This window comes from Clostridium zeae (assembly GCF_017312485.1).
Lineage (GTDB): Bacteria > Bacillota > Clostridia > Clostridiales > Clostridiaceae > Clostridium_AR > Clostridium_AR zeae.
Genome location: NZ_BMBA01000012.1, coordinates 1 through 57,671, shown reverse-complemented (window position 1 = coordinate 57,671; position 57,671 = coordinate 1). Strand labels below are relative to the sequence as shown.

Here is a 57,671-nt window from a genome sequence, read left to right as displayed (position 1 = left end):
AGTTGAAACAAAATTATTTACCACCAACAAAATGATAGGGGGAGTTAATTATGGAATTGGAACAAAGAGTTTATGAGAAAATACTGAGTTTATGTGAATTAGGAGATTCTTTAGTTGATAAATCTAACTATGATGAAGCAGTAAGCAAGTATCTAGAGGTTTTAGAGTTAGTTCCAGTGCCTAAAAATATATGGGAAGCAAGTACATGGATTTATACAGCTATTGGGGATACTTGTTTTTTAAAAGGAGATTATCAAAAAGCCAAGGATTTTCTGTATGATGCAGTTAATTGTCCAGATGGTCTTAGTAATCCATTCATTCTACTGAGGTTAGGTCAAAGTTTACAAGAATTGGGATATAATGAAAAACCTAAGGAATACTTATTAAGGTCTTACATGCTTGAAGGGCATAAGATATTTCAAGACGAAGATGATAAATACTTTAATCTGATAATTGATATAATTTAGAAAGGGGTATTACAATGCCTTATGTTACAGGTGAAAAAGGGATAAAAATACAAGAGCTTATGGATAAAAGTAACGTAGAATTTGATAATAATAATTATGAAGAATCAATACTCTTATTGGAGCAAGCGTGGGATGAAATACCAGATGATAAGATTAGTTATTCGGAAAGTTTTCTTATTGTCTGGGGGATTTTAGATATCTCTAGATTGATTAAAGATGTAGATAGGATGAATAATCGGGTTGATAATATATTTTTTTGCTCTCCTCAAAGAGGTGACACCGGAGAAAGAGAACTTTGGGAAGGAAAGGTTGCTTACGAGCTAGGGAACTTCAAAGAAGCAAAAGAGTATTTTAAGTTAGCTAATGATAAATCTAAAGGTCGCTGTTTTGGAACAAAGGATGGAAAGTATATAAAATTTTTGAAACAAAGTTAAAACTATAATGATAAAAGGATGCTCAGCGCAAGACTGGTACCGGTTAATGCTGAGGTCCTTTTTATAAGCATAACACTTACATGTTATGTAAAAGTATAATCTTATGAAGATATAAATTAGTATATAATATAAAAGGTCATAAATATTATAAAGCATATTTTAAACATTATAGTAAATAGTATCTTGAAATATCCTCAATGTATAGAAATCAAAATATAGAATATGAGATGTAACTAGCTATGGATATTTCTACTAGTTAGACTAGATATATGTTATAAAGTTATAAAACAATAAAGAGGATTTATAGAAGCGGTATCATAATAGGAAATATCATATTATGATGACTAAGAAGTTACAATGAGAGATATGAGAAATAAAACATTAAAATATAAATTATAAGTATAGACAGAAGTAGAAAGAAGAAATATTATGAATAGTAGTTTAAAAGATATCGATATTTTTTCGATAATAAGAAATGGAGAAAAAGAATTATATAAATCTTATATTGGAAGCATTGATATAAACATTAAGAACGAATACAAGCAAAGTTTATTACAAGAAGCTATAGCATTCAAAAAATCTGATATTGCATTTGATTTATTAAATAGAGGCATAAATGTAGATTCTCAAGATTATAGAGGCCAAACAGCGTTACATTTTATATGCTTTCATCCTAATATTTTATTGGCCAAAGAAATATTAGAAAAAGGTGCAGATATAAATATTCGTGATATTTATGGCAATAATGCACTGTGGAGTGCTGTATTTAATTGTAAAGGTAGATATTATGAGCTTGTGGAACTATTTATGAAATATAATCCAGATATTAATACAAAAAATAATGCCGGAAGATCCCCTTTAGACTTTGCAATTCAAACAGGTTTTAATAAATTAATTGACTTATTAAGAGTTTAGACTAATCATAATATTGAACACGTGTAATATATTGAGCCAATTAATGAATGTTTAATTGGTAATACTAATAACTTAGTAAGTGTTAACTAAATATATTTTATAACAATGATAAGAGTCAATGTTTCTAATGGAAGAAATATTGGCTCTTTTCATAGGAAAAAAGCATAGAAGCAAAAAATGATTCAGGAACAATCCTAAAAAATACTTACAACGGGGAAGGCCTAAGAGTAAGTAAGGAACAAGGAGCTCAAAAGACAAACCTTCTATACGAAGGAAATCAAGTAGTACTTGAAGTAGATGGAGCTACTGGAACAGAAAAAGCAAGAAATGTATATGGAAACAATCTAATAAGCAGAAAATCAGGAACTACAACAGCATACTACATGTACAACGGACATGGAGATGTTACAAACTTATTAGATGGAAAGGGAGGAATAATAGGAAGCTACTATTATGATGCCTTTGGAAATGTACAAGAAAATACATCAACCTTCAGCAATCCATATAGGTATGCAGGATATCAATATGATGAAGAAATCGGAAAATACTATCTACTAAACAGAATGTATGATCCAGAATCAGCAAGATTCATGCAAGAGGATACCTATAGAGGAAATGCAAATGATCCACTAAGCTTAAATCTATATACTTATGTAAACAACAATCCAATGATTTATGATGACCAAAATGGACATTGGCCAAGCTTTATAGATAATTTCTTTAGTAGTGCAAAGAGTGTGGTAAGTAATACTTGGGGTGCAATAAAAGAAACTGCTAGTTATGTTGGAAGTAAGATATTAAGTGCTATATCTCCGGCGATAGATTATATATCAAATACCAATGTAGGAAAAGCAGTAAGTAGTGTAATTAACAAGGGTAAGAAAACACTTAATACAATAAAGTCAACATATAACGCTGTAAATATAGTGTATAATAAGGTTATAAAACCAAAGGTAGAAAGAGATGATCAGCAGAAATTACAAGAGTTAAAGACAGGTATAGTAGTAAAGGCTGGAGAAGTCGCTAGTTATGTTAAAGGCCTAGATATGCAAAAATTGGCCTTTGGTGGAATGTCTATGGTTGTTGGGGCTGTAGGTGCAGTTGCTGGTGGAGCAGCTATGTTGATGCCTGGTGGTCAAGTAGCAGGAGCTGCCTTAATAGGGTTAGGACTAACAACAGTTGCTTTTGGAGCAGGAGAAGTAAGAGAAACTCTATCTGGAGTAAATCCTGTAAAGAATCTTGCAATGGATAACCTTAAGATATCAGAAAGTAATTATTATTTTGCTGGTGGTGTCATTGAAGCTGGAAGTGGACTTTTAACTGGGAATCTAGCAGCACTTGCATTAGCTGGAAGTATTATGGATTTATCAGAAAGAGAGAGTACAGCTCTTGCCATTCCAGGTGGAGGATCCATAAAAAACAATAGAACATATAGTTTTATGGATAGGGGTGGAAGTAACAAGGGAATTAATGAAATAGTTGAAGAGACTACCAGAGTACGACATTACACAAACCGAAAAGGTATAAATGGAATAGAGCAGGATGGAAGTATAATCGCCAAGGATAATAATAGAGTTTATGTGGAACTAGCAAGTAAAAAACCGCTTAGCCAAGTTGAGGCTGAAACTAAGTATCAGATTAAAACTGGTAAAGGAAGAGATTATGTTGAGTTTGATGTTCCTAATTCTAAGCTTGAGTGGGTAAAAAATCCTAGATATGGTACACCAGAGTTAACAATAAAGGGTGGAATTGAAGAATTGTTAAATCCAAAGTTTGTAAGGAGAAAATAAACAATGATAGAAGAAAATAAAGAGATAAATTTAACAGGAAATGAAGCATTACAAATACTCAAAGAAATTAATTTGATTTTAATATCTTTACATGATATGGGTTCTTACTATATGGAAAAGGATGTAGCAGGATATGAAAAAGAAACTACTAGATTTATTGATCAATGGAAAGTTACAAGCAGATTATCTAAAATTAGGGGTATATTGTCAGAGAAGTTTGATAATACTTTAGGGGATGACGATATGGATGACTTAGAAAGAGCAATGGATGAGCTAAAGTATTGGGAAAAGCCTGGAGATATGCCTGATGATATTGTATAATAAGTTGGTATTAAATTATTTATTATTAGTTTTAAGTAAATAATCTTGCTGAAGAACTCTCAAGTAGCTGGTTTTAAGATGTTGGATAATATTGATAGATTAACTTGATAATAAGGCTATATTATGATTTGATTGTAGAAAAGTTTCTTAATAAAACTAAACACATTATAATATTGACAAAGGCTAGCGCTGCAATGAACGGCGTTAGCCTTTTCTATAGTATAAACATCGATAAAAGAAGCTAAAAATATGATAAATCGGATTATCAAGAATCAGCAAGATTCATGCAAGAAGATACCTATAGAGGAAATGCAAATGATCCATTAAGCTTAAATCTATATACTTATGTAAATAACAACCCAATGATTTATGATGATCAAAATGGACATTGGACAAGTTTTGTAGATAACTTCTTTAGTAGTGCAAAGAGTGTAATAAGTAGCGTAAAAGAAACTGCTAGTTATGTTGGAAGTAAGATATTAAGTGCTATATCTCCAGCGATAGATTATATATCAAATACCAATGTAGGAAAAGCAGTAAGTAGTGTAATTAATAAGGGTAAAAAAATAGTTAATACTGCAACAGCAGCATATAAAGCAGCTAATATAGTGTATAATAAGGTCGTTAAGCCAAAGGTAGAAAGAGATACTCAACAGAAAGTTGAATCCTTAAAAAAAGGAATATCTGTAGTATCATCAGTTGGTAGTATAATAAAAGATTTAGTTATTCCAAAGGTAGAGTTTAAGGCCAATAATATAAGTAATAGCACAGATTCTGATGGTGAGTACAATATGATGCCTAGTGCTAGTGGATTTATATTAGGCTTTGATCATTTAATATAATCAGAGGGGTAGGAAACTTTATAGCTCCTATGATTGGCGGCACGAAGATTACTGATGATGATATAGAAAAGAATATGAAGAGTAGCTATGGATTTGCGCAGGCTTACCGTGTTGGTGAAGTTGTATCATTGATTGGAGCTCTTGGAGGATCTAGAGTATCACCTTCAATGGAGCCAGCACTGGTTACAGGAGGAGCATCAGGAGCTAGCTCAGCAACTAGTGCACGAATTAATCCTGGATTCAGCTTTTTTGAGAATAGTAAAAGTGGATCTGGAAATGAAGGGTTAAAATCAACTAAGGGCACGGCTGAAGCTTCAAGTGAATATAGAAGTGCTAGTTTAAGAGAAATTAAAAGACAACTGGATATACCAATGTCCCAACAACCTATTAGCCAGAAGATGGTGCCTTTAACAGATTCTAATGGTAATTGGATTTTGAATGAAAATAAACAACCTGTAATGACTAGAGAATTGACGTATGATGTAAATGGTAAAAAGATAGTAATTCAAGACCATTCGGCAGGACACGACTTTGGTGAAGGTGGCATTGGAGACCAACCGTCTCATCATAATGTAAGACCGGCTGAGAATACAAGGACAGGAAAGGTAGAAGGTATGGAAGACCATTATTATTTTGATAAGAGAAATAATAAATAGGGAGGGTGATGTATAAGATGATTAATAAAATTAAACTGATGAATCCTCAGGCGTTTACTAGTATATTTGGAGATATACCAAGCTTGAATGGCTCAGAGTTACTAGATGTACAACTAAGGAGAGATGGACCAACATTGTTTATACGATTGTTAACAAAGGAAGTTATTAAAACAAAACCTAAACGATGGGACAAGTGGGATGTAGTATACGTAGAAATGTCTTTCTTTGGAATTAGAAATTTAACAATTAACGGATTAGGAACAAATAACCAGATTAATCAATTCGAAATTAATGATGGAGAAGAAGATGGAGTATTAGAAATTAGATGCAATAATCAAATGCACATCAAATGTTCATTTGATTGGGCAAGGGTTGAACAGATAACTCCAGGATTGATAGGTTCACCATAATGAAGTTTTACACTTATTAATGCCTAATAAGCTAACTACAAAATACTGTATATATTAACTGCAAAATAACGTATAATAAATACAATATTCAAATATTGAATAAAAGTATTAATATTATAGATTAAATACAGCTGAGTTTTTACTGCATAATTTCAATAATGTAGTGAGATGTAACTAAAAGAAAAGCTAAATATATATTATAATTGTGATAAGAGTCAATGTTTCTAATGAAGAAGCATTGGCTCTTTTTCCATGTAAAGAAATTGAAAGGAGTAAAGATGATGTGGCAATTAATTGAAGATTTCAAGATGAGCCTAATTGAGGATGGTAAGGGTCCTAAATCAATAGAAAGTTATATTGGAGATATTAAGGCTTTCATAGAATTTCTATGAACTAGAGAAGTTGAGTTCAATGGCAATCTTCAACGATTCTATGTAACAAGCTATAAGAACTTCTTAGTAGAGAATAACTATGAAGTAGCAACAATCAATAAAAAGATTAATAGCATCTATGCATTAAATAGGTACTTGGTGGTTACTGTTGATATGAAAGAAATAGTTGTAGAAAATTCCAAGGGTAGAATAAAAATTGCATATGGTTCAGAAAAACAAGTAAAAATTTATTCAGATAAAGAGGGGGAGAAAATACTGATTTATATTCAGGATGAAGATAAGGTAAGTAAAAGAAATAAGGTGATACAGCTGTTTTTATATGGTATAATAAGATAAAGTAAAGACTATGATTTGTAGAGAATAAAGCAGTCAAAATGAGGATAGAATTTTATATATAAAATAATTAAATGAGGGGAGCAAATACAATATGATCAGTAAAAATGGTAAGTTTAATATAGATACTAATAGATTTGATGATGATTTTATAATGTCCCCTAAAGTTGATTTTGTATTCAAGCTGATTTTTGGAGATGAAAAGAATAAAGATGTATTAATTGCATTTCTAAGTGCCGCTTTAAAGCTAGATAAGGAAGAATTTAAAGAAATAGAATTATTAAATACAGAGCTTTTAAGAGAATTCAAAGAAGATAAAAAAGGAATTTTAGATATAAGGGTAAAGACTAAGAATAATGAAAATATTGACATAGAGATACAAATATTACCTACAGAGTTTATGGCAGAAAGAACTTTGTTTTATTGGTCAAAGATGTATAATAGCCAAATAAGTCCTGGAGATACTTATGATAAACTCAAAAAGTGTATAACAATAAATATTGTTGATTTTGAGAGAATACCTATAGATAAAATTCACACAAGATTTCATATTTTAGAGGATGAAACTTTATATAAGTTAACTGATGTCTTAGAGATTCATTTTTTAGAATTACCGAAACTTGCAAAGATAGATAAGTTAAAAGATATAGATGACCCAATACTTGAGTGGCTTGAATTTATAGATGCAAAGTCAAAGGAGGGCATGGAGATGTTAGCTGAGAAAAATGAAAATATTAAAACTGCATATGAAATACTGCAAAGAGTTAGTAAAAGTAAAGAGGCTAGAATGGCATATGAAGCAAGACAGGCGGAAATAATGGATCAGTTGACTAGGGAAAAAAGCGCAAGAGAAGACGGTATAAAAGAAGGAATAGAAAAAGAAAAAATAGCAATTGCTCAGAGTGCTCTTTTAATGAATTTACCTATAGAACAAATAGAAAAGTTAACAGGATTACCAATAGAGAAAATACGGGAATTGAAAAATTAATAATGATTTAGACCTATAACTAATAGAATATTAATGAATAAAACCATGCATACAAGACATTATGTCTTATATATGCATGGCTTTTTATTTATAAATTATATTTTTTAGTTAACTGTCAATTTATAAGGTGTTGTAGTACTATATGCTCCGTTATAACCTACAACCTGTATATAGTAAGTTCCAGCTGATAGGGTATCAGTTAAGGTTTCAGAGGTTGTACCAGAATTCTCTGAGTAATCTATATAATTGCCGTTTGCATCATATAGTGTAAGATCATAATCCTTTGGTAGATTTGTTAGTGATATAGTAAAAGATTTTGAAGTGGTTACAGTAAGTTTATAGTAATCCACATCTGAAGCACTATAGATATATGAGCTTAAGGTAGAACCAGAAGTTATAGTATAAGCACTGCTGATGGTGCCATTTGGTTCGTAAGTATCTCCAGAGGTTGGGTTAGTAACTGTGATGCTACAGGTCGCAGTTTTACTTCCATCTTGAGTTGTCACTGTTATTGTTGCAGTACCTGCAGCCACTGCTGTTACAGTTCCATTTTGTACTGTTGCCACAGCAGTATTACTGCTGGTCCAAGAAACGTTTTTGTTAGTAGCATTGGAAGGAGCCACAGTAGCTGTAAGTGTTGAAGAAGTTCCAGTAGTCAAACTTAAAGTGGTTTTATCAAGACTTACTGAAGTAACTGAAACAACAGTAGAAGTTCCGATTGCAGTAGTTTGACTGTTTGATACAGTATAAGTTCCGGTTAAATCTGCTTTCTTTGCCCCTGTTGAGGAATAAAGAGAAAGAGTGATTCCAGAGCCGGATTTTACTGCAATTTTAGCTTGGTTGTTTGAGTCTACTTGAGCTGTTCCTAGTATAATTCCGCTCTGAACCGCTGCAACTACATCGGTAGGCTGTGAGCTCGGAATTGTTCCTTGAAGGTATCCGTAGCCAGAGGATAAACCTGTTACAGCTTGCTTATCTGATGTAGCTGAATCGGAAGTTCTAAGCTTTAAGGTAGTAGAGGAAGCTAAAGTATTTACTCTAATAGTTGCAGCCAAAGGACCAGTTCCTGAGATTGTATTGTAGCCAGCTGAAGTCCAGCTTCCATTTACCAGTAACTGACCTATTTGAGCTCCAGTACTGGTATTATAAGCACCAATTTGAGGATTTGAAGCAGTACCGCCATCTATGATAGCGAAAGGTTCATTTACGTAAACATATGAAGGATATAAAGAAAGTTTTACTAAACCAGTAGTTGTGCCTCCGCCTGAAGAACCTGAAGCGCTATAAGGTGCTCCATAGGAGCCGTTGGCAAAATTATCTGTATTCCAAGGGTCGTAGCTTGGAGTAGTCCAAGGCTCAGCTTGAGTTTGAGTTTTTTCAACATCAGCCATTGGAGTTGGAGTGGCAGTACCTTTGGAGTGACTAACTCCATCAAAGCCTATATAGCTTTCACTATTAGATAACCAATTAACTATGTTAGTGCAAAGAGTAGCGGCATTTCCAGTATCAGTCCAACCTGGATAAGTTGATTTTGCTTTGCCTGTATCTTCTCTTAGATATTTTGGAGTAGCATCTTCTATAGGAGAGGAATCTCCTATAAATGCAGCTTTGCCAGCACTTGGTTTTGATATAGCAACATAAGGTCCTTCATTTTCTCCTCCAAAATAAAGACCAGTATCAGCGGCACTGCTCCATTTTACAGGACTATCTGTAGATGAAAAATAAACTATTCCTTTAGCTTTGCTAGGGTCTGTTATTGCTAGGGTTGAGCCAGCAGCCATGAGAATAGGGGACACACCAGTAGTTATTCCTTCTGAATATGAGGAAGTCTTTACTCCAGAAACACCGTTCTTGCAATCTATGGCATTAAACCTATATCTGATTCCAAAGTTTTGTGCAAGCCATCCAGAGGTTGCACTTTGAGGATTTCTCATATCACCGTAAACTCCGCCCATATTGTATTGAGTATCGGTGGATCTATTGTAGCCATTATAGACTTCCGTTGAATCCCAAGTATTAGTGTTTCTATCAGCATTGTAATGATCAGCTATAAAAAATAATCCTTTACCTGAATCAACAAATTGCTTAAGAGCTGAGTACTCAGCTTGAGTGAGAGGTCTGTTAGCTTCAGCCATTACAAAAACATCAGCGTTTTTTATAGCATCATAGGTTATAACTGCTTCATTTTTAGCAACATTTATTGATTGTCTGTCATCATAATAACGAATAGCTCCATCGCCATCTTTATCAACTCCTCTATATTCTCTTACAGTATAGCCTTTTGAAACAAGAGCATCTGCAAAATCAGAGAAGCCTCCATCTAAAACCCAATCTGCGGCTCCAGCAGTCTCATCATGGGAGTTGTCGAAAAGTACAAGCTTTCCGTTGCTTGCACCTGCAGCTGGAGTTTTTTCAGGTATAGTATTGTTCCAGCTATAGGTTAAAGTATCAGCCTTCACAGTAACAACCTTATGAGGACTAGGGAAAGGTGAGAAATTAAAGAGCTGAGATAATGCAAAAGCAGAAATTAGAGATAAAGCCAGTTTTTTTCTTAGATTTTTGTTTAACATAATAATCTCCTTTTAAGTATTCAATAATAATACTTTATTACTTATATAATAATACACTAATATTATACTTGTTAAGTTAATAATAGGTAAAATAATGCCTATTAAATTACGTTATATTATAAAATATTGTTATTATATTAAAAAATAATGCATAAAAGTATTATATTAACAAATTGAGTGATTTATTGTATAATAGGGCTATTAATTCTTTGCAAAATTCATTAAGGTAGCATAGGTACTATACTTTAATCTCAATACAATATCTAAAGTTAAGTCATTAATATATAAAATAATGGCTATATTTTAACATAGTACTTTAACAGCGCCAAAATAATTAATAAAGATGCATGGGTGTATTATGGAGGGGCTATGGCAAGTTTATACGTGCTTTTTATGTTGTTAAGCTATGTTTTTACTATTATAAAGCTAATAAAAAGCTATAATGATAGAGTTTTAAATGTTGGGCTTATAAGAGAGAAATGGTTCGAATATAAGAGCAGTAGCAAAGTGGATTTAATTCTAAATATAGTGGCAGTAATTGCTATTATTAGTTTTTATACAACTATTGTTTCAAATGATAAAGATATTCCTCAAGATACTAGTACAGTATGGGGGTGGTTTCATAGTTTAGAAAAACCAAAATCTATATATTCTGTGCAATTTGCTGTAATTATAACAATGATAATAGTTTTACTCTTTTTCGAAATTAAAAAAATGAGATCAAATACTATAATTAGCAAGGAAGGAATACTTACAGTTGATGGAGAGCTTATACCTTGGGGCAGGGTGGAAGAGGTTGACGAAGGATATTCTTCTGATTATGCAATAAACAAGGTAATAAAAGTTAAAGTTAATGGAAAAAAACCAAAAGATAAGATGTGGACAATAAAACTTATTGTACCTAAATATGAGCTTAAAGATACGCTTATAGCTATAAGAAACGCTATAAATCTAAATAGAGATGAATGAACATATTTATCAATAAAACATATACTAGATTATAGTTAGGTATACCATTTTATAAATAACCTCCATCCTCGATTACAAATATCCTATTGAAAACAATTAATAAAATGGTATATCTATTAAATTCATATATTTCTGACTATTTTATTGACTTGTTAGAATATTTTGATATATAATTACAATAATTTTATAGATTCGGATGAAGGTAGCGGGATTAAACCGTTATTGGACGAACCTCTGGAGAGACTCAATGGAGCACCGAAGGGGAAAACCATAAAGATGTGGTGAAACTCTCAGGTAAAAGGACAGGGGATTTTGATATTGTATTCAGTTTAACTTTTTTTAGCTTATTAAGCTTTTTTTGAGTTTTTTGAATATCAAAAGCCGTATTTCCAGAGACTAAGTTTAAAACTAGTCTCTTTTTGTTTATATATAATACAAGAAGTGACTTAAATTACCTAAAGGGGGCTAAAGTAGTGTTTTATAAAAGTACAAGGGGAAAAGAAAATTTTGTTAAAGCTTCAGAAGCTATAGTTAGGGGCATAGCTGAAGATGGAGGATTGTTTGTTCCAGAAAGTTTTCCAAGCATAGAGAAATCCTTTGATGAGCTAAAAGAAATGAATTATAAAGAGTTAGCATTTTATATCTTAAAGAAATATTTAGACGATTTTTCTGATGAAGAACTTAAAGCTTGCATAGAGGGAGCCTATGATGAAAAGTTTGAAGATTCTTCAATAGCACCATTAAAATATGCTGGAGGAGCATATTTTTTAGAACTCTTCCATGGAAAAACCTTAGCGTTTAAAGATATGGCTCTAAGTATACTTCCGTACCTTGTGAAGACAGCAGCAAACAAAACAGGGATAGATAAGGATATAGTTATTCTTACTGCTACTTCTGGAGACACTGGTAAGGCTGCACTTGAAGGTTTTGCAAGGGTTGCTGGAACTAAGATAGTAGTTTTTTACCCAAAAGACGGAGTAAGTGAGATTCAAAGAAGACAGATGGTAACCCAAGAAGGAGACAACACCTTTGTTGTGGGTATAGAAGGAAATTTTGACGATGCTCAAAATGGAGTGAAAGATATATTCGGGGATGATGATTTCAACAAGCAGCTAGAAGATAAAGGATATATGCTATCTTCTGCAAATTCCATAAATATAGGAAGGTTAATACCTCAAGTTGTTTACTATGTATACTCATACGTAAATTTATTAAAAGAAGGAAGGCTTAAGGCTGGAGAAAAAATAAATGTTGTAGTACCTACAGGCAATTTTGGCAATATACTTGCTGCTTTTTATGCTAAAAGTATGGGACTGCCTATAGAAAGATTCATCTGTGCTTCAAATGAGAACAAGGTACTCACTGATTTTATAAATACAGGTGTATATGATAGAAATAGAGAGTTTTTAGTTACTAATTCTCCTTCAATGGATATATTAATCTCTAGTAATCTAGAAAGATTTTTATATGAGATAAGCGGTAAGGATTCAGCTGTTATACGAGATCTTATGAGTAAACTAAGGACTGAAGGAAGATATGAAGTAAGTGAAGCTATGAAAGTTAGGCTTAAAGAGTTCTATGGGGATTTTGCTACAGAAGAAGAAACCGTTGATGCAATAAGAAAAGTATATGATTCATCAAGATATGTAATAGATACTCATACTGCTGTTGCTTATGAAGTTTTTGAAAAATATAAAAATGAAACAAAGGATGATGCGGTAACGGTGATAGCATCAACAGCCAGTCCTTTTAAATTCCCTAGAAGTGTTAATGAAGCTCTTAATTTTGAACAGAAAGAAGCTTCAGACTTTCAAATGGTAGAAACTCTTTCTAAGAATTTCGATATTAAAATACCTAAAGGTATATTGAATTTAGAAAGTAAACCAGTAATTCATAATACAACATGTAATAAAGAAAATATGAGAACCGTAATTAAAGAATTTTTGGGTTTATAGGTGATGATATGGTAGAGGTAAGAGTTCCAGCTACAAGTGCAAATATAGGACCTGGGTTTGATTGTCTTGGAATAGCGGTAAAAAAATATAATAGATTTGTTGTAGAGGAAATAGAAGAAGGCCTTATATTTGAGGGCTGTGATGAAGAATTTAAGAATGAAGATAATTTAATATATGTAGCTATGAAAAAATGTTTTGATAAAATCAAATATAAACCTAAAGGATTAAGTATAAAGATTGAAAGTGATATACCAGTATCCAGGGGGCTTGGAAGTAGTGCAGCCTGTGTAGTTGGTGGAATATTAGCGGCAAATGAACTTGCAGGAAGTCCTTTAAGTAAAGAAGAAGTTTTAGAACTATCAGCAGAGATGGAGGGGCATCCTGATAATATAACGCCTGCTTTATATGGTGGGATGACTGTTTCAGTAACAGAAGAGGATAGGACTATATATAACAAAATAAATATAAAAGAAGACATTAAACTTTGTGTATTGGTACCAGATTTTAAATTATCTACTGAAAAGGCAAGGGCAGTACTTCCTAAGAGTATTGATTATAAGCAAGGCGTTTATAATATAGGTAGAGTAGCTCTTATGATATCTGCTTTATCAAATGGTGATTTAGATCTTCTTAAGGTTGCATGCAAAGATAAACTTCATGAGGATTATAGAGCAGGACTTATAGAAAACTTTTATGATATAAAAAATGAATGCAATAAGCAAAATGCTTTAGCTGTATTTCTCAGTGGAGCTGGACCAACAATCATGGTTATGCTAAGAAAAGATGATGAAGCTTTTTCTACAAATATAAAAGGTTATTTAGATACTCTTAAAAACTGCTGGCAGGTATTAGAAGTGGATATCGATAATGATGGGGCTATAGTTTCGAGTCTATAAACAATTAGGGGGAAAAGTATGAGTGATATAGTTGTAGCTAAATTTGGAGGAAGTTCGCTGGCGGACAGTGAACAGTTTAATAAAGTAAAAAATATTGTTAATGAGGACGCGCAAAGAAAATTTGTTGTGCCTTCAGCGCCAGGAAAGAGATTTAAAAAGGATTATAAAATAACTGATTTATTATATCTTTGCTACGAACATGCAAAGAATCAAATATCCTTTGAAGATGTATTTAAGCATATAGAAGATAGATATAAGACTTTGGCCTTAGAGCTTAAGGTTGATATGGATATAGAAAAGTACCTTCAAGAGATAAAGCAAAAGATAGAAGAAGGTGCTTCAGCAGATTACACTGCTAGTAGAGGAGAATATTTAAATGGACTATTACTTGCAGCATTTTTAAACTATGAATTTGTTGATGCAGCAGAGATAATAAAGTTTAAGCATTTTGGGACTTTAGATATGAATGCTACTGAAGTAGCTGTAAGAGAAAGACTAAAAAATGTAGAAAAAGCTGTTATACCTGGATTTTATGGAGCTACGCCTGATGGAAAAATAAAGACCTTTTCTAGAGGTGGCTCAGATATTACAGGAGCAATAATAGCGAGATGTACTAGTGCTAAGCTTTATGAAAACTGGACTGATGTTTCTGGTTTCTTAATGGCTGATCCTAATATAGTTGAAAATCCAAAGTCTATAGAATACGTAACTTATAAGGAGCTTAGAGAGCTATCTTATATGGGTGCTAAAGTACTTCATGAGGAGAGTATTTTCCCTGTTAGAGATGTAGCTATACCTATAAATATAAGAAATACTAATAAACCTTCGGACAAAGGAACCTTCATAGTTGATGAACAGAGAGTTCAAACCTATGGAGATACAATCACTGGTATAGCAGGAAAGAAAGACTTTGTTGTAATTGCAATACAGAAGATGCTTATGAACCTTGAACAAGGCTTTTGTAGAAAGCTTTTAACAATACTTGAAAGTAACGGAGTTTCCTTTGAAAACATGCCTTCAGGAATAGATTCTGTATCTTTAGTTATAGAGGAAAGTCAGGTAGCAGATAAACTTGATATTATACTTGAAGAGATAAAAAGACAGTGTAATCCAGATACTGTAGAAGTTCATCCTAGTATGGCTCTAATAGCTACCGTTGGTAAGGGTATGAATAGAACTAAAGGTGTTGCTACTAGCATATTTAAAAGTCTTTCACAAGCAGACGTCAATGTGAGAATGATAAACCAAGGATCTAGTGAAATAAACGTAATAATTGGTGTGGAAAATGGAGACTTTGAAAAGGCTTATAGAGCTATTTATGGTGCTTTTGTAAAATAAGTAATGTTTTTATGTTGTAGACAATTGGGGTATTACTAAGGGGTAGATAAGGCTAGATAGCTTTTATAATCCCACAGGTCAATATTTTAAGAATACATTGAAAAGGGAGAATTATAATGGAGAAAGTAAGGATTGCATTATTAGGGCTAGGTAATGTAGGTAAAGGCGTTTGGAATATATTAAATACCAATAGAGAAGCTATTATAAAAAGAGCTGGGTATGATATAGAAATTGCAAAGATATTAGTTCGAGATAAAAATAAAGCAAGAGATGTAGAAGTGCCAATAGAGCTTGTTACAACTGATGCTGAGGAAATCTTTAACGATGACAGCATTAAGATAATAGTTGAAGTTATGGGTGGGTTACAGCCTGCTAAAGATTATATATTAAGAGCTATAAAAGAAAGAAAGCATGTAGTTACTGCTAATAAGTTACTTATAGCTACTAATGGAAAAGAGATATTTGAAGAAGCTGAAAAAAATGAAGTTATAGTAAATTTTGAAGCTAGTGTAGCTGGTGGAATACCTGTAATTCATGGAATCAATGAAAGCCTAACTGCAAACAAAATTGAAGAAGTTATAGGAATAATAAACGGTACTACAAATTATATCTTAACTAAGATGACATTAGAAGGAATGGATTTTGAGGATGCTTTGAAAGAAGCACAGGAAAAGGGATATGCAGAAGCAGACCCAACATCAGATATAGAAAGCTATGATGCTGCATACAAGCTTGCAATATTAACAACTCTTGCATTTGAAACAAATGTTGATGTAAATAGTATCTATAGAGAAGGAATAACTAGGATTACTTCAAAGGATATTGAGTACGCAAAAGAACTTGGATATGTTATTAAGTTACTTGCTATAGTAAAAGAGGTTGATGGTAAGTTAGAGCTTAGAGTTCATCCAACAATGATTCCATCAATACATCCTCTAGCAAATGTCAATGATTCCTTTAATGCTATATTTATAAAAGGAAATGCTGTAGGAGATCTTATGCTTTATGGAAGAGGGGCAGGAGAGCTTCCAACAGGAAGTGCTGTAGTTGGAGATATAATATCCGTATTAAGAAATGATGGAGATAGAGCAAGTATAATTACAAGTAGATATGAGGACAAAGAAATAGCTCCTATGGATAATATAGGTGCGAAGTATTATCTAAGAATAACAGTAAAAGATATGCCCGGTGTATTAGGTGAGATAGCTACTATATTCGGGCAAGAGCAAGTGAGTATAGCTTCGTTTATACAAAAAGCTAGAAGAGAAGATAAGGGACTTGTTTCTATAGTTATTGTAACTCATGATACTTTAGAGGGAAGAATAAATAAATCTTTAGAAAAGATTAATGATTTGGATATAATTAAAAAAGTTGAAAATGTAATAAGAATAGAGAAACTCGGACTAAAATAAAATATTATCTAAAATGAATCTCCAGAATTCAAAATATATTCTGGAGATTCATTTTTCTGTAAAATCACTAAAAATTGATAAAAAAATTATATATATTGACAATAATTGTTTAATATGAAATATTAGTATTAACTATATTTGTAAAAAACTCTGCGTACTATAATTAAAGATGAAACACTTCAATCCGAAATCTATTTTTAAAACTCATCTGGGTTCTGAGAGGAGAATTTGAAAGTATAAGTTTAATTATGAAGTGGTTCATATGTATATATAAAATAAACCTTAGGAGAGATTTATATGAACCTTTACAAGAGGCTCAGAGATAACAAAAAAATAGTAAGTGTATTGATATTAATAGCTGTATTTGCTGTTGGATACCCGATAGTAAAGAGCAGTGAAAAAGAAACGCTAAAATATAAAACGGAACAGTTCTTTAATAATATAATTGAAGAAAAATATGAAGATGCTTTTGTTTTTGTAGACTACGATGGAATAGATAAGGAAAATAGTGTTATTTTAAATGAAGACAATAAAAGAGGTAACTGGATTAGAAAGCTTAAGCAGCAAAGGGCTAAAGGAATAAGGATAGAAAGATGTAAAGAAGTTAAGATAGATAATGTAGATTATCCATATGGAACGGTAAAATTAGTTGTAAATAAAAATGGTGTACAAGAAGAATATATAGTAAATATTAAATATACAAGAAATAAAGATAGCTATAAGATAAGAAATATAAGCAAAATAGATGATGAGATTCAAGAAACTATTTGTGGCAGAATAAATGAATCTTAATCATAGTATGAAGTTAATCAGGAGAAGTGAATATGAATATTCAAATATACGGAGTGAAAAAGTGCTTTGATACTAAGAAAGCAGAAAGATATTTTAAAGAAAGAAAGATAAAGTACCAATTTATTGATTTAAACATGGTAGGATTAGGCAAGAGAGAGTTGGAAACAGTAAGAAATGCTGTGGGTCTAAGTAATCTAATAAACAAAGAATGTAAAGATTATGAAAGCTTAAATTTACACCGTATCATTAATAATAGCGTAAAAGAAGAAATACTTCTAAACAACCCTAAACTGTATAAGACTCCGATTGTGAGAAATGGAAAACTTGCAACTGTCGGTTATGAGCCTAAGGTGTGGGAAAATTGGGATTAGAAAAGTAAGTCATTATTAGACTTTTTATCAAAGATTATGATATATAGTTATACATTTTTGATAAAGTTTAATAATGATTTTTTTTTGGGAAATTATATTTAAATTATACCTTTTTAAAAGGATGCGTAACAGGCATAAACAAAAATTATTCGGTTATTTTTAATGAATTGATCTCATATAAACAAATTTCTACTAATAATAACATGGAAATAATTGTAATATTATACCAAATATTCTATAATATTATAGATGCCAGTATTAATGTGATAGTATTTGTAATTAATAGCATATTAAATCCATTTTGGAAGATAATATAACCAATAAATCATTTAGAGATAAATCTAGTTTACAAAGTTAAAATACCTTAATAGAAGCGGGTGAGTAGCTTGGATAAAGTAAGGAAAAAGGTAGGTATAGGAACGTGTTCTCCACTCATGTTAGTATTAGCTCTTATTCTATCTTTTAGTTTTGGTAATAATATAGTCCTTGGAGATCTTATATTAGATTCCTTTGGTCTCAAGGCTTGGTCTGGCGGTCATGTAGGAATTCATTATACTCTATTCTATGCTTTGGCCATGGTGGTAATAGCATATTTTATCGGAGATAAATATGAAGATCATATGGGGGCAAAGGCTGGAAAAAATTCTGCTATATTTGTACTTGCTCTTCTAACTCTTATAATAATATTTGATTTGGTGTTTTGATTTAAGGTTAGGAAGTGCTATTGAAATTGGCCTTTGGTTGAGGGGATTTGGTGTTCTTAAAATAATTTTCATAATTATTATCACTCAAGTAAATATTACTATATTTTCAATATATAAAATTATTTATAAATATTATAAATTTGTGTAACTATATTTTTTTTCTTTCGTATTATATTTGAAGTGTTATTTGTGTGGTGATTATAAATTGAAAAAAATAAATGTTAAAATTATTTGTGGAATTATATTATTAATTATGTGTTTTGGGTTGGTAAGTTGCGGAACCAAGGAAAAAGAATACGATTTTTATAAGGTAAAAAATCTTACTGAAGATAAGATAGATAGGGTTGAAGTTTCTTATACTGATATATCGGCAAGAGTTTTGTCTAAAGATGAAGTGCAAACCTTAATAGGTTTATTAAATACTTCTGGAGACAATGTTCAACAGTACAATGGGCCCGATCCTAAAGGTGTTACAAATTCGTTAGATATATATTTAAAGTCAAAAAGTTGTTTCAGTATGTATCCTTACAGGAATGGATATTTGCTTTTTTGTGGAGAAAAAAGCTATATGATATCACAACCTCAATATAATGATTTTATAAAAGATATATTTAACAATAGGGGGAAGATTTAAGTAAGTGTCAAATTATAAATCTACCTTTAAGGAATATTTTTCTCTTAAGTTCTGTAATAATATTACATACAGGTAATATTGTTTCAAAAGAAGTTTGTGTTTCGTAAAAAAGTCTTAAAAGGTTCCTAAAGATGAAATACTTCAATCCGAAATCTATTTTCAAAGCTCATCTAGGTTCTGAGAGGAGAGTTTGAAAATATAAGCTAAATTAGGAAGTGGTTCATCTATATATCGAGCATAATGATTTAATTTGAAACCTTGTGGCCGAACCAACGGAGGAAAATTATATGCTAAGCAGAGCTAAAAAAAATAGTAGTAGGAAGTCCTTAGTAGTTGCTGCTGCTACAGGTGTAATTGTTGTCGTAGCCTCAGCTATTACATATTGGTATTCGATAGAGAATTACGTAAAGCAATGGGATAGTAAAGTATATAGTGGAGTAAGAATAGAAGGAATTGATTTATCAGGAAAATCAAAGGCAGAAGCGGTGCAGTTATTAAATGATGAACTGAGAAAGTTTACGGATGATAAAAAAATAATTGTAAAAGTTCAGGACAAGAAATTTCAATTAGACTATAAAACAATAAACCCACAGTACGATATAGAAGCTGCTGTGAACGAAGCTATTAAATATGGAAAAGATAAAAGGCTTCTTGCTAAGAAAAAGTTGATAAAAAGCTATACAGTAACTAATATAAATATGAATTTTAAGTATGATAGTGAAGAATTAAATAAATTTGAGAAAAATATTGCTTCTAAGATTGATAGAAAACCTAAAGATGCTTCAATTAATATAATAAATAAGGCAATAAAAATAAATGAAGATCAAGCTGGAGTTGTTTTAAATAAAGAATTACTAGATAAAAATTTGAAAGAAGCATTAACTGGATCTTGGAATAAGGATATAGTGGTTGATGGTGAGATACAAGTAGCTAATGCCAAAATTAATAAAGAGCAGCTGTCCAAAATAGATGGTGTTTTGTCTTCCTTTTCAACAGACTATTCGACCTCAACAGAAGCTAGAGCTAATAATATAGCAATAGCTGCAAAGGCTTGCAATGGAAAAATAGTTATGCCAGGAGATACTTTTAGTTATAATGCAACATTAGGTGAAAGGACTTACGAAAAGGGTTACAGGGAGGCGCCGATTTATAAAAACAATGAAGTAGTTGATGACGTAGGAGGTGGCATATGTCAAGTATCTACAACCCTGTATAGGGCTGCAATGAGGGCTAATCTTAAAGCAGTGGAGAGGCACAATCATTCTTTTAAAGCGACTTATTCACCTCTTGGGCTTGATGCCACAGTGACTTGGGGATATCTAGATTATAAGTTCAAAAACACGTATGATTTTCCTATTTATATAGAAGCTGTGATAAGTGGAAGAACTGTAAGTTTTAATATATATGGTAATAAAGCTGGATTGGGTGGAAAGAGATACGACTTGGTATCAGATGCACCTACTGTAACCACAGCTAAGGTTACTGAAGTAAATGATCCAAGTCTGCCAGAGGGTCAAGTAGTAATGGATGAAAAGCCCATTGACGGTTATAAGGTCAGATCTTATCTGGTTACTTATGAAAATGGGAAGGAAGTAGCAAGGGAAGCTGTAGCTTATGATACCTATGTTAAAAAAGATGGGGTAAGACGTGTGGGTACTAAAAGAGAATAATGGGAAGTAATTTAAATAAAGAAAAATATATAGATTGTAAAGCTTTCTTCATGTATATTGAGAAAGCTAAATGAACAAAAAATCGCTAAGAGATTACTTAGCGATTTTTTTACTGTATATGAAAGTATAAAATGAATTGGATATTATATGTGAGTTTCAATGGATAATAATGTTATAGTTGGGCACTTTATATAGAGGAAGTTATAAAAAAGGAGTGCTTTATGAATGGTAACTTGGATAAGAGCAAATATAAAAAATTTAATTATATCTTTTTTGTTTTTCAGTATATCATATATAAAATTTTTTAATATTACTGATACAAATACAATTTTATTTATTATAGCAGCTGAGATAGTTCTAACGTTTATGGTGGGGACGGTAGGATTATGTTTAAATAAAAAGCTCATAGCATTCATGTTATTGTTGAGTATATTGCTAAATGTATTAGTAGGGTATAATAATTTATACTTTTCTAATTTATTTTTAATATCATATGCTATATGGTACTTTATAACCAAGGTTACGGACAAAAGTAGAGAGCTTTTTTTAATAACCTTTATCACTAGCATTGTAACCATATATCTAGCTTCGTTAATGTATATAGATCTTCCTTTATTTACAATAGTATTTTATCCTATCTACTTATTAGGATATATTTCACAGGATGGTTTTTCTAGTAAAAGTATACTGCAAGATATCTTAATTGCATTTTGTATACCTTTCGATGTATTCTTTCTTAATTGCATTTTCAGAATAGAAGGTTCGTATAGTGTTGTTCAGAATATATCTATATTTAGAATATATAACAATGATATAAAGACTCTAATACTAACTCTATTTATTTGGTTTATATATAGTAGTTTATGTGTTTCTTCATCGTATCTAGCTTATAGAATTTTTAGCAGTATACAAAAAAGAAAATTATATGTCACAGATTTATCAAATGAACATAAAAAAAATATAATTCTATCAATAAATTTGAAATTGATTTTTGCAGTTTTTATAGTCTATTTTAGCGACTGTATTTTAATTAAACAATTAATTACTGACTTAAATAAATTTCTTAATATGCATGAATTAATAAACCTTATGATTCTGCTTATGGTATATATAGTGATAATCTCTTTATTAGGAGAAAACTTAGGTAGGATTATATTTTATTTATCAATTAGTATTATTTTTATTGCAAATATAGTTAAACTGAGTTTTTTTGATGAACCCTTTTATCCATGGGAAGTATATCTAATGAAAGATGTATTTATGATTGGAATTAGATATATTAATTATCAAATCGTTATAGGAATAACATTGGGCTTTATTCTATTAATTATGCTGGCGATCAAATTTAGAAAACTTATTGTGAAAAGCTTAAAACCTAAGCTAAGGTTTAATATGCTGATTTTAGCTTTAGTAATATTAGCGATGCAAGTACACATATTAAATAATGAAAAATATTCATCTGATTTAAGTATCGGTAAGTCATGGTATACAGGCAAAGTAGAAGCGGCAAGTAATGGTCTATTTGTTGAAAACTTCTTTCTCATACAAGATTATGATGAATATATATCTGATAAACCAAAAGGATATTCTAAGGAGAGTATTAATAGTGTGATAGATAAGCTAAGCAAATATAAGGATATGAAGGTTTCTTCGGAGGTGAATATAAAACCTAATGTGATAGTTATTATGAGTGAGAGTTTTTGGGATGCTACACAACTTAAGGGAGTTGATTTTGATAAAGATATAGTGGAGAATGTAAAAAAAGATATTAAGGGATCTATAGTATCCCCAGTATTTGGTGGAAAAACAGCAAAGGTAGAATTTGAAGTTTTAACGGGATTAAGTAACTATTTCATTAACCCGGGAGTAATACCTTATAATGTATATTTGAGGCGACCAACCCCTAGCATTGCTAATGTTTTTGATAAAAATGATTATGATACTATCGCTATACATCCTAATGATAAAACTTTTTATAATAGAGATAAGGTGTATAAATATATGGGGTTCAATAGATTTATAGATATAGATGGTTTTGATAAAGAAAAGGATTTAAAAGGTACTAATGTAGCTGATGAAAAAGTAATGGATATGATACTAAAACAAGTATCGTCTGGAGATAATCCTAAGTTTATATTTGCAGTAACTATGCAGAATCATGATCCTTACTATAATGAATATAGCAAGCTAGAGGTTAACACATCATCAAAAAATTTGAATGAAGCTGAGATGTCCATTCTAAGTAACTATGCATCAGGGATTTATGATGCTGATAGAGCCTTTGGAAAGCTTATTAATACTTTGAAAACTTCTGATAAACCTACATTGGTTTATTATTTTGGAGATCATCTGCCAAGATTGGGTAGGCCAATAGGAGTATATGATGTGTATAATTCTCTTAATTATTTTAATGATAAAGAGAAAATAGATAGTGATATTAATAGTTATAGTACACCTTTAGCAATATGGTCTAACTATAAAGAAATTCCCACACTAGCTTCAAAAATATCTCCAGCTCAATTGTCCTTACATATATTAAAAGAAGCTGGTGTATCTTATCCCGTATATTTTAATATACTAGATCAGTTGAGTAAGGAACATCCTTATTTACAAAGTTACTTAAATGGAAAAGATATTCAAAGTGAACAGCTAGTAAAGGATTATAAGGTTATACAATATGATTTGCTATTTGGCAATCAATATCTAAATGAAAATTAAAATTTCAATATTTTTTATTGACAAAATTAAAGGGTCAGCATATTATAATAATATAACCTAGAAAGTTGATAAGATTAATAGGAAATTGCTGTGATAAGAAATAGTAACATAAGATTAGCTATCAGAGATAGATCTCCTTGGCTGAAAGAGATTTTTAGTAAACCTTATGTGAATGCATCTTTGAGCTCTGCCTCGAACTATAGTAGACGGCAGCGGGTACGCTCGTTAAAGCGTTAGGGTATGGTGTAAAGTACCTGAATTCGGAGATAACCTTAGAGTTTAATTTAGGGTTAATTAGAGTGGAACCGCGGAATATACTTCTGCCTCTATATATGTTAGAGGTGGGAGTTTTTTTAATGTATAAAGGATCTATTTAATGTTTTTTCGTTATCCATGTATAAGAAAAATTATAGTTGTTGAGATAATAATTTTATTTTGAAAGGAGAAAATATTATGAATTCTAATCAGTATTTTGATAGTATAGCAAATAAGTGGAATACTATGAGGAGTGAGTATTTCAAGGATGAGGTAAGAGATAGAATAGTAGCGAAGTTTGATATTAAAGATAAAGTGGTAGCTGATTTAGGATGTGGAACAGGATTTGTTTCATTGGGACTTGCTAGAGAATCAGCTATGGTGTTCTCCTTAGACAGATCATATAATATGCTAAAGGAACTAAAAGCTTCAGCCAACGCTGTAGGACTTAAAAATATTTATCCAATAAAATCTTCCTTAGATGACTTAGCGCTATTTGATGAATCAATAGATGGAGTTTTTATAAATATGGCTTTACATCATATAGTAGATGCAGAGAAAGCTATAAAAGAAATGTATAGAGTATTAAAGCAAAACGGAACTGTTTTGATATCTGATGTATATCAGCATAATGGCGAATGGGCTAGAGAAGAGATGTATGACGAATGGTTAGGCTTTACTGAAGAGCAGATTAGACAATGGTTAGAGAGTGCTGGATTCACATCTATAAAGATAGAGGATACTGGGCTAAGATGCGAAGGCTATTCAAGCAAGGGTGAATTCACCAATCCAGGTATATTTATGGCAACAGCAATTAAAAAATAAATGTAAAGTAAAATATGTACCACTTCGATATATTGGCAGTAGTAAATTTAATTAAATTAGATTGAAATCTTAAAATTCTGCTTGATGAAGTGGTACATACCTAAAAAAATTCACTGAAAAGGAGCGCTTCAGCAACTTTTTTATAATATAAAAATATAATAAATAAGATACTTACTCTTGTGCTAAAAATTGATGTACAAGGATACTTAAAAATTAGGAGGAAATAGATATGAATTTTGAATCATTGTTAATACACGGAGGAATAGATGGAGACGAAAGAACAGGAGCAGTTAATGTGCCTATATTTCAAACTTCAACATATAAACAAACTGGATTTGGTGTAAATAAAGGATATGAATATTCAAGAACTGGAAATCCAACTAGAGAAGCTGTAGAAAAATTAATATCTGAATTGGAAAGAGGATATGCAGGCTATGCCTTTGCTTCTGGAATGGCAGCAATAACAGCAGTTGTTTCACTGTTTAAATCAGGAGATAAGCTTCTTATATCAAACAATCTTTATGGTGGAACTTTCAGAGTTCTTGATAAAGTATTTAAGAATTTTGATATAAGCTACGGTATAGTTAATACAACTGATCTTGAAGAAATTAGAGCAAATATAGATGATAAGGTAAAAGCTATATTTATAGAAACTCCAACTAACCCTTTAATGGATATAACTGATATTGAAGCAGTTTCAAAAATAGCTAAGGAAAATTCAATACTAACAGTAGTGGACAATACTTTTATGACTCCATACCTTCAAAGACCTATAGAATTAGGTGCTGATATAGTAGTTCATAGCGCTACTAAGTATCTAGGTGGGCACAGTGATTTGGTAGCCGGTTTAGTTGTTGTTAATAATGAAGAGTTAAGTGAAAGACTTCATTTTATACAAAATTCAACTGGTGGTGTGTTAGCTCCTTTTGATTCTTTCTTGTTAATCAGAGGGATAAAAACTTTAGCTGTTAGGATGGATAGACATAACAAAAATGCAGATGTTATAGCTAAATATTTAAGTAATAGAGAAGAAATAGATAAGGTTTTTTATCCAGGACTTGAAGGTCATATAGGACATGATACTCATAAAAAGCAAGCAAGTGGATTTGGTGGAGTTATATCTTTTGTCCTTAAAGAGGGTTATGATTATAAGAAATTTGTTGAGTCTCTAGATATAATAACCTTTGGAGAAAGTCTTGGTGGAGTGGAATCACTAGTTTGCCATCCAGCATCTATGACTCATGGATCAATTCCATATGAAATCAGACAAAAGGTTGGAATAGTTGACAACTTAATAAGACTTTCAATAGGAATAGAAAGTGAAGATGATTTAATTAAGGATATACAGAGTGCTTTAAATAAATCTAAGATATAAGAGATACTTATTGATAAACAATTTAAAGAGGGGATTAATGTGGAATATATAAATGATATAAGAGAGCTTATAGGAAATACTCCTATTATTAAGTTAAATCATTTTAATTTAAAAGAAGGCGTAAATATATTTGCAAAATTGGAGTACTACAATCCAGGTGGAAGTGTAAAAGATAGAATTGGCGAGTATATGATAAAAGCTGCTGAAGATAAAGGGTTATTAAAAGAAGGCTATACAATTATTGAAGCGACTGCTGGTAACACTGGGCTCGGGGTTGCCTTGGCTGCAATTAATAAAGGCTACAATATTATATTTGTGGTACCTACAAAGTTTTCTGAGGAAAAACAAGTACTTATGAGAGCGCTTGGTGCTAAAGTTATAAATACTCCTAGAGAATTTGGCATGTTAGGGGCAGTTGAGAAAGCAGAAGAACTTTTAAAGACTACAAAGAATTCTATTAGCTTTAAGCAGTTTGAAAATATATATAACCCTCTTGCTCATTATGAAACTACAGGGCCTGAAATATACAAAGCCTTAGATGGAAATATAGATTATTTGGTAGCAGGTGCTGGTAGTGGTGGTACTTATAGTGGTGTAGTGAGGTATCTTAAGGAGCAGAATGGAAATATAAAAGGAATATTAGCAGATCCAGAAGGTTCAACTATGGGCGGTGGAATAGCTGGATGCTACAATATAGAAGGAATAGGTAATGATTTTATACCTAAAACTATGGATATGAGTTTAGTTGACCAGATAATAAAGATTAACGATGAAGAGTCCTTAAAATTAGTAAAGGAACTTGCATATAAGGAAGGTATAATAGTAGGAAGTTCATCCGGGGCAGCGCTTTCGGCAGCGTTGAAATTTGCTCAGACTATAGATAAGGGAAATATAGTTACAATATTTCCTGATAGAGGGGATAGATACCTAAGTAAAGGTATATATAACTAAAAACTTTATAATGATTAGAAATTACAGAAGGTTTATAACTTCTGTAATTTTTTTGTCCGAAATTTTCCAATTTTAATAATTACGTAAACATATAAATAATCTATTAATGTATAATGTATTATAAAATAGTCTATTTATAAGCTATTTATTAAAGCTAACTGTAGAGATGTAAAAGTAATTAAAGTAATTAAATTAAGTAAATAATTTGGCACTGCCTTTATGTTATTAGCTTAGAATTTAATTAATAAATAAAATACTAAAATATACTGGAGTGATATCTTGAATACTAGTAAAAATGATATAATGACTACAAAAAACATACTAAGAATTGTTACAGTAGTATATTCTTTATGGGTAATTTTTTGTCCTTATAAAGGTCCTAGATTTATGATATGGAATTTATTTTTGGCTTGGGTTCCTTTAGAAGTTATGGATAGTATAATAAAGATAAATAAAGAAAATAAAGCTAGTAAGGTGATTTTTATAAACTATATATTGTGGATAGTTTGGCTATTGTTTTATCCTAATTCTCCATATATGATTACAGACTTCATACACATAGTCAGTAATAAATACTTTTTAGCTAAACCTATCCATCCAAATTACGCAACAACCAATAAAATATTATTTAATGATAATTTTAAGATATGGGTTGATTTTGTTAATATTGCTATTGGGGCGTGGTTAGGATATGTTGTGGGATTTCTTTCCTTGAATAAGGCTCAACAATTATTTACTAGAAGATATGGAAAGATAATTTCATGGGTCATGGTGTTTTCGGTAAATATGATAAGTGGTTTTGCTATATATCTAGGACGTTTCATAAGGTGGAATAGTTGGGATGTTATTACTAATCCAAAGAATATAATAGTTATTTTAGTAAATAACATTAATAAAAAGAGCTTTAACTTTACAATATTATTTGGCGTATTTACTTTTGTTATATACATAATAAATCACGCTATACGAAAAGATAACATTTTTATAGAAGGAGAAGAGAATTTTGAAATTTGATGATTTATATTTTATTGCTGACGAGCTTAACAAGGAAAAAGTAAGATGGATGATAGGGTCATCAGTACTGTTATACTTCCATGGAATAGTTAATAGCCCTAATGACATTGATATAGTTATAGATGAGAAAGATATAATAAAGGTAAAAGGTATATTTGATAAGATTGGAACGGAGCAAGCTAAAGAGAAAAAGTATCCATATCTGACTGAGTATTTTTATACTTATATAGTAAGAGATACATCAATTGATATAATGTGCAACTTTGGTGTTGCTCACCAATATGGAGATTATAGACTAAAAATTGATGAAGTAGCTATAGTGGAATATAGAAATATAAACAATGGTATATTGCCGTTAAGTTCTTTAGAAGATTGGTATGTGTTATATCAATTAATGCCAGGAAGAGAAAATAAAGTTGATATGATTGAAAAATATCTTGTTAGAAATGGTGTTAATCATTATGAACTTTTTGAGAGAGCGCTAACACAGTCTTTACCAGAAGAAGTTGTTCATAAGATTAATATAGTTATGTGTGATAAGGGCTAAGGTCTACAAATTAAAGGTAAAATAATAAAGCCTCGAAAATTTTTTCGAGGCTTTATTACTTTATTCTAAGGATATTCTTTTTAGTAAAAACAAATATATTTGTTTCTATTTGCTTAACCATTAAGGTGAAAGCTCATAATGTTTTAAAGTGTAAATTTGCTAGTTAATATACTTAATTTTTGAGCTAGCTCAGCCTGTGACATAGCAGTCCTACTAACTTCTTCTATTGCAGCTGCAGCTTCAGATATACTCTCAATTATTTCTTGAGAAGAAGAGTTTGTCTGTTGGGACATAGCGCTTACATTTTCGATTTCTCTATTTATCTTTTCTACTATTCCTTTTATAGAGTATGATGATTGGTGGAACTTTCTTGATATATCGGCAACCAATTTTGCATCGTCTCCATATTGATATCCGATGTTTATCATTTCTTCATTTGTAGGAGTAACTATATCTTCTATATATTTAAGTATGTTAGTAGCATTATCTGATAAGCTCTTAAAGGCCAATTCTATTTGATCTGTAACTTTATTTATGTTTTTAACAGCAGACATTGAACTATCTGCTAATTTTATTATTTCGCCAGCAACAACAGCAAATCCTCGTCCTGCTTCCCCTGCCCTTGCTGATTCTATCATAGCATTAAGTGCTAATAAGTTGGTTTGATCTGCAATTTGAGTTATAGTAGTTGCCATTAGCTTAATTTGTGTTACAACTTTACCCTGCTCTATAGAGCTTAGTACAGCCTCTTGGTTGGATTGATAAAGTTCTTTTGAATTTTTTACTAGTTCCGTTGAATTGTTTTTTAAGCTAGTTGCTCTAGTCTCAATATCTTTAGCAGAATTATAACTATGATCAGCATCTGATCCTAAGTCAGTAACTTGAGATGCTATTTTATCTGTAGAGTAATTTACTTCTTCAATGCTTGAAGTTAATTCTTGAACACCGCTGCCTATATGCTGTATGCTTTCGTTTATGGTATCTACTTTTGAAGTTACTTCTTCCATTGTTGCAGATAATTCCTCGCTGGATGAGCTTAGATTAACTGCACTATTGTTTATCTCTGAAATTACATCTCTTAAAGAGATTACGGTTGCATTTAAGGAATCTTCGATTTTACCGAATTCATCCATGGTCTTCACTTTAAGTGAGTCTGATAAATCACCGTTCTTAAGTTTTTCAGTAAATGAAATTATTGATTTTAATTTTTTAGATATATAGGATCTGAGATATAGAGAGCATATTACTGTAATGATTAAGGAAATTCCTAAAACTATATATGTAAGAGTTATTGAAAGATTATAGGTGCTTCCTGAATCATCGTACGCTTGCCTTGATTCGTTCTGATTGAATTGTACTATGTTTTTAATTACGTTATCAACGGAATCTCTTTTTAAGGTAACAGTTGTTATAATATCTTTAGCCCTTTGGTAATCCCCTGCTTTTATTAAGTTTATTGTTTCATCTCTTGACTTAATATAGTCATCCAGCATCATAGTTAAGTCTTTAAGCAGTGATTTTTCCTTGCTGTTTGTCACTGATTTTGTATATTGCTGAAGTATGGTACTGTTTTCTAAATTAATGGCAGTAATCTCGTCGCTATATCTAGATAGATTTGATTTATTTCTTTCATCCATAGCTAGAAGCGTATTAACTTGAGATTCTTGAACGTTTTCTCTAAGAGTTCTTACATCTTGAATTGCTTTCATATTAACGGAATAAATATGTTGCAAATTGTTATTTACAGATCTTAGATTGTAGATTTCACTTAATCCGATTATTAATAGCAGTACTAGAAGTGTCACAAAGATAAAAGTGATTTTAGTGGTAAGTTTGATTGAACTTAATCTCCTTTTCAAAATAATTGCCCCCTCTTAAGTTGTTTGTATGTTTTTGCCGAATGTTATTATAAATATATTATCATAATTATCGAGTCTTTTAAATTCAAATAAATAGAAGAAAAGTGAAAAATACGTTTACATGAAAAATTTTTTTTATGCATATATATTTATTTGAATTTGCAAGTAAGTTTATGATAATCACAAAGAAGTAAAAAGTTGTTAATGAATTGTAAATGTACTTAGTAGAAATACAAATAATAAAAAGTGTATTTTTGTGATAGAATGATAAAAATAAAAGCTGAAACATATCAAATTGCTAGTAATTTAAACAATGTTATGATAATATATTAAATGTAAATAAAGTGTATAAAGTATGAACAAAAAAAGCTTGTTGAATAAAAATACAATACATTTTGCAATTTACAAAAAATAATTTGCTGATTTAAAGTAGTCTGTATGATGATGAGAAGTTAATCAGTAATAAGTGATAATTCGTATTTATTAAAAGGGGGAGTAAATTAATGAAAAGAAAACTAGCAATTATAATTAGTGCAGTATTAGCTGTGGGGACAGTACTTTCAAGTTGTCAGGTTGAAAAGGTATCAGATTCTAAGTCAAGCGGTAGTAATGATACGATAAAAATAGGTGTTTTTGAACCGCTTACAGGTGCGAATGCCGGTGGTGGAGAATTAGAGGTAGAAGGAATAAAACTTGCTAACAAGCTTTATCCTGAGGTAAATGGAAAGAAAATTGAACTAGTTATAGTTGATAATAAATCAGACAAGGTAGAAGCATCTAATGCGGCATCAAGACTTGTTGAAAAAGACAAGGTTACAGCTATTATAGGAAGTTGGGGAAGTTCCTTATCGATGGCTGCTGGAGATATTATAAAGAAAGCTAAAATACCAACAATTGCAACATCAGCTACAAATCCATTGGTTACTAAGGGAAATGACTATTATTTCAGAGTTTGTTTTATAGATCCATTCCAAGGAACAGTAATGGCTAACTATGCTTACTCAAAACTTAATGCTAAGAAGGTTGCAATTGTACAAGAAGTTTCTAATGACTATGCAGTTGGACTAGCTAAGTATTTTACTGATTCATTTACAAAATTAACTGGAGACAGCAAAGCTATAGTTTCAGTATCTAACTATAATACTGGAGACCAAGATTTTAGTGCACAATTAACTAATATAAAATCACAAAATCCAGATGTAATATTTGCTCCTGGTAATTTCACAGAGTCAGCACTCCTAATAAAACAAGCAAGGGATTTAGGAATAAAGGCTCCAATAATAGGTGGAGATACATGGGAGACACCAGATTTCTTAAAGATAGGTGGTAGTGCTGTTGAAGGATCAGTATTCTCTACTTTCTTTGCAACAGAAAAACCAATAACAAAGGAATCAGAAAAATTCTTAACAGAATATAAGAAGGAATACAACAAAGAACCTGCTGCAGTTTCAGCTCTTGCATACGATGCGTATTTGTTACTAGTAGATGGTCTAAAGAGAACTGGCTCAGAAGATTCAGTTAAATTGAGAGACGAGCTTGTAAAGACTAAGGATTTCCAAGGAGCTGCAGGTGTTGTTAACTTTGATGAAGATAGAAATGCAGTAAAAGCAGCAGTTATTAAGCAAGTAAAGGACGGAAAGTTTACTTATCTTGATTTAATCGAACCAACAAAATAAAACAATTTAGAAACTATAGGGATCCTTCATGAAGACTTAAGTTATGTGTGTATGAAAGCCTTGGATTATGAGATGGAAAGCGTGCATGACTTAATATTTGACGTAGGATCCCTCTATATTTTAATGAGAAATCTTTAAATAAGGTAAGCTGAGAATTAGGAGAATATATAAAATAGCATATACGAATAATCACGTTTACATTGATATTATTAAAATATGAAATGTGTGATTTAAAAAAATGCAAAAAATACTTTGCTTTAATTTTAAAATAGATAGTTATTTATACAAAATCCATTTGTCCTTCACAGGAAGACAAATAATAAAAAGTGTGTTTTTGTGATAGAATGATAAAAATAAAACCTTGAAATTAACATAATGTTAATTAATATAATAATATTATGTTAAGTTAATAAATTAATATACAAATGAATAATATGTGAATAATTTTACGAAGTTGAATAATAATGCAGGAATACTTTTCAATTGACAGAAAATATTTTGTTGAGATAAAATTAACAACAACATACGAAGACAGTATTCAGCAATAAGTATATTCGTAAATATTCTAAGGGGGATTAAAATAATGAAGAGAAAATTAGCGATTATAATAAGTGCAGTATTGGCTGTAGGAACAGTACTTTCAAGTTGCCAGGTTGAGAAGGTATCAGATTCTAGCACCAATGGGAGCAGTGATACTATAAAAATTGGGGTTTTTGAACCGCTAACAGGAGCAAATGCTGGTGGTGGTGAATTAGAAGTAGAAGGAATAAAACTTGCTAACAAGCTTTATCCTGAAGTTAATGGAAAGAAAATAGAACTAGTAATAGTTGATAATAAATCTGATAAAGTAGAGGCATCTAATGCAGCATCAAGACTTGTGGAGAAAGAAAAGGTTACGGCTATAATAGGAAGTTACGGAAGCTCACTTTCAATGGCTGCTGGGGATATAGTAAAGAAAGCTAAGATACCAACAGTTGCAACATCAGCAACAAATCCATTGGTTACTAAAGGAAATGACTATTATTTCAGAGTTTGCTTTATAGACCCATTCCAAGGAACAGTAATGGCTAACTATGCTTACTCAAAACTTAATGCTAAGAAGGTTGCAATTGTACAAGAAGTTTCTAATGATTATGCAGTTGGACTAGCTAAGTATTTTACAGATTCATTCACAAAATTAACTGGAGACAGCAAAGCTATAGTTTCAACATCTAACTATAACACTGGAGACCAAGATTTTAGTGCACAATTAACTAATATAAAGTCACAAAATCCAGATGTAATATTTGCTCCTGGTAACTTCACAGAGTCAGCGCTTTTAATAAAACAAGCAAGGGATTTAGGAATAAAAGCACCAATAATAGGTGGAGATACATGGGAGACACCAGACTTCTTAAAGATAGGTGGTCAAGCAGCTGAAGGAGCAGTATTCTCAACTGCATTTGCTACAGAAAAACCAGTTACAAAGGAATCAGAAAAATTCTTAGAGGCATATAAAAAAGAATACAGTGGAAAAGACGCTTCTGCAATGTCTGCACTTGGATATGATTCATACTTAATACTAGTAGATGCTCTTAAGAGATCTGGAACAAATGATTCTGTTAAGTTAAGAGACGAACTTGCAAAGACTAAGGATTTCCAAGGAGCTACAGGAGTAATTAACTTTGATGAAGACAGAAATGCCATAAAAGCAGCAATAATTAAGACTGTTAAGGATGGCAAATTTACTTATACTGACACAGTAGAGCCAACAAAATAAAGGAATTAGAGGACTAGCTAATAGCCAGTTCTCTCTATCTTAAAAGGAGAGGGATTTTAATATGGGTACACTTTTGCAGCATTTAGCTAATGGAATATCATTAGGTAGTTTATATGCGCTAATAGCAATAGGATACACAATGGTTTATGGAATATTAAGACTTATAAATTTTGCTCATGGAGATATATTTATGATGGCTGCTTATTTTACCTTCTATGGTATAGCAGTTTTTGCAATGCCTTGGTATGTAGCAGTATTGTTTTCTATAGCTCTTACAGTATTGCTTGGAATATTTATAGAGAAGGCAGCTTACAAACCTATAAGAACTGCACCTAAGATATCAATACTTATATCAGCAATAGGAGTATCATTCTTTCTTGAAAACTTAGGAACGGTTGTTTTTGGAGGTGTACCTAAAGCATTTCCGCAGGAACCACTTTTTACTGATGTAATTAAGATTGGATCTGTATCTATGCAGAGACTTACAATCATAATTCCAGTGGTAACCGTTATTATACTTTTTCTATTATTATACGTTGTAAACAAAACAAAAGTTGGGATGGCTATGAGAGCTGTTTCTAAGGATTACGAAATATCTTCATTGATGACTATAAATATAAACAGAATAATAACTTTGACCTTTGCCATAGGATCTGCTTTAGCGGCAATTGGAAGTATAATGTGGGGATTCAAGTTCCCAAATATCAATCCTCTTATGGGAGTTATGCCTGGACTTAAATGCTTCATAGCTGCAGTTATAGGGGGAATAGGAAATATCACTGGTGCTGTAGTGGGTGGATTTATCCTTGGAATAGGTGAAATCATGCTTGTTGCTTTACTACCAAGTCTTACAGGTTATAGAGATGCTTTTGCTTTTATACTTTTAATAGTTATATTACTATTTAAGCCAACAGGTATAATGGGCGAAAAAATTTCGGAGAAGGTGTAGATGATGAAAAAGAGAAATTTAATTTTAACAGGAATTTCATTTGTCGTACTCATATTATTTTTAATATATGCAGATAAAAACTTTGATCCATATAAAACAAGAATACTCAATTTATGTGCAATTTATGCAGTTTTGGCTTTAAGCATGAACTTGATCAACGGCTTCACTGGTTTGTTTTCATTAGGGCATGCTGGATTTATAGCTATAGGTGCCTATACAACAGCTCTTTTGACTATGTCACCTGAAACTAAAGCTCAAAACTTTTTTATGCAACCTATAGCTGCTCCATTGGCAAACATACAATTGCCTTTTCCAATAGCCCTTATAGTTGCAGGTATAATCTCTGCATTTTTAGCTTACTTAATAGGAGCTCCTGCACTAAGACTTAAAGGGGATTATTTAGCTATTGCAACACTTGGCTTTGCAGAAATAATAAGAGTAGTAATAAATAATACACAATCCATTACTAATGGTGCATTAGGATTAAAAGGTATACCAGTAACTACTAATATATGGTGGAGTTTTGGGGTATTCATAGTGACAGTTATACTTATGGTGTCATTTGTGAATAGTAGTTTTGGTAGGGCGCTGAAAGCAATAAGAGAAGATGAAATAGCAGCTGAAAGTATGGGGATAAATCTTTTTAGGAATAAAACTCTAGCTTTTTCAATAGGGGCTTTCTTTGCTGGAGTAGGTGGTGGTTTACTGGCAAATTCACTAGGAACAATAGATCCTACAATGTTTAAATTCATGCTGACTTTCAATATACTACTTATCATAGTGCTAGGTGGAATGGGAAGTATAACAGGAACTATAATTTCATCATTTATTATAACAATAGCTGGAGAAGCATTGAGATTCTTAGATGAAACTATAACGATAGGTGGATACAGAATAAAAGGAGTTGCTGGTACTAGAATGGTTGTATTCTCAGCCCTTCTAATGATAGCTGTATTGTTCTTTAGTAAAGGTCTTATGGGAAATAAAGAATTTTCGTGGAATGGTCTTTTTGGATTCTTCAAGAACATAGGACGTAGCAAAGGAGGAAGCCAAGATGAAATTGCTTAATGCGGACAAGATAACAATGAAGTTTGGAGGTCTTACAGCAGTTAAGGACTTCAGTTTGGAACTTAACAAGGGTGAAATTGTTGCGCTTATAGGACCTAATGGTGCAGGTAAGACTACAGCTTTTAATATGATAACAGGTGTTTACAGCCCTTCAGAGGGACAAATATTTTTTAATAATGAAAGAATTTCTGGATTGAAGCCAGACGCTATAACTAAAAAAGGTATAGCTAGAACTTTTCAAAATATAAGACTGTTTGGAGAATTAACAGTTTTAGATAATGTTCTTATAGCAAATCACCTTCATTTAAAATCAATGTTTCTAGAAGGTATGTTTAAGCTTCCTAGGTATAGAAAAGAAGAAAAAGAAATGGTTCAAAAATCATTAGATTTACTGGAGAGAGTTGGACTTTTAGATCTTAAGGATGAAAAGGCAAGCTCACTTCCTTATGGAAAGCAAAGAAGACTAGAAATTGCTAGAGGTCTTGCTACTAATCCGGAAATTATGCTTTTAGATGAACCAGCAGCAGGAATGAATCCAAAGGAATCTGATGAACTTACAAGCTTTATAAATGAAATAAGAGACGAATTTGGACTTACTATATTTATGATAGAACATCATATGCCTCTAGTAATGGGGATATCTGATAGAATATACGTGCTTGATCACGGGGTTACTATTGCACATGGGACACCTTATGAAATTCAAAATAATTCAAAGGTTATTGAAGCCTACTTGGGGGTGAAGGAAGATGCTTAAAATAGAAGATTTAGTAGTATCTTATGGAGCTATTGAGGCTCTTAATGGGATATCTATAAATGTAGAGCAAGGAAAGATTGTTACTCTTGTTGGTGCAAATGGAGCTGGAAAGAGCACAACACTAAGAGCAACAGTAGGTCTTACTAAAATTAAGTCAGGTAAAATAATCTATGATGGTGTAGATATAACTAATAAAAAGACAGAGCAGATACCAAAGATGGGTTTGACTCTAGTTCCTGAAGGAAGAAGAGTTTTTCCTAACCTTACTGTTCTTGAAAATATTAAGTTAGGTGCGTATTTCAGAAAAGATAAGAAGGAAATAGAAAAAGATATAAAGTGGATATATGAATTGTTTCCAAGATTAGAGGAAAGAAAGTGGCAGCTTGCAGGAACTCTTTCAGGAGGAGAACAACAAATGTTGGCAGTTGGAAGAGCTCTTATGGCAAAGCCAAAACTTCTAATGATGGATGAACCTTCACTTGGACTTGCACCTATAATAGTTAAAGATATATTTAATATAATCCAAGAGATAAGAAACCAAGGGGTCACTATACTACTAATAGAGCAAAATGCAAATCTTGCTTTAAAGGCTGCGGATTATGGATATGTACTTGAGACTGGAAGGATAATAATGGAGGGTACTGGAGAAGAGCTTATTAAAAACGAAGATATAAAAAATGCTTACTTAGGTGAAGCGGTTGATAAGAAAGAAGCCGCATTATAAAAGAATAAAAAATCGCTAATGCAGCAAGCATTAGCGATTTTTTCTCTTAGGGAAAAGATTAATGTTAAAATTCTTTGTCTATTTTCTGTATTGTGGATGTCTAATAATTTAATTATTAAGGGATTAATTAAATAATAAGAGATTTTTGTGGCAGTTGTATGACAAAATTGTGTGATATTATGGCATTTTTAATTTCGTAATGTTTCCATATTATGATTTATAAACGGTTTCATTTGAGTGTATTATAAATTTGATTTTATAAAGTTTCATTTCCAAAATATGTGAAGGTGTTACAGCTTTTCTGTAGAATATATGTAAAATATGGAATTTAAAATTTAGGGTAATGGGGGCGTAATTTATGAAGAACTTAGAAAATGATTTAGATATAGTTGTTGCTGAAGGGGCAGCAGAAACAAAAGAATTAGCCCAAAAGAAGAGTGCTACAAAGAAAAAAACTACTAGAACTAAAAAATCAAAAACAGAAGAAGTCAATGATGAGATAGATAAGGCTACAGTTAAAAAAGATAAAGTATCAACTAAAGCTTCAAGAACTAGAAAAACAACAAAGAAGGTAGATGAAGAGTTAGAGGGAGCGGTACAAGAAGCAAAGGTTGAAGGTGAAAAACCAGTTAAAAAAACTACTAAGAAAACAACAAAGAAAAAGGATGCCGTTGATGAAAAAAAATCTGAAGTTAAACCTAAGAAAACTAAAACAAGAACAAAAAAAATAGTAGATGAGCCTGTGTCATTGGAAATTGAAGAATTAAATATTGAAAATGCTAAAGAAGATAAACAAGAACTTCAAGTTGATAAAAATGAAGTAAGTGGTATCGTTTCTGATTTTAATATGTATCTATTTCATGAAGGTAATAACTACGAAAGCTATAAATTCATGGGAGGCCATCTAGTAGAGGAAAATGGAATAGCGGGCGCAAGATTTACTACTTGGGCACCAAATGCTAGCTCTGTGAATGTAGTTGGAGATTTTAGTGAATGGGAAAGTAATGCTGATAATAAATTGAAGAAAATCAGTGAGTCTGGTTTATGGAGTGGATTTATTCCAGAGCTCAAAGCTGGAGTTGTATATAAATATGCTATAACAAGTAAGGATGGAAAGAAGGTTGTATTAAAGTCTGACCCTTATGCTTTTGCATCAGAACTTAGACCAAATACTGCTTCTTTAATTACAGAGATATCTGATTATACTTGGAAAGATGAAAAGTGGATAGAAAAAAGAAATAATACCAATGTGTATGAAAGCCCAATTAATATATACGAACTTCATTTAGGTTCATGGAGTAGAAAAGAAGATGGAAGTTTTTATAACTACTTGGAGCTAGCAGAAATACTTCCGGCATATGTTGAAGAAATGGGCTATACTCATGTTGAGCTAATGCCTATAATGGAACATCCACTAGATGATTCTTGGGGATATCAAGTGACGGGTTATTACTCTGTGACAAGAAGATATGGTAGCAGTGATGATTTTAAGGTGTTAGTTGATTCATTACATGAGAAAAATATAGGTGTAATTTTAGATTGGGTTCCTGGACATTTCTGTAAGGATGAGCATGGATTGTATATGTTTGATGGTACTCCAACTTACGAATATAGTGAGATTTCGAAACAAGAAAACAAAGGCTGGGGAGCAGCTAACTTTGATTTAGGAAAGCCAGAAGTTAAAAGCTTTTTGATTTCTAATGCTCTTTATTGGTTAAAGAATTTTCATATAGATGGATTAAGAGTAGATGCTGTGGCAAATATGCTATATCTTGATTATGATAGGAAGCATGGAGAATGGAAACCTAATAAGTACGGCGGACGAGAAAATTTAGAGGCTGTAGAATTCTTAAAAGCTCTGAATAAAGCTATATTTAAACAAGCAAACAATATTCTTGTTGTTGCGGAAGAGTCAACATCTTGGCCTATGGTAACTAAGCCTGCTGATATAGGAGGATTAGGATTTAACTTTAAGTGGAACATGGGTTGGATGAATGATATGTTAAAGTATATTCAGATTGACCCTATATATAGGAAACATCATCACAATCTAATAACCTTCTCAATGATGTACAATTACTCGGAAAATTTTATACTTCCAATATCACATGATGAAGTTGTACATGGAAAAAAATCATTAGTGGATAAAATGTGGGGAGATTATTGGAACAAATTTGCTGGGCTTAGACTATTTATATCTTATATGCTTGCACATCCAGGTAAGAAGTTATTATTTATGGGTAGTGAATTTGGACAGTTTATAGAATGGAGAAACCATGAAGGCTTAGAGTTTAAGCTTATAGAGCAATTTGAAATGCATAGAGATACACAAAAGTTCTTTAAGGATATGAATAAGTTTTACTTAGAAAACGAAGCTCTGTGGCAGTATGACTATAACGCAAATGGTTTTGAATGGATCGATGCTGATAATTCTACTCAAAGTATTATTGTTTTTGCTAGAAAAACTGATGATCCAAAGAAAAGTTTAATATATGTATGTAACTTTACCTCAGCAGTTTATTATGATTTTAATATAGGAGTTCCTTACCTAGGTGAATATCAAGAAATATTTAATACAGATAGTAAGGAATATGGTGGATCAGGTCAAGTAATTGGAGAAAGTTTATTCTCTGAGAAAGCACCTTGGCATAACCAAAAGTATAAATTAACTATCAAAGTACCTCCTATGGCAACATTAATATTAAAACCTGTAAATATAATAGATGATGTAGAAGAAAAAGAGCAGAATATCTTAAAAGGCTTAGATTTTGATAAAGCTATAAGTATAGCTGAAAAGCAGATTAAAGATAAAGAATAAAACAGCTAGTCATCATAAATATTGAGGAGGTAGATGAGATAATGAAAGTACTTTTTATTGCATCAGAGGCAGATCCGTTTATTAAGACTGGAGGATTAGGGGATGTTATGGGAGCATTACCTAAAGCTTTGGTAAAGCAAGGTGTAGATGCAAGGGTCATAATACCAAAATATAAAAATATAAAGGATAAGTATATAGATAAGCTTTGTTTCATAAAGTGGTTTATGGTTCCAGTAGGTTGGAGAAACTCTTACTGTGGGATATTTGAATATGAATATGAAGGCGTAAAATTTTATTTTATAGACAATGAGCAGTATTTTAATAGAGAAGGTTTGTATGGGCATTATGATGATGGAGAAAGATTTGCTTTCTTTGATAGAGCGGTACTTCAAGCTATAAAAGAACTGGATTTCAGACCTGACGTGATACATTGTAATGATTGGCACACTGGAATGGTACCAGTATTATTAAAGCTTGAGTATAGCAAAGATCCATTTTACTCAGATATAAAAGCAGTGTACTCTATACACAACTTACTTTTTCAAGGCAATTATGGCCCAGAAGTTTTGCAAGAGCTTTTTGGATATGATATGGAACCTTTCAATAATGGCAGTCTAGAACTTCACGGTGATGTGAGCTTTATGAAAGGTGGAATAAATTATTCTGATCGTGTTTCAACAGTAAGCTATACTTATGCTTCAGAAATACAAAGTGAAAATTATGGTGAAAAACTTGATGGTCTTTTGCGCGCTAGAAATAGTATATTATCAGGTATATTAAATGGGATAGATTATGATATCTATAATCCAAGCAATGATAACTATATTTTCCAAAACTATAATCTAAATAATATTGAAGATAAAAAGTTAAATAAACTAGGTTTACAAAAACAATTAGGCTTACCAGAGCGAGAAGATGTGCCAATTATCGGTGTTGTATCAAGACTTACTAACCAAAAAGGAATGGATTTAGTAGTAAATATCGCTGATAGGTTACTTCAACATAATATCCAGTTAGTTGTGCTTGGTACAGGAGATAGGTCCTATGAAGAGCATTTTAGAAACTTACAATATAGGTATCCAGATAAGGTGTCTATTAATATAATGTTTAGTGATGAATTAGCACATAGAATTTATGCTGGTGCGGATATGTTCTTAATGCCATCATTGTTTGAACCTTGTGGACTGGGTCAATTGATAGCACTTAGATATGGAACTATACCTATAGTTAGAGAAACTGGAGGGTTAAAGGATACTGTTACCCCTTATAATAAGTATACTGGTGAAGGCAATGGATTTAGTTTTTATAACTATATAAGCTCGGAACTTTTGGGAACAATAGAATACGCAATAAAATCCTACCATAATAAACAAATTTGGGATGGACTTATAAAGCAAGCAATGACTTCAGACAATAGTTGGGAAAAGGCTGCGGAAGACTATAAAAAGTTGTATGAATCGTTGATTTATTAAGATTATGCTTTAGTATAAAGGAGGAATAGATATGTTCAATATAGACAAAGACGCCTTTAAAAAGGACTATCTTAAGAAATTTTTAGAACTTCACGGTAAAGAGTTGGAGAACGGAACTCAGCAAAATAAGTATGAAACTTTAGGCAGTTTAGTTAGAGATTATGTTGCTAAAGCTTGGATAGATACCAATAAAAGATATAATCAAACGGGCGAAAAACAAGTTTATTATTTCTCCATGGAATTTTTATTAGGTAGGCTTCTTGGAGATGCACTCTTGAACCTAGGTATAAGAGATGTGTGTAAAGAGGCTTTGGACGAATTAAATATTGATCTTAGAGAATTAGAAGAATTTGAGCATGATCAAGGACTAGGAAATGGTGGGCTTGGAAGACTTGCGGCTTGCTTCTTAGATTCTATGGCATCTCTAAATATTCCGGGGCATGGCTGCGGAATTAGATATAAATACGGATTTTTTGAACAAAAGATAATGAATGGGGCTCAAGTTGAAGCTCCGGACTATTGGCTTAAAGAAGGAAATGTATGGGAGATGAAAAAGCCTGATAAGTCAGAGATTGTTAAGTTTGGCGGTGAGGTAAGGGGTGAAGCAGTAAATGGTAGATTGAGTTTTACTCATATCAACTATGAACCAGTTTTAGCAATACCTTATGATACTCCAGTTGTAGGATATAAAAATGATGTAGTTAATACTTTGAGACTTTGGAGTGCTGAACCAGTATCTAATGAATTTGACTTTTCATCTTTTAGCAGAGGAGACTTTTTAAAAGCAATTGAGTATAAAAACTCAGTAGAAGCTATATCTCACGTGCTTTATCCAGATGATACTTTCTACGAAGGTAAAATATTAAGATTAAAGCAACAATACTTTTTTGTATCAGCTGGTATTCAAAGTATATTGAGATATTTTAAAGACAATGGACATAATTTAATGAATCTTGATGATATGCTTGCTATTCATATAAACGATACTCATCCAACTCTAGCTATTCCTGAGCTTATGAGGCTTTTAATGGATGAAGAAGGTATGTCTTGGGAAGATGCATGGAGGATAACTACTAATACAGTGTCATATACAAATCATACTATCCTTGCTGAAGCTTTAGAAAAATGGCCTGTAGATATGTTTAAGAAGTTGCTTCCAAGAATTTATATGATAGTTGAAGAGATAAATAAAAGATTTTGTCAGGATTTATGGAATAAGTATATAGGACAGTGGGATAAGATATCTAAGATGTCCATAATTGGTGATGGATATGTAAGGATGGCCAATTTAGCGATAGTTGGAAGTCATAGTGTAAATGGAGTGGCTAAACTTCATACCGAGATACTTAAAAAGCAAGAGATGAAAGAATTCTATTATTTATATCCTAGAAAATTCAATAATAAAACAAATGGAATAACTCATAGAAGATGGCTTATTAAATCAAATCCAGAACTTACTTCTTTATTAAAAAATACTATTGGAGAGGGTTGGATAAAACATCCTACAGATTTGGAAAATTTCGCAAGATTTTCTAAGGATAAGTCGGTTTTAAGAAAGCTTGCAGAGATAAAGAATAATAATAAGAAGTCTTTAGCTAAAATTATTTATGATTCAAACGGGATAAAAATAGATCCGAATTCCATTTTTGATGTCCAAGTAAAGAGAATACATGCATATAAGAGGCAGACTCTTAATTGTCTAAGAATAATGGATTTATATAATAGGCTCATTGATAACCCTGATTTAGATATAGTTCCTAGGACTTTCATTTTTGCAGGAAAAGCAGCTCCAGGATACTATCTTGCAAAAAAAACAATAGAGCTTATAAATGCAGTAGGTGAAAAGGTAAATAATGATAAGAGGATAAAAGATAAAATAAAGGTTGTCTACATGGAGAACTACAGAGTATCTCAAGCTGAAGATATAATACCTGCTACAGATGTTAGTGAACAGATATCTACTACCACTAAAGAGGCTTCTGGTACCTCAAATATGAAGTTTATGATGAATGGAGCAATAACAGTAGCTACTCTAGACGGTGCTAATGTTGAGATAAGAGATGAGGTTGGCGATGACAACATAATAATATTTGGACTTACTGAGAGAGAAGTACTGGATTATTATTCAAAAGGTGGTTATTCAGCTTGGGAGACTTGTAACAGTGATTCAAGACTAAGAAGAGTCACTCAAGATATAATAAATGGATACTATTCTCCTGATAAAGATAGGTTCAAAACTGTTTTTGAACATTTGCTTACCTACAATGATGAATTCTTTGTATTAAAGGATTTTGATTCTTATGTTAGAGCCCAAGATAAAGTAGATACTATCTATAGAGACATAGATAAATGGCAGAGTATGGCGGCTGTTAATATAGCACATTCAGGTGTTTTTTCTTCTGATAGAACAATACAAGAATATGCTACAGGTATATGGGGATCAGGATATCTATATAAAAATTTATAATAGAGTAAGGCTGGAAAGCTATAAACCTAAAAATATAAGTTTAATTATAGAATAGTAACCATAAAAAGATGTGCCACTTCAATCTAATAAAAAAGATGTATCTATTTAATTAATTGAAATAATACCTCAGGATATACCTGAGGTATTATTAAAATAAGTCATAGGAAGGAAAAGGGCATGAATAATTTTTATATATTGCATGATTCTCAAAATACTTACTATAGAAATCCATTTGGGGCAGTAAAGTTGGGAACTGAAATAAGTATTGTTATTGAATCTCAGGGATGTCAACAAGCTTTTATAGAACTTATTCATTTTGATGGACATAGACAAAGTATTCTAATGGAAATGTTTTATAAAGAAGGGCAGAATGATATATGCTTCTTTAAGACCAGCTTTACTGCTACTACTAAGGGAGTATTGAATTATTATTTTGTTTTGAAAAGACAAGATCAGACACTTTATTATGGCAATAATAATGAAAGTTTGGGCGGATTAGGACAAATATATGTTGAGAATCCTAAGTATTATCAAATAACTGTATATCAAGATAATTTAGTTCCAAAGTGGTATAAGGAAGGTATTATATATCAGATATTTGTAGATAGATTTTATAATGGTAACGATACTGGTTTAGTAGATAATCCTAAAAAGAATTCTTTTATATATGGTAACTGGTATGATAAACCTATGTATATAAAAGATGCTGATGGCAAGGTGTTAAGGTGGGATTTTTTTGGCGGTAATTTGAAGGGGATAATAAAAAAGTTAGATTATATAAAATCCTTAGGAGTTACAACCATATATTTAAACCCTATATTTGAATCACCTAGTTGCCATAAGTATGATACGGCAAGCTATAAAAATATAGACCCCATGTTTGGGGATGATGAAATATTTAAATATTTATGTACTGTAGCTAATAAGTATGATATAAGGATAATCCTAGATGGAGTTTTTAGCCATACTGGATCTAATAGCGTATATTTCAATAAAAATGGAGATTATGATTCACTAGGAGCATATCAATCTAAAGCTTCTAAGTATTATGAGTGGTATAGATTTAGAGATTATCCTAATGATTACGAAAGCTGGTGGGGGTTTGAAAATCTTCCTAATGTAGATGAATTAAATCCTTCTTACATGGATTATATAATCAACAAAGATGATTCGGTACTCTCAAAATGGATGAATCTTGGGGCATCAGGTTGGAGACTTGATGTTGCTGATGAACTTCCTGATGAATTCATAAAAGCTATAAAACATAAAATTAAAAAAATAAAAACTGATTCAGTACTTGTGGGTGAAGTATGGGAAGATGCCTCTAATAAAGTTAGTTATGGGCAAAAAAGAGAATATCTATATGGAGACGAATTAGACTCAGTAATGGGGTATACCTTCAGAGATATAATAGTAGGTTTTTTAAATAGAAATATCGATTCTCATATGCTACTTAAGAAATTTATGAATCTCTATGAAAACTACCCAAAAGAAAATTTTTATGCATCAATGAATATATTGGGAACTCACGATACTGAAAGAATTATTACTATGTTCATGAACAACTATAATGATGAAAATGTAGCTAAAAGTATGGTTAAACTAGCAGTAGCTTTTCAAATGACTTTTCCTGGAGTACCAGTAATTTATTATGGTGACGAAGCAGGTCTTGAAGGGCAAAAGGATCCAGATAATAGAAGAACATATCCTTGGAACAAAGAGGATAAGGATATTTTAAGTTGGTACAAGAGGCTTTCTGGTATTAGAAGTAATAGTCTGGTGTTAAAACGGGGAGAATTAAAGTTTTTTGATACAAATGCTGATGTAATATGTTTTGAACGAAGCTATAAGAATAGCAAGATTTTAGTTGTTATGAACAGAAATTCAAATGGTTCTATAAAAGTAGAATTTGGAGAAGTTAAAGGACATTATAGAGATCTACTTAGAGATTGTAAAAATGATGTTTATTATTCGGCAGAGGGAATAATTTCAGTTGAACTTAAACCTGTAGAAGTTAAACTGCTTGTAAAAGTCCTTTAAAGAATAGATATAGAACTAAATTATTTAGAGTGTTGAAAGAACTATATGAACTGGTTTCTATGGTTCTTTTTTTACTGTCCAAGAAGGTATAAAATTTTTGTACTCGTAAAGCTAGATATTTCAATGAATTTAAAAGCTTTTTATAGATACGCTGTAAAAAATAAAACTAGTTTGTTTATCAAAGTTTTCGTCATATAGATCCTGAAAATAAGAATACAAAAAATAGTGGTTATTTATTAAATGATATAAAAAATTACTTGAAAATAATTATCAATTGGTTTATAATTAAAGTAACAAAAATACAATATAAAAATATAATAATAATACAATACATAGGGTATTTAAGAGGTGATATATTATGAAAAAACTAAAGTTGTTTTCTATTGGATATGCGGTTCTTTGGCTCTTAAGTGGGCTTTTAAATATATTTGTTTTAAATGATTTTAATAATGCAGATTTTGAAAAATTGACAAATGGGCATCTCTTAATACTAGGTGCAGGATTTATGGCTTTGATGTATGGTACTGATACTGTTCTAAATATTAGTAAAAAGAAAAGTTTTAACCTATGGCTAGTATTATATAATGTTTTTTTAGTGGGATCTGTACTATTGATGCTAGCACAAAAAGTCATAGAAAATGAAGGCTTTATAATAGAAGCTATGAATTTATCAATAGATATAGTTCATTTAGGTTTAGGTGTATGCTTGTTATGGGCTGTATATTTAGTTAGAGAGGTTTCTAGGCAGCATTCACTAATTAAAACTGAAAAGATTAAAAATAAGTAATTACCGGACTTTTGTCCTAAATATAGTAAGTCATTCCCTATCCCCCCAATAAAGAAGTGATAGTTATTTCGTAACTATCACTTTTTTATTCTTTAGGAATTTATAAAATCCTTAAGATAGCTAAACTTATATATTTTAATGTCTTTATAACATACTGGACATGATTGTGTAGTCATCTTCTCCAACCCCTCCGCATAGAGGTTTAATTCCAGAGTTCACAAAAGTACCTCTAACTATAGAGTAGTCTCCAAATTTTTCTCTTATCTCATCGATAGTTTTATCTAAGTTCTTAGTTTTTTCTATATGCTTTTCATCAAAAAGTGAAATTTGATAAGTGGTGTTTGAACTTAAATCTGAGACGTGAACACCTATATGTCTAATAGGGTCTCCAATCCAAAGGTTATCTAAAAGCTTACAGCAGGTAGTAAATATACTCATAGTAGAGTCAGTAGGATTAAATAACTTTGTCTGCTTTGAGTAACTCATAAAGCTGCTATTTTTGACATGTATAGATATTACATTACAATAGCAATCAGAATTTCTAAGTCTTATAGATACAGTCTCTACTAAGGAGAGTACTATCTTATAAGCATCTTCCTTGTTTGTTATATCATATGCTATAGTGGTTGAATTACCAATGCTTTTCATGGTGTTATGACTTTCTGAAAGTACTGATGAGTTTTCTATACCGTTTGCATAATTCAGAAGTTTTAAACCAAAACTTTTAAATTCATACTTAAGTATATCCAGATCATAATGAGCTAAGTCTCCAATTGTATTTATGTTCAATGCCCTAAGTTTAGGTGCAGTAGAACGACCAACCATGAATAAATCCTCGATTGGAAGAGGCCACATCTTTTCTTTTATTTCCTCCTCATAAAGAGTGTGAACTTTATCTGGTTTTTGAAAATCAGAAGCCATTTTAGCTAGGAGCTTATTAGTTGAAATTCCTATATTTACAGAAAAACCTAATGTATCCTTTATCTGATTCTTTATTTTTGTTGCTATTGATATAGGATCCATATTTAAATTGTTATATGTTAAATCCATGAAACATTCATCAACTGAGAATCTTTGAATTTGAGGACTATATTCTTTCAATATAGACATCATTGAATTACTACATCTCATATATAAATCATACTTGGGTGGAACTACTAGAAGATTAGGGCATTTTTTTAGAGCGGTATATAGAGATTCTCCAGTAGTTATATTATATTTTTTAGCAGGAATAGATTTTGCCAGGATTATTCCATGGCGATTTTTAGGGTTTCCGCCTATTGCAGAAGGAACTTCACGGAGATCTAAAGTTTCGCCATGCTGAAGTCTATAACAAGCTTCCCAAGATAGATATGCAGAGTTTACATCAATGTGAAATATCAATCTTTTACTAAACATATATAACCATCCTTAATAAAATGTAATTTGAACACATATTTATAGTATATCCATAAATTAATTATATAGAACATATGTTCTATAGTAAATAAAAATATACATTTCCATTACTTATGTACGAATTTTTTTAAATATATAAGCATATTTATCTTTATGGGAGGTGAATATTATGATTAGAACTGTGGTGTGTGAAAAAGAAGGTTGTAACGGAAATAGTTTTTATATAAATACAGAAGATAATAATTTAAATATAAGCTGTAAAGAATGTGGAGCAATTTATGGCTTTGATATAAGCTATTATGATTTTACTATGCTTTCTAATTGCTCTTACTGCGATAATGATACTTTTAAAATATTTAAGGATACAGAAAAAGAAGGAATCTATGCAAAGTGTAATAAATGTGGAAATCCTCCAGAAAAAATATATATAGATACCGATGGGAACCAAGTTTCTTATAATAGTAAGTTGTTAAATGATATAAAAGATATGATATATAGATTGGATCAAAGAACATCAAACTTAGAAGATAAGATACAAGGTCTACAAGGTGGGCAGGAATTGCTTGAAGAATCTCTCGCATATATAAGTAAATTTATGTCAGAGTAAAAATTGAGATATAAATAAGATGCCTGTACATAATTACAGGCATTTTATATTTCTTAACAAAACTAAGAACAGATTTTTAAATAATGTAACAAATTATAATAATAGGTGAAATAGTAAAAAAAATTTATTAAGGGCACGTTTACATTTAAAAATAAGGGCCAAAGGACATTGAAGGGATTTACAGGAGTTGGTATAATGATAATGTAATTACAAATTTTGTAATTACATCGTTAGGTGTTGAGGGATGAAAAACGAGGGGAGAGGCTAAAATGGTAAAAAAACAAATTATAGCTCTAATACTTGCTGGTGGACAAGGATCAAGATTAGGGGTATTGACTAAAAAACTAGCAAAACCAGCAGTTCCATTTGGTGGAAAATATAGAATAATAGATTTTGCGTTAAGCAACTGTGCTAATTCAGGCATATATACAGTTGGCGTATTGACTCAATATCAACCTCTTGAGCTAAATTCACACATTGGTATAGGAAGTCCTTGGGATCTTGATAGAAGAGATGGCGGAGTAGCAATTCTTCCACCTTATCAAGAGGAAAGAGGAGGCAATTGGTATAAGGGTACTGCCAATGCCATATATCAAAATATACCTTTCGTAGATGGGTATGAACCAGAATATGTTTTAATATTATCAGGTGACCATATATATAAAATGGATTATGAAAAGATGCTCGAGTTTCACAAACAGAAAGAAGCGGATGCTACAATAGCAGTTATTGATGTAACATTGAATGAAGCATCAAGATTTGGAATAATGAATACTAATGATGACTTATCAATATATGAATTTGAAGAGAAGCCAGCGAATCCTAAAAGCACTAAAGCTTCCATGGGGATTTATATATTTAATTGGAAAACTCTTAAGAAATTTTTGAAAGAAGACGAAGCTGATAAAAATTCAATTAACGATTTCGGAAAAAATATAATACCAAAGATGATTGAGGATGGAAGAAGATTGGTTGCGTATCCATTTAAAGGATATTGGAAGGATGTAGGTACTATAGAAAGTCTTTGGGAATCTAATATGGACCTATTAAAAGATAACAATGAACTTAATCTTTATGATGACGAGTGGAGAATTTATTCTGTAAGTCCAGGCAGACCAGCTCAATATATTGGACAAAATGCTTCAGTAAAATCATCGCTTATTGTTGAAGGGTGTATTATTCATGGTGAAGTTGAAAATTCAGTGCTTTTTCCAGGTGTAGTAGTAGGTAAAAATGCAGTTGTAAAAGATTCAGTTGTAATGCCTAATACTAAGATTGGAGAAAATGCTATTGTAAATAAAGCTATCGTAGGTGGCGGAGTGGCAATAAGAAAAGATTGTAAGATAGGCAACGGAAAGACAATTACAGTAATACCGGCAAAAGAAGATTTAAAAAGTGGAACTATTATAGAAGGATAAGTTATGGGGGGGAACATATTGAAAAATTATTTAGGAATAATCAATTTAGATGAGAATGATGATAAAATAACTGAACTTACTAGAACAAGGCCACTAGCATCGGTCCCTTTTGCTGGGAGATACAGAGTAATAGATTTTATATTGTCAAACATGACCAATGCTGGCATTGAGAATATAGGTATATTTACGAAGAATAAATCGAGATCCTTAATGGATCACATAAGTAACGGAAGACCGTGGGATTTACACAGGAAAAGATATGGACTTAGAGTATTTAACTTTGCAGATGAAGATCCTGTATATGATGATGTTCATAATTTTGCTGATAATCTTGAATTCTTTCAATACTCTAAACAAGAATATGTTATATTAGCACCTTCATATATGATATGCAATATTGATTTTAGAGAAGCTATGAATTTTCATGAGAAGAGTAATAATGATATAACTGTACTTTACAAAAAAGTAAATAACGCAGATAAGAGCTTTATTGACTGCGATGTATTAAATATTAATGAATATGGTAGAGTAGTGAGTGTTGGAGAAAATATAGGCTATGAAAAAGAAGCAAACATCTGTATGGAAATGTTTCTTCTAAGAAAAGACTTGTTTATTGAGCTTATATATGACAGCATAAAGACTGGTAGAAATAGAAAAATTAAAAAAAGTATCTATAGACAGTTAGATACGCTTAGAGTATATTCCTATGAATTTAATGGCTATCTAAGTTGTGTAAATTCTTTACACTCATATTATAAAGGTAACATGGACTTATTAAATGTAAGAATAAACGCGGAATTATTTCATGATAATGCTCCTATATATACTAAGTCAAAGGATGAAAGCCCTACTAAGTATACTAAAGATAGTGAAGTGAAAAATTCTATAATAGCCAATGGATGCTATATAGAAGGTCACGTAGAAAACTGTGTAATTTCAAGAAGAGTTAATATAAATAAGGGTGCTTATGTTAAAGATTGTATTATACTTCAAAACTGTATAATAGGTCCTAATGCTAAACTTATGAATATAGTAGCAGATAAAGGATCATATATACCTAAGTCTCAAGATTTAAGAGGACCAGAAAAGTTTCCTCTAGTAATAGAAAAACAGAGTCTATTATAAACTAAAAATATTTATAATGTAAAAGCTTGGATTAAAAATGATCCAAGCTTTTTGTTTTTTAATAGAGTAAAATCTATGGATAACTAACATTTAGTATAAAAAGTTATGGATTATAAGATATAGTATATATAGATGAACCAATTCGTACTTAAGCTTATATTTTTAAAAACTTTTCTCAGAACCTAGAGGAGTTTTTGAAAATATATTTGGGATTGAAGTGCTTCATCTTTATGAGTAAAAGTAAGCATCGGAATTATAAGATATGTGAGGAACAAAAGTATGGGTGTTTTATTTGTAACTGCTGAAGCGTATCCTTTTATGAAGGCTGGTGGATTAGGAGATGTTTCATATTCATTACCAAAAAGTTTAAAACAAATAGATGTTGATATACGTGTAATAATGCCAAAATATAAGTTCTCTAAAAGAATAAAGAAAAGGATGAAAAGAATAGCTCATTATACAACCTATATAGGATGGAAAACCGTAGATTGTAATCTTTTTACTTTAAGATTAGATGGTGTTCAATATTATTTTGTAGATAATCCATTTTACTTTTATAGGCCGGAGGCATATGGATACCATGATGATCATGAAAGGTTCATTTTCTTTTCAAAGGCAGCACTTGAAGGCATAAAGTATATGGAGGATTTTAATATTGATATATTGCATTGCAATGATTGGCATTCATCTTTAGTTATACCGTTAAAGGATATTTATTACCGAGGAAATACAATTTACGATAATATTAGAACGGTATTTACAATACACAACATATTATATCAAGGAATATACGGCAAAGACTTACTTTGGATGTTAGGATTAGATGAAAAAGAGTATTTTACAGGGGATAAGCTAAAATACGGAGAAGGAATCTCTTTTATGAAGTGGGCTATATTAAGTGCTGATAGAGTGACTACAGTGAGTAAAACATACTCAGAAGAAATAAGACAGGAACATTTAGGATATGGTCTGCACCATATATTAGAGAATAGGAAGCATTTACTGACTGGTATACAAAACGGCATAGACTATGATGTATTTAACCCTGAAGAAGATAAAAATATATATTTTAATTACTATTCTGAGGATTTAAACAATAAACATAAAAATAAATTAAGACTACAAGAGGAATTAGGTCTAGTTGTAGATGTAAATATTCCTATTATATGTATGGTGACGAGGCTTACAGATCAGAAAGGAATTGGACTTTTAGAAGGTATTATAAATAAATTAATGAGCGAAAATATTCAATTAATAATAACTGGCACAGGTGAAAATCACTACGAAGAGGATATTAGATATCTTGAAAATAAGTATGATAATCTTAGAGCAGTTCTAAAATTTGATGAAGGTTTTTCAAGGAAGGTTTATGCAGGAGCAGATATATTCTTGATGCCTTCAAAGTTTGAGCCTTGTGGATTAGGGCAGCTTATTGCAATGAGATATGGAACAGTTCCTGTAGTTAGAGCTACAGGAGGGCTTAAGGATACAGTTAAAGATTATAATAAGTATACTGATGATGGTGATGGGTTCACTTTTAAATCATATGATACAGTAGATTTTTTCAGTGCAATAGAACGTTCTTTAGATGTTTTTTATAATCATAAAGATTCGTGGAACAGGTTATGCATCAGAATAATGAATAAAGACAGCAGTTGGAAGTTATCAGCAGCAAAATACAAAAAGTTATATATGAAGATTTCTAAATTAAAATAGTATATAAGGATGTACCACTTCGAACCGAAAGCTATTTTTAAAACTCTCACGGTTTTTGGTGAGAGAATTTAAAAATAATAAATTTTATTACAAAATGGTGCATCTATAGGAATTAATCTGTAACATTTGGCTATAAGGTTTAATATATTTCTTATTAGGGAGGATTCTATAAATCTAACTAATTAATAAGGAGTTGTAGGATGGAAAACAAAAGATTTACTTGTATAGCACTATTGGTGATTTTATTAGTGGTTGTTCTACTGTATGGTGGTTATTTTGATGTAAAAGGGAATGCTTTTGATAAAAGAAAAGTAAGCTCTGTAGTGCAGAATTATTTATCTTCAAACTATAAGAACGAAGAGTTTAAATTGGATAAGATTGAGTATAGTTATGATAAGTATGTTGTAAATGTTCAATCTAGTACTAATAGATTTAAAGAATTCAATATAACAGTAGATGATGAGTTTGGAGATAGAATACTTAAAGATGAATATAAGGAAAATTCTAAACAAATAGAATTAGCTGCAAAAGTAAGTAGTTATATAAACAATGAAATTGAGCCTAATATAAAGGAGAGCATACCTCAATTTTCTAGAATTGATATTGAAATGTTGGAAAAAGGAAATTCTTATGATAGCGTTGACGCTTTACTTCAAGAAGTACAGAATGGTGAAAATGATGTATTAGGTAAGATTAATATAATACTAAAAGGTAAGAATATAACAGAAAAATCTTTCTTATCAATGATTTTATCTTTAAAAGGCAACGAGGTTTTAAACAAATATTCTAAGAATTTTATTATTGCATTTTATTATTATCCTAAGTATGCAAATGTTGAATTACAAGCAAGTAATATATTATCTTATCCTTATTATAGTGTTGAATTGTTAGAGAATAGTAGTCTTTGGAATTATAATGATTTAGAAGATAAGGCTGTTAATTGGAAAATCAATTTTAGATATGTACCAGAACTAGTTGGAGTCTTATTCATACTAATATCGATTGTATTAGTTAAAAAGCTTGAACATTATAATAATATATAGCGATTGCCATTAATGTTTAATAACTATATAATTTATTTAAGCAAATTTATATAGCGTTAAATTTGATGGAGGATAAATGGATAAGAAAAATTTAAAGTTAAAAATAAGTTGGGTTGCTTTATTATTTTGGATGATTATAATATTTGCTTACTCATCTAAGAATGGAACTGAATCAGATAAACAAAGTGCATTAGTGATATATGTGTTTAATGCATTAGGAATAGATTTAAATGGTATGTTAGGAGATCTTGCTACTTTTATTGTGAGAAAATCTGCACATTTTACAGAATATCTAATACTATTCCTTCTTGCGTATAATGTTTTTAGAAATTACCTAAATAAAAAATCTGCAATAGTATTTGGTATACTCTTAACTTTTGGATATGCTTGTACAGATGAGATTCATCAACTTTTTGTACCAGGAAGAACTGGCAAGTTTAGAGATGTACTAATAGATACAAGTGGAGCTATATTCGGAGGTATGGTAATTACTTTAATTAATAAAATAAGATATAAATCTAAAATAGTGGTTTAAACCACTATTTTTTGCTTTAAAGGGAATTATAACTCAATTATATCTGTGGATAAAGATGTACCACTTCGATCCGAAATCTATTTTCAAAACTCCTCTAGGCTCTGAGAGGAGAGTTTGAAAATATAAATTTTATTACGAAGTGGCACATCCATAAATATGAGTAACAACTTAAAACGTAATGTGAGTTAAAGAATAAAAAATACGAATTTGGCGCCTGTAAGATTCTTCGCTACGCTTAAGAAAAAGCAGATGCACAAAAAAATCACTGAAGAAAGTTGCTTCAGCGATTTATATATATGCATCATATTTATAGAAGTGATGAGAATATTCTTGCTACACCCTCAATAACTTTAGTTAACTTATCGGCATTTTCATATTCTTTTAAGGAAAACTCTCTGCAATTTTTCAAATCTTCTAAGAATAACTGATCTAATTGCTCTGATATGTCTTCATTATATATTACAGTGTTTATTTCATAATTTAAGTCGAAACTTCTTATATCCATATTAGCTGTACCCACTGAAGAGATTTTTCCGTCTATTGTAATAGTTTTTGCATGAACAAAAGAGCGCTTATCGTAGAAATATACTTTTACACCGCAACGCATAAGTTCTCCAAGATAAGTTCTAGAAGCTTTATTTACCATTATGTGGTCAGCTCTTTCAGGAAATATTATTTTTATTTTTACTCCGCCTAATGCAGATATCCTAAGAGCATCCATTATACTTTCAGTTGGAACGAAATATGGTGTGGTTATATAAATCCTATCCGTAGCCAGGGTTATCATCTTAAGTAATCCTTGCATTATTGCTGGGAACTCTGAATCTGGACCACTTTTTACAAGTTGCATAGCCAAAGGCGATTCTACATTAGTTGTAGGAAAATATTGATCAAATTCTTGATCATAGAAGCTATAGTAATTATTAGCTTGTTGAATCGTCATGAAGTCATCTAAAAAGACTGCCTGAAGTCCTAAAACGAAATCACCTTTCACCATTATATGAGTATCTCTCCAATAACCTAGTTTACTGTTGCCAAGATATTCATCGCCTATGTTGATGCCACCCAAAAACCCAACTTTACCGTCAATGATAGCAATTTTTCTATGATTTCTGTAATTTATTTGAGTATTTATAAGTTTCAATAAAGGGGATAAAAAATACGAGTATAAAACTACATCGATTCCAGCAGATCTGAGTTCTCTAATATAGCTTATTTTCATCTTGGCTGCTCCCACTCTATCTATTATAAATCGTACACGTACACCTTCTAAGGATTTTTTTATTAAAATTTCTTTTATTTCATTACCTATAGTATCGCTTTTAACTATATAATATTCCAAATGAATATGATGCTTTGCTTTTAACAGTTCATCTTTAAGTCTTTGGAACTTTTCAATCCCATCTTTAAAAACAGTAATATCATTATTTAAAAACACAGGGGAATCACTATTGTTAGCCAAAAGTTCTATTAAAGGTATATAGGCTTTATCCTTTATTTCTTTTAATACAGGGGATATTAGATCTTGAACTTGACTTGAAAATCTTTCGTCATTCAATTTGTGTATCTTCCAGTTCCTACCTAAGAAAATGTATAAAAATAGGCCTACTGGCGGAACAAGAGCAAGAACTAAAAGCCAAGCTAATGTTTTTTCTGGTTGCTTTCTTTCCAAAACTACTATAGTAATTGAAAGAATAAAATTGATAACAAAAATTAAATACATCATATAACTTGGTAATCTCATCATAAGCATTATCACCTCCATATTAATAAGAATAAAGTCTTTAAGCAGATAGCATTATGTTAAATTTAGGCTCTACTAAAACACTGTGTTGAAATTAATTGGTTAATCATCCTTAACGCCACTCCATCTGCAAAAATCATTTAATTCTAATAGCTCGCTCATATAGTGTCTCCTGTATAACCAATTAATTTCAACAGTATTGTCAAATGTAACGTAAACTTAATAAATACATTATATTATATACAAATAATGACCATAAGAAACAAGTTTATGTAATGATAATTAAAATGTTATTTGAATTTTAATTAGCTAAGAATAATTAAATCATCATAAGTATAAACTATTTTTGTTTTAGTGCAATTATATTTTCGAATTTTCTTACTAGAACTAGAGGGTTTCAATAATAGATTTTAGTTTTAAACATATACCACTTTCAAATAAAATCTAATTTAATGATTAAATTATTATTAATAGTTAATATGAATACAAATTGATTTTATAAAGTGGGGAGGGGATAGAGCTTTCTAGAAATATATATATTGCTTCAATATAAAACACACATAACAAGGATTCTTATGAATTTGAAGATACTTAGTTGATATATTTAAATATAAAGTAGTATATTTTTAGAAACTATAGCTACTTTATAAGTGCGTTTTTACATTCGTCTGGTACATATTTAAAGAATATGACTAAATATGCCAATAAACATATCCGAGTGTATCAATTGTAGAAATTTAGAGAAATATATAGAAAAATAATTATATATGCGAATAAATAAAGATAAATAGCACATTATATAATCATAAGTGTCCATATACATGTTATTATAAAACACGTCGCTGATATAAACAACGACAAGTCAACAAACAAATTTAAGAATTTTGTCTGAAAATAAAGTTTTTAAAAAAATGTTGACAAAAAAATGTACACATGATAACATAAAGAAGTCGCAAATGAGCGGCAACAAAAACTTGGTCTTTGAAAATTAAACAGAGAAGATAAACAAAGTCTAAAACTAGACTTAAACTAAACCAGCAATTCTTTTGAAAAAAGACTTACTAAGTAAGTAAGCTATGATTAAACTTTAAATTGAGAGTTTGATCCTGGCTCAGGACGAACGCTGGCGGCGTGCCTAACACATGCAAGTCGAGCGGAGAAAGTT

General features: G+C 31.1%; 48 protein-coding genes, 1 rRNA gene, 1 riboswitch and 1 other annotated feature (1 of these 51 running past the window's edge). Of the genes, 45 read left to right on the top strand and 4 right to left on the bottom strand.

What is annotated here, in order from left to right; genetic code table 11:
* The 11 genes from J3477_RS24945 to J3477_RS24895 form a co-directional block, all read left to right on the top strand.
* Positions 1-35 carry the 3' portion of a GH-E family nuclease gene (locus J3477_RS24945; protein WP_250648868.1) on the top strand. 145 nt of this gene lie to the left of the window's left edge, so 35 of the gene's 180 nt are visible here — the last part of the coding sequence; its start codon lies beyond the left edge, outside the window; its stop codon occupies positions 33-35.
* A gap of 15 nt (positions 36-50) precedes the next feature.
* Positions 51-467, top strand: coding sequence for a tetratricopeptide repeat protein (locus tag J3477_RS24940; RefSeq protein ID WP_206872944.1), 417 nt, complete (start codon positions 51-53; stop codon positions 465-467).
* Between the two features lie 14 nt (positions 468-481).
* Positions 482-901: a hypothetical protein gene (locus J3477_RS24935; RefSeq protein ID WP_206872943.1), complete on the top strand. Its 420-nt coding sequence runs from the start codon at positions 482-484 to the stop codon at positions 899-901.
* Positions 902-1,330: 429 nt separating this feature from the next.
* Positions 1,331-1,816 (top strand): ankyrin repeat domain-containing protein, encoded by a 486-nt coding sequence (locus J3477_RS24930; RefSeq protein ID WP_206872942.1) that lies wholly within the window; start codon positions 1,331-1,333, stop codon positions 1,814-1,816.
* Positions 1,817-2,199: 383 nt separating this feature from the next.
* Positions 2,200-3,606, top strand: a complete 1,407-nt coding sequence (locus tag J3477_RS24925) for an RHS repeat-associated core domain-containing protein (protein WP_206872941.1) — start codon at positions 2,200-2,202, stop codon at positions 3,604-3,606.
* A 3-nt stretch (positions 3,607-3,609) separates the two neighbouring features.
* Positions 3,610-3,927 (top strand): hypothetical protein, encoded by a 318-nt coding sequence (locus tag J3477_RS24920; RefSeq protein ID WP_206872940.1) that lies wholly within the window; start codon positions 3,610-3,612, stop codon positions 3,925-3,927.
* A gap of 284 nt (positions 3,928-4,211) precedes the next feature.
* Positions 4,212-4,769 carry a hypothetical protein gene (locus J3477_RS24915; protein ID WP_206872939.1) on the top strand — a complete coding sequence of 186 codons (558 nt, stop codon included), beginning with the start codon at positions 4,212-4,214 and terminating at the stop codon, positions 4,767-4,769.
* Between the two features lie 29 nt (positions 4,770-4,798).
* Positions 4,799-5,425, top strand: a complete 627-nt coding sequence (locus J3477_RS24910; protein WP_228731365.1) for an HNH/endonuclease VII fold putative polymorphic toxin — start codon at positions 4,799-4,801, stop codon at positions 5,423-5,425.
* A gap of 17 nt (positions 5,426-5,442) precedes the next feature.
* Positions 5,443-5,835: an immunity 50 family protein gene (locus J3477_RS24905; protein WP_206872938.1), complete on the top strand. Its 393-nt coding sequence runs from the start codon at positions 5,443-5,445 to the stop codon at positions 5,833-5,835.
* Positions 5,836-6,380: 545 nt separating this feature from the next.
* Entirely contained in the window at positions 6,381-6,563 is a 183-nt protein-coding gene (locus J3477_RS26185; RefSeq protein ID WP_228731364.1) for a hypothetical protein, read from the top strand.
* A gap of 91 nt (positions 6,564-6,654) precedes the next feature.
* Entirely contained in the window at positions 6,655-7,548 is an 894-nt protein-coding gene (locus tag J3477_RS24895; protein WP_206872937.1) for an Rpn family recombination-promoting nuclease/putative transposase, read from the top strand.
* 104 nt (positions 7,549-7,652) lie between these two features.
* Here J3477_RS24895 and J3477_RS24890 read toward each other — a convergent pair whose 3' ends face one another.
* On the bottom strand, positions 7,653-10,118 hold the full coding sequence (locus J3477_RS24890) for an Ig-like domain-containing protein (protein WP_206872936.1): 2,466 nt from the start codon (positions 10,116-10,118) through the stop codon (positions 7,653-7,655).
* Positions 10,119-10,487: 369 nt separating this feature from the next.
* On the opposite strand from J3477_RS24890, the gene J3477_RS24885 reads away from it, so the two are divergent.
* From J3477_RS24885 to J3477_RS24810, 16 genes are all read left to right on the top strand, one after another.
* A complete protein-coding gene (locus J3477_RS24885) occupies positions 10,488-11,087 on the top strand; it encodes a hypothetical protein (protein WP_206872935.1) in 600 nt (199 codons plus the stop codon).
* 224 nt (positions 11,088-11,311) lie between these two features.
* A riboswitch (glycine riboswitch) is annotated at positions 11,312-11,403 on the top strand.
* Between the two features lie 157 nt (positions 11,404-11,560).
* A complete protein-coding gene (gene thrC / locus J3477_RS24880; RefSeq protein ID WP_206872934.1) occupies positions 11,561-13,042 on the top strand; it encodes a threonine synthase in 1,482 nt (493 codons plus the stop codon).
* Between the two features lie 8 nt (positions 13,043-13,050).
* Entirely contained in the window at positions 13,051-13,938 is an 888-nt protein-coding gene (gene thrB / locus J3477_RS24875) for a homoserine kinase (RefSeq protein WP_206872933.1), read from the top strand.
* Between the two features lie 18 nt (positions 13,939-13,956).
* On the top strand, positions 13,957-15,276 hold the full coding sequence (locus tag J3477_RS24870) for an aspartate kinase (protein ID WP_206872932.1): 1,320 nt from the start codon (positions 13,957-13,959) through the stop codon (positions 15,274-15,276).
* 116 nt (positions 15,277-15,392) lie between these two features.
* On the top strand, positions 15,393-16,688 hold the full coding sequence (locus tag J3477_RS24865; protein WP_206872931.1) for a homoserine dehydrogenase: 1,296 nt from the start codon (positions 15,393-15,395) through the stop codon (positions 16,686-16,688).
* 297 nt (positions 16,689-16,985) lie between these two features.
* A complete protein-coding gene (locus tag J3477_RS24860; protein ID WP_206872930.1) occupies positions 16,986-17,480 on the top strand; it encodes a hypothetical protein in 495 nt (164 codons plus the stop codon).
* Positions 17,481-17,512: 32 nt separating this feature from the next.
* Positions 17,513-17,851, top strand: coding sequence for an arsenate reductase family protein (locus tag J3477_RS24855; protein ID WP_206872929.1), 339 nt, complete (start codon positions 17,513-17,515; stop codon positions 17,849-17,851).
* A gap of 386 nt (positions 17,852-18,237) precedes the next feature.
* The gene (locus J3477_RS24850) at positions 18,238-18,555 is read left to right on the top strand and encodes a hypothetical protein (RefSeq protein WP_206872928.1); all 318 of its coding nucleotides are present in this window, start codon (positions 18,238-18,240) and stop codon (positions 18,553-18,555) included.
* Between the two features lie 205 nt (positions 18,556-18,760).
* Positions 18,761-19,189 carry a hypothetical protein gene (locus J3477_RS24845; RefSeq protein ID WP_206872927.1) on the top strand — a complete coding sequence of 143 codons (429 nt, stop codon included), beginning with the start codon at positions 18,761-18,763 and terminating at the stop codon, positions 19,187-19,189.
* A 287-nt stretch (positions 19,190-19,476) separates the two neighbouring features.
* A complete protein-coding gene (locus tag J3477_RS24840) occupies positions 19,477-20,859 on the top strand; it encodes a VanW family protein (RefSeq protein WP_206872926.1) in 1,383 nt (460 codons plus the stop codon).
* Between the two features lie 1,245 nt (positions 20,860-22,104).
* Positions 22,105-23,577 (top strand): LTA synthase family protein, encoded by a 1,473-nt coding sequence (locus J3477_RS24835; protein WP_206872925.1) that lies wholly within the window; start codon positions 22,105-22,107, stop codon positions 23,575-23,577.
* An 81-nt stretch (positions 23,578-23,658) separates the two neighbouring features.
* Positions 23,659-23,908, top strand: a binding site (T-box leader).
* Positions 23,909-24,030: 122 nt separating this feature from the next.
* Positions 24,031-24,657 (top strand): class I SAM-dependent methyltransferase, encoded by a 627-nt coding sequence (locus tag J3477_RS24830; RefSeq protein WP_206872924.1) that lies wholly within the window; start codon positions 24,031-24,033, stop codon positions 24,655-24,657.
* Between the two features lie 229 nt (positions 24,658-24,886).
* Positions 24,887-26,032, top strand: coding sequence for a trans-sulfuration enzyme family protein (locus J3477_RS24825; RefSeq protein ID WP_206872923.1), 1,146 nt, complete (start codon positions 24,887-24,889; stop codon positions 26,030-26,032).
* A 39-nt stretch (positions 26,033-26,071) separates the two neighbouring features.
* The gene (locus tag J3477_RS24820) at positions 26,072-26,983 is read left to right on the top strand and encodes a PLP-dependent cysteine synthase family protein (RefSeq protein ID WP_206872922.1); all 912 of its coding nucleotides are present in this window, start codon (positions 26,072-26,074) and stop codon (positions 26,981-26,983) included.
* A gap of 279 nt (positions 26,984-27,262) precedes the next feature.
* Entirely contained in the window at positions 27,263-27,997 is a 735-nt protein-coding gene (locus tag J3477_RS24815) for a DUF1361 domain-containing protein (RefSeq protein ID WP_206872921.1), read from the top strand.
* Positions 27,987-28,544, top strand: a complete 558-nt coding sequence (locus J3477_RS24810) for a nucleotidyltransferase family protein (RefSeq protein ID WP_206872962.1) — start codon at positions 27,987-27,989, stop codon at positions 28,542-28,544. Before J3477_RS24815 ends, J3477_RS24810 begins: the two co-directional genes overlap by 11 nt.
* A gap of 143 nt (positions 28,545-28,687) precedes the next feature.
* On the opposite strand, the gene J3477_RS24805 is transcribed toward J3477_RS24810, so the two are convergent.
* Positions 28,688-30,403, bottom strand: coding sequence for a methyl-accepting chemotaxis protein (locus J3477_RS24805; RefSeq protein ID WP_206872920.1), 1,716 nt, complete (start codon positions 30,401-30,403; stop codon positions 28,688-28,690).
* A 503-nt stretch (positions 30,404-30,906) separates the two neighbouring features.
* Between J3477_RS24805 and J3477_RS24800 the strand changes: the two genes are divergently transcribed.
* The 11 genes from J3477_RS24800 (at position 30,907) to J3477_RS24750 (ending at position 46,920) form a co-directional block, all read left to right on the top strand.
* Positions 30,907-32,079, top strand: a complete 1,173-nt coding sequence (locus J3477_RS24800) for an ABC transporter substrate-binding protein (protein WP_206872919.1) — start codon at positions 30,907-30,909, stop codon at positions 32,077-32,079.
* A 583-nt stretch (positions 32,080-32,662) separates the two neighbouring features.
* Positions 32,663-33,838 carry an ABC transporter substrate-binding protein gene (locus J3477_RS24795; RefSeq protein WP_206872918.1) on the top strand — a complete coding sequence of 392 codons (1,176 nt, stop codon included), beginning with the start codon at positions 32,663-32,665 and terminating at the stop codon, positions 33,836-33,838.
* Positions 33,839-33,899: 61 nt separating this feature from the next.
* The gene (locus J3477_RS24790; protein WP_206872917.1) at positions 33,900-34,787 is read left to right on the top strand and encodes a branched-chain amino acid ABC transporter permease; all 888 of its coding nucleotides are present in this window, start codon (positions 33,900-33,902) and stop codon (positions 34,785-34,787) included.
* Positions 34,788-34,790: 3 nt separating this feature from the next.
* Complete coding sequence (locus tag J3477_RS24785) at positions 34,791-35,855, top strand: branched-chain amino acid ABC transporter permease (protein ID WP_206872959.1); 1,065 nt, start codon at positions 34,791-34,793, stop codon at positions 35,853-35,855.
* Positions 35,842-36,612, top strand: a complete 771-nt coding sequence (locus J3477_RS24780) for an ABC transporter ATP-binding protein (RefSeq protein WP_206872916.1) — start codon at positions 35,842-35,844, stop codon at positions 36,610-36,612. Before J3477_RS24785 ends, J3477_RS24780 begins: the two co-directional genes overlap by 14 nt.
* Entirely contained in the window at positions 36,605-37,336 is a 732-nt protein-coding gene (locus J3477_RS24775) for an ABC transporter ATP-binding protein (protein WP_206872915.1), read from the top strand. The genes J3477_RS24780 and J3477_RS24775 overlap by 8 nt, the downstream gene beginning before the upstream one ends.
* 358 nt (positions 37,337-37,694) lie before the next feature.
* The gene (gene glgB / locus J3477_RS24770) at positions 37,695-40,154 is read left to right on the top strand and encodes a 1,4-alpha-glucan branching protein GlgB (RefSeq protein ID WP_206872914.1); all 2,460 of its coding nucleotides are present in this window, start codon (positions 37,695-37,697) and stop codon (positions 40,152-40,154) included.
* Between the two features lie 41 nt (positions 40,155-40,195).
* Positions 40,196-41,626, top strand: a complete 1,431-nt coding sequence (glgA, locus tag J3477_RS24765; protein ID WP_206872913.1) for a glycogen synthase GlgA — start codon at positions 40,196-40,198, stop codon at positions 41,624-41,626.
* A 31-nt stretch (positions 41,627-41,657) separates the two neighbouring features.
* Positions 41,658-44,093, top strand: a complete 2,436-nt coding sequence (locus J3477_RS24760; RefSeq protein ID WP_206872912.1) for a glycogen/starch/alpha-glucan phosphorylase — start codon at positions 41,658-41,660, stop codon at positions 44,091-44,093.
* Positions 44,094-44,270: 177 nt separating this feature from the next.
* Positions 44,271-46,133 (top strand): glycoside hydrolase family 13 protein, encoded by a 1,863-nt coding sequence (locus J3477_RS24755; protein WP_206872911.1) that lies wholly within the window; start codon positions 44,271-44,273, stop codon positions 46,131-46,133.
* Between the two features lie 358 nt (positions 46,134-46,491).
* Positions 46,492-46,920, top strand: coding sequence for a DUF2871 family protein (locus tag J3477_RS24750; protein WP_206872910.1), 429 nt, complete (start codon positions 46,492-46,494; stop codon positions 46,918-46,920).
* Positions 46,921-47,064: 144 nt separating this feature from the next.
* Here the strand turns inward: J3477_RS24750 and J3477_RS24745 are convergent, their stop codons facing one another.
* Positions 47,065-48,318 (bottom strand): Y-family DNA polymerase, encoded by a 1,254-nt coding sequence (locus J3477_RS24745; RefSeq protein ID WP_206872909.1) that lies wholly within the window; start codon positions 48,316-48,318, stop codon positions 47,065-47,067.
* 169 nt (positions 48,319-48,487) lie between these two features.
* Here J3477_RS24745 and J3477_RS24740 point away from each other — a divergent pair, with 169 nt between their 5' ends.
* The 6 genes from J3477_RS24740 to J3477_RS24715 all read left to right on the top strand — a co-directional run bounded on the left by J3477_RS24740 (position 48,488) and on the right by J3477_RS24715 (position 54,762).
* Entirely contained in the window at positions 48,488-48,925 is a 438-nt protein-coding gene (locus J3477_RS24740) for a hypothetical protein (RefSeq protein WP_206872908.1), read from the top strand.
* A 269-nt stretch (positions 48,926-49,194) separates the two neighbouring features.
* Positions 49,195-50,343, top strand: coding sequence for a glucose-1-phosphate adenylyltransferase (locus tag J3477_RS24735; protein ID WP_206872907.1), 1,149 nt, complete (start codon positions 49,195-49,197; stop codon positions 50,341-50,343).
* A gap of 18 nt (positions 50,344-50,361) precedes the next feature.
* On the top strand, positions 50,362-51,468 hold the full coding sequence (gene glgD / locus J3477_RS24730; protein ID WP_206872906.1) for a glucose-1-phosphate adenylyltransferase subunit GlgD: 1,107 nt from the start codon (positions 50,362-50,364) through the stop codon (positions 51,466-51,468).
* Positions 51,469-51,747: 279 nt separating this feature from the next.
* On the top strand, positions 51,748-53,184 hold the full coding sequence (locus tag J3477_RS24725) for a glycogen synthase (RefSeq protein ID WP_206872905.1): 1,437 nt from the start codon (positions 51,748-51,750) through the stop codon (positions 53,182-53,184).
* 200 nt (positions 53,185-53,384) lie between these two features.
* Entirely contained in the window at positions 53,385-54,227 is an 843-nt protein-coding gene (locus J3477_RS24720; RefSeq protein ID WP_206872904.1) for a YfjL-like protein, read from the top strand.
* 76 nt (positions 54,228-54,303) lie between these two features.
* Positions 54,304-54,762 (top strand): VanZ family protein, encoded by a 459-nt coding sequence (locus tag J3477_RS24715; RefSeq protein ID WP_206872903.1) that lies wholly within the window; start codon positions 54,304-54,306, stop codon positions 54,760-54,762.
* Positions 54,763-55,069: 307 nt separating this feature from the next.
* Here the strand turns inward: J3477_RS24715 and cls are convergent, their stop codons facing one another.
* Positions 55,070-56,509, bottom strand: coding sequence for a cardiolipin synthase (gene cls / locus J3477_RS24710; RefSeq protein WP_228731363.1), 1,440 nt, complete (start codon positions 56,507-56,509; stop codon positions 55,070-55,072).
* A 1,085-nt stretch (positions 56,510-57,594) separates the two neighbouring features.
* On the opposite strand from cls, the gene J3477_RS24705 reads away from it, so the two are divergent.
* A 16S ribosomal RNA gene (locus tag J3477_RS24705) occupies positions 57,595-57,671 on the top strand; the annotation flags it as partial.

Coding starts and splice junctions, on each gene's coding strand:
- J3477_RS24940 (WP_206872944.1), top strand. CDS start 51: ATGGAATTGGAACAAAGAGTTTATGAGAAAATACTGAGTTTATGTGAA.
- J3477_RS24935 (WP_206872943.1), top strand. CDS start 482: ATGCCTTATGTTACAGGTGAAAAAGGGATAAAAATACAAGAGCTTATG.
- J3477_RS24930 (WP_206872942.1), top strand. CDS start 1,331: ATGAATAGTAGTTTAAAAGATATCGATATTTTTTCGATAATAAGAAAT.
- J3477_RS24925 (WP_206872941.1), top strand. CDS start 2,200: ATGTACAACGGACATGGAGATGTTACAAACTTATTAGATGGAAAGGGA.
- J3477_RS24920 (WP_206872940.1), top strand. CDS start 3,610: ATGATAGAAGAAAATAAAGAGATAAATTTAACAGGAAATGAAGCATTA.
- J3477_RS24915 (WP_206872939.1), top strand. CDS start 4,212: ATGCAAGAAGATACCTATAGAGGAAATGCAAATGATCCATTAAGCTTA.
- J3477_RS24910 (WP_228731365.1), top strand. CDS start 4,799: ATGATTGGCGGCACGAAGATTACTGATGATGATATAGAAAAGAATATG.
- J3477_RS24905 (WP_206872938.1), top strand. CDS start 5,443: ATGATTAATAAAATTAAACTGATGAATCCTCAGGCGTTTACTAGTATA.
- J3477_RS26185 (WP_228731364.1), top strand. CDS start 6,381: ATGAAAGAAATAGTTGTAGAAAATTCCAAGGGTAGAATAAAAATTGCA.
- J3477_RS24895 (WP_206872937.1), top strand. CDS start 6,655: ATGATCAGTAAAAATGGTAAGTTTAATATAGATACTAATAGATTTGAT.
- J3477_RS24890 (WP_206872936.1), bottom strand. CDS start 10,118: ATGTTAAACAAAAATCTAAGAAAAAAACTGGCTTTATCTCTAATTTCT.
- J3477_RS24885 (WP_206872935.1), top strand. CDS start 10,488: ATGGCAAGTTTATACGTGCTTTTTATGTTGTTAAGCTATGTTTTTACT.
- thrB (WP_206872933.1), top strand. CDS start 13,051: ATGGTAGAGGTAAGAGTTCCAGCTACAAGTGCAAATATAGGACCTGGG.
- J3477_RS24870 (WP_206872932.1), top strand. CDS start 13,957: ATGAGTGATATAGTTGTAGCTAAATTTGGAGGAAGTTCGCTGGCGGAC.
- J3477_RS24865 (WP_206872931.1), top strand. CDS start 15,393: ATGGAGAAAGTAAGGATTGCATTATTAGGGCTAGGTAATGTAGGTAAA.
- J3477_RS24860 (WP_206872930.1), top strand. CDS start 16,986: ATGAACCTTTACAAGAGGCTCAGAGATAACAAAAAAATAGTAAGTGTA.
- J3477_RS24855 (WP_206872929.1), top strand. CDS start 17,513: ATGAATATTCAAATATACGGAGTGAAAAAGTGCTTTGATACTAAGAAA.
- J3477_RS24840 (WP_206872926.1), top strand. CDS start 19,477: ATGCTAAGCAGAGCTAAAAAAAATAGTAGTAGGAAGTCCTTAGTAGTT.
- J3477_RS24835 (WP_206872925.1), top strand. CDS start 22,105: ATGAAAGATGTATTTATGATTGGAATTAGATATATTAATTATCAAATC.
- J3477_RS24830 (WP_206872924.1), top strand. CDS start 24,031: ATGAATTCTAATCAGTATTTTGATAGTATAGCAAATAAGTGGAATACT.
- J3477_RS24825 (WP_206872923.1), top strand. CDS start 24,887: ATGAATTTTGAATCATTGTTAATACACGGAGGAATAGATGGAGACGAA.
- J3477_RS24800 (WP_206872919.1), top strand. CDS start 30,907: ATGAAAAGAAAACTAGCAATTATAATTAGTGCAGTATTAGCTGTGGGG.
- J3477_RS24795 (WP_206872918.1), top strand. CDS start 32,663: ATGAAGAGAAAATTAGCGATTATAATAAGTGCAGTATTGGCTGTAGGA.
- J3477_RS24790 (WP_206872917.1), top strand. CDS start 33,900: ATGGGTACACTTTTGCAGCATTTAGCTAATGGAATATCATTAGGTAGT.
- J3477_RS24785 (WP_206872959.1), top strand. CDS start 34,791: ATGAAAAAGAGAAATTTAATTTTAACAGGAATTTCATTTGTCGTACTC.
- J3477_RS24780 (WP_206872916.1), top strand. CDS start 35,842: ATGAAATTGCTTAATGCGGACAAGATAACAATGAAGTTTGGAGGTCTT.
- J3477_RS24775 (WP_206872915.1), top strand. CDS start 36,605: ATGCTTAAAATAGAAGATTTAGTAGTATCTTATGGAGCTATTGAGGCT.
- glgB (WP_206872914.1), top strand. CDS start 37,695: ATGAAGAACTTAGAAAATGATTTAGATATAGTTGTTGCTGAAGGGGCA.
- glgA (WP_206872913.1), top strand. CDS start 40,196: ATGAAAGTACTTTTTATTGCATCAGAGGCAGATCCGTTTATTAAGACT.
- J3477_RS24760 (WP_206872912.1), top strand. CDS start 41,658: ATGTTCAATATAGACAAAGACGCCTTTAAAAAGGACTATCTTAAGAAA.
- J3477_RS24755 (WP_206872911.1), top strand. CDS start 44,271: ATGAATAATTTTTATATATTGCATGATTCTCAAAATACTTACTATAGA.
- J3477_RS24750 (WP_206872910.1), top strand. CDS start 46,492: ATGAAAAAACTAAAGTTGTTTTCTATTGGATATGCGGTTCTTTGGCTC.
- J3477_RS24745 (WP_206872909.1), bottom strand. CDS start 48,318: ATGTTTAGTAAAAGATTGATATTTCACATTGATGTAAACTCTGCATAT.
- J3477_RS24740 (WP_206872908.1), top strand. CDS start 48,488: ATGATTAGAACTGTGGTGTGTGAAAAAGAAGGTTGTAACGGAAATAGT.
- J3477_RS24735 (WP_206872907.1), top strand. CDS start 49,195: ATGGTAAAAAAACAAATTATAGCTCTAATACTTGCTGGTGGACAAGGA.
- J3477_RS24725 (WP_206872905.1), top strand. CDS start 51,748: ATGGGTGTTTTATTTGTAACTGCTGAAGCGTATCCTTTTATGAAGGCT.
- J3477_RS24720 (WP_206872904.1), top strand. CDS start 53,385: ATGGAAAACAAAAGATTTACTTGTATAGCACTATTGGTGATTTTATTA.
- J3477_RS24715 (WP_206872903.1), top strand. CDS start 54,304: ATGGATAAGAAAAATTTAAAGTTAAAAATAAGTTGGGTTGCTTTATTA.
- cls (WP_228731363.1), bottom strand. CDS start 56,509: ATGATGAGATTACCAAGTTATATGATGTATTTAATTTTTGTTATCAAT.